Raw genomic sequence first — 57,671 nt, 5'->3', positions numbered from 1 at the left:
ATTCAACGCAGATTTGCCATTGTCTGCTTCAATGATATTGTAGTGTTCCGATAAAACCTCGGTAATAAGTTGTCGTAACAATCGGTTATCCTCTACGATCATCACATGTGAGTGTAGTAGATAATTTTGCAAACCATGAGAATATATGTGAGCTGTGTCCTTACCTTGCATTGTATGCTGCCTTATTGTTTTCAGCTCGCAGGGTCTTGGATGTCGTTAAATTATGAACACACTGCCAAAGTTCGGCATTCCGAAAATGCGGGGTAGTTAAACGTTAACATCCTGTGCCGTGCGGCCAAGATTGCAACATGTGTATGATGCAATCTACTTCTAAATAGCATTGTAATTTAAATTTCTGAAATAGCAAATGTCAGTACAACCTAATGATTTTTTTGAGTTTAAGTAATGGACCCCACTAGGGCGGGATGTTCCGATTTTTACAGTACTTCGGTTAATAGAACCTTTATCGTAGCCAACGAAAAGGGTTCGACAAGTCTAGCATTAAAGCCAAACTTTTCTGGGTTTGACATCACTTTCCCCGTCGGATAGCCACTTGTAACTATAGTCTTTGTATCAGGTGTTATCTCTTATAAGGCTTTGACTAGCTTCTCACCGTCACGTCCAACAGAAATGGTTAAATCCATAATAACAAGAGCAAAGGAGTTACTAAACTTGATGTTGGAACAATGTTTACAATAGAGTTGCCTATATCCCACTAAAAAAGTTAACTTTTAAGTTTTTCGTTAATTTTTATCCATCAAAACTAAAATAATTAAAAGAGCCATAAAAATCAGTTTACTACTCGTTAACGACCATGCCTTAAAAGCTGCCAAACATATTTAAGAGTTATTTGGTCTTTGCATCTTAAAGTGAGTTATCTTACATGTCGACTCATCCACTTTAGAAAACTGCTTGCGAATGCAAGCGGTTTTCTAAAGTTTCTTTATCATAATCAAGAAATCGTGAATCCATTAAAATCTTTTAAAATCAGGTTTTTAATCTTATCCTGTTAGTTAACTTATCGACTGACTACAAAAATTATAGTGGCTACTTGCATTCGTGAGTAGCCACTATAATTTTCCTAAGATTTTCTTATTAAGCTTGTTTGATTAATTTCTTTTAAAATAATATATTACTTCTGTTTGGTAAGCTAGCTTATCGGCCAACTCACATTATTTTAAGAAAAGCCTCTATAGCAATATATAGGCTTTTTTTGTGGTCAATTTGTCCCTTCCTGAAATATGTTTACACGTTTCAGGAAGGGACAGAAACACAGTCAAAAAAGCCGCGAACTTATCGCGGCTTTTTAATGCATTTACATACTGCTTTTGTATCAAAAAAGCATTATTTAATTTTTTGCATCAGCACCTGAACTGCTTTTTCAATTTGCTTGTCTTTACCAGCAGCTGAAGACTCAGGGTCATTCTTCACCATGTGATCAGGCATGGTTTGGTTGTTTTCCAAATATTCGCCTTTGGTATTCTTGGTACCTACTTGTGGAACGCCGGCTCTAAAATCACCTGAAATCCCCGTTTCCCACCAAACGGCAGTCATAGTACCTGGCACTGGCATGCCGACCATTTCACCTAAGTTCAATTCGTCATAGGTGTAAGCAAAAGCGTGAGCGTCACTGTAATTACCTTCGTTAATTAATAATACAGAAGGCTTATTCCATTGATCTAATGGGTCACCGCGATAGGTTCGACCACGCACATGCATAGTGAAGTATTCATTGCCACTTAATAGCTTAGCTAGGTCGTTGTGCAACCAGCCACCACCGTTGAAACGAGTATCTACAACTACAGCTTTCTTGTCGAAATGTTTACCGAGTAGTTTTGAATACACTGTTCTAAAACTAGGATCGTTCATGCCACGAACGTGCACATAAGCAAGTTCACCACTTGACAACTCATCAACCAATGCTTCACGGCTTGCTACCCAGCGCTCATACATGAGGTTGCTAAGAGGTCTGCTGCTAATAGGCTTAATAACTTCTTCAAACGTGTTGCCGTTTGTGTCTTCAAACGTAAAACGAACGCGCTTACCAGCTTTGTGATTAAGGAGCTGGTGCATGTTTTGCGACTTAGTTAACTTAACACCATTAATAGCCGTTAATTCAACACCTGGTTTTACAGCACTGTTCGCTGTGTCAAAAGGTCCTTTGGCAAGGACTTCTTCAACCACAAAGCCTTTGTCAGTATTGAAGAATAGCCCTAATCGGCCTGTGCTATCATTAGTTGATTTACGTTGTGGACGGTAAGATGAACCAATGTGTGAAGCATTAAGTTCACCAGTCATTTCGGCAAACATATTGGCAAAGTCACGATTATGGCCAATAGCATTTAGTTTGTTTCGATAAGATTCACCGACGTCATCCCAGTCGATACCATGGAAGTCGTCACGATAGAATTTGTCTTTGATAATGCGCCAGCTGTGATCAAACATAAATGCTCGTTCTTGGATTTTGCTTAGCTCCATTACTGGATTAACACTTATCGGCTTTAACGATATTTTTTTGCCAACATCACCTTGTTTAAGTTGACCGTCTGCAAGTAGGTAGATTTTTTTACCGTCTGGGCTAAACGTCATGCTAGCTCTGCCAGCACCTAACTTAGCAACAAGCTCTGTTTTCTTCTCGCGAATGGTATGACGCCATAAGTCATATCCTTTCTCAAAACGAGCAAGGTAATAAAGCGCTTTGGTGTCTTTTGTTAAATAAGCATCACCCAAATTAGAAGCATGGAGTGTTAGCCTTGCTGTGCGACGTTCAATGTTGTCCCACTCAATTTTTAAAGGCTCTACAACGTCTTCTTTTTCTTTGTCCTTGTTAGCATCTTTATCTGATTCATCTTTGCTATCTTTGGCTTTCTCTTTCTGCTTTTCTTCAAGCTCTTTATGAAGTGCATATTCTTCTTTTGACATACTGAATTGGTCGTATGCATCTTGTGTTAGAAAAGCGGCCATTACATCATATTCACGCCCCCAGCTACCGTGGTCACGTTTACCGTATCGTGAACTGCCCCAAAGTACTGCTGCGCCATCTGTATGCCAGCTTGGAGAACCATCACTGTAACCTGATAAGCTAATGTCTACAGGTTCTTTTGAACCGTCAGCAGGAAAAACGCCAACATTGGTAATGAATAAGCGGCTTCTTGGTGCAAAGCTAGCAGTCATCCAGTAACTGTCTGGTGCCCATGCAAAAGTAATATCGCCATCAGCATAAGAATAGTTGTGCTGTTTGCCTAAAGCGACATTAACTTTCTTACCCTCACGGTCAAATACTTGTATTTCGTCGCGACCAGAAAGGAAGGCTATTTTTTTACCATTTGGTGAATAAACCGGTTGGAAGCTATCCGTTTTAGCCACGTGAATAGCTTTCTCTTCTAGTGTTGTAGCCGCGAAGAAGTAGGGTTCGGTGTCATTAATAATTGATGTTTCGTATAAACCCCAGCGATTGTTACGTTCTGCTGCATAAAGGATGGTTTTGCCATCTTTATGGAACGAAACTGAGCGCTCTTGCTCTGGTGTATTGGTAATGGCACGCGTTGTTTTAAACTCTGTGCTGGCAACAAATATCTCACCTCGGGCAATAAAAGCAACTTCTTTACCATCGGGTGAAACGGCATACTCAGTGACTTTGCCGCCTAATGATACAGGTAACAACTCATCTTCTTGTATGTCGTTAGCAATATCTATTTCAACATGCTTAGTTTTGCCTTTGGTGTTGGTATAAATACTGCCATGATGAACAAAGGCCAAAGCACCCTTGTCACTAATAGATAAGCTACGAACAGGGTGTTGCTTAAAGGTAGTTACTTGCTTTTTGTTATCGCCGTCTAAATCAGATTGCCATACGTTAAAAGCACCTGTTTTCTCTTCAGATGTATAGTAGAACGTGTTTTTGTCTTTCCATACAGGGTTATGATCGCCACCTTCAAATTGAGTAAGTTGTTCGTGCTTACCTGTTTTTAAATTGTGTACCCAAACATCGCGAGCGAAAGCTGAAACGTCATGCTTTCTATATTGGTTCTCATAGGCTTTTTCGTCACGATATAGTAGCTTTTTACCGTCAGGTGAAAACTGTAATTCTGATGCTGGAATAGTCGACAGCATTTTTGGGGTGCCACCTTTCGCAGAAACGGTATAGCTTTGCGTTAACCGACTGGTAGGAAAAATGGTTGATTTTTGAGAATCCATTCGACTTGAAACAAACAACACGTCTTTACCGTTTTTAGTAAAGTCTTGTGGTACGTCATGTGAAGAATGGTAGGTTAGTCGTTTTGCTTTGCCGCCACTAGCTGGCATTAGGTAAACGTCTAAGTTGCCATTTCTATCACTAGAAAAAGCAATGTTTTTACCATCACGAGACCAAACCGGGTGGCCGTCCCAGTCGCTATGTAAGGTTAATGGCCTTGCAGTTCCACCTTGAGTGGGTACCGTGTAAATATCACCTTTGTAAGAAAATGCGATGGTTTTTCCGTTGGGTGAAATACTGCTATGCAAAAACCACTCATCACTTTTTTCTGCACTGGCAGAAGTGGCAATAAGTGCTAATGCTGACAGCAAATACTTTGCTTGTTGCATTAATCTTTCCTTTTATTTGTGATGCTAAAGCATCATTTTTAGTTGTTATAATGTTGTTAATGATACGAACTGAAGTAGTTTAACAGTTTGAATTGTCAGTGTGCGTTTAGCGAAAGCGCAAAGGCCACCTAAATTGTAACAAATTAATGATAGTACCTACTGTTGTATAGTGTTAATCAATATCTACTGAGAGATAATTTCCTTATATGTAGCTCTAAGCCAAGGCTTGTTTATTTTTTGCAATGGCTGTAATGAGCGAACCTTTCGTTGATTGTGTCAGGCAAATGCTAACATAACGGTGCTAAGCCAAACTATGCTAATACCGTCTTATCAATAGCGCTCGCTATGATTTGCCTCAATGATAGCTAACAGAATTCAATAAACTGTTGGTAACAAATAAAAATGAGAAAAATAGATAAATAAATTACATAGCCAAAGGTTTGTAAGAGTGAAGTAAGTGCACCGTTTCCATCGAGTAATGCAAAAACTTCGCCTTCACCGACACTAAAGTTTACGTCATCTAACACAGTTTGATTATTAAATCGGACACACAATGATGAGGCTACAACTACTTCTTTTTTCATTTATCGCCTCGTTGTTATAGAGTAACTAAAAATACATTTTTTAAAAATTAACTTGTTGTAAAATCAACTATATGAAATGTTATAGTATAACAAAAGCTATGTAAATTTTATTAACCGTTTTGATGATTAATAAATAGAGGTGACTTTTTGAGAGACTTTGACAGAGGTTAAACTTATTCGTAACTAATCAATAAACTAGCCCCACGCAAAAATTTATGGGGCTGGGTGATAGAACAATTAATCGACTATTGCAAAGAGGGCTCATAGCTCAGTAAATTTCATACCTAAGCCTCCAAGCCTTGGAAGCAGTATCAGTTCTAATCTTAACAATGCTTATTAGCATTATTTAAACTTGGCTAAGTTCCAATAATTCGTTTTTCGCCAAGTAATTATCCATCATTGAACGTAGTAATTTATACAAAAGAATTGAACCGTCTATTTCTTCTTTGCGGTTGGTTAAGCTCTCTATATTTAAACCAAGTGGCAAGTTGTATGGGATCACCGCGTCTAAGATTTGCTGCAAGCTGTTACAACAAATTCTAATCGACTCATAAAGTGGCTTTTCGGCATTTAAAATACGCAAACTAGTGGCTTCAGGTACACTCACACCTAACCATTCAATAAACTCTAAGGTTTTTTCGCTACCACAAGGTGAGAAGGTCAAAATAATTCGTTGTGGTTTTAAGCCTAACTTTTTACATTCAATCGCGTAACGAGTGAGCTGATCGATGGTAGCTTGTGGGTTGTATATCGCTTGTGAAATGAAAAAGTTACAGCCTTGTTGATACTTTTCAATTAAACGTTGGTGCTCATTGCCTTTACTAGCATGGCGTTCAGCAATGGTAATGCCACCGGTGAAAAAGTTGTGCTCATTTTCTTGCAGTGCTTTATAGGCATCATCTAATGACAAAGATACTTCACTTTTATGCGATGGGCTACCAACAAGTACTAAGTCTCTAATATTGTATTCTTGCCAAGCTTCATCAGCCCACTGATGAATATCCTCAACAGATAATTTACCGACACTTTTATAGGTGATGACTGGCCTTGTCGATTTATTGTTGAGCAAAGAAGCATATAAGCGGGGATCATGCGTACTTTTGAAGGGGAATGGTCTGGGTGTGTTTATTCTAGAGCCTTCGTCTTGAATGTCATATACGATAAAGCCATCGACATCTATATCACTGACTCTTTCAAGTAGTTTTTGCGCGATAGTGTCTACTTGTTCAACTGGCGTATCGCTTTTAGGTGGCGTTGTGCCAATGAAGTATACACCTCGATTGTTATCGTTATATCGAGCTTTTAATTCAGATCCCTTATTCAAAGTCACGCCTTTACACTTATTTTTTAATGATAAAATGGAAGTATAGGTGTTTAGCCGTCTAAAATAAAGAGGGGGGTAAAAATATTTAATATTTCAGCGCGTGTAATTCGAGATAATTATTATGTCGTAGGGGCAGCATTAACCTTTACTCGACCCTAGGTTTTTTCTTTAAGAAGACACAACCCTCGCGGCTAATATTTTAAAAACGGTTGATTGTTAAAATGTGCTTGTTAAATCCAGTTAACAGCCTAAAAATGCTATAAAAGCGAAGTGAGCTCTTGGTAGATGTTTTTAATTTCTTGCCTCATCCATCGATGAGAAGGGTAATATTCTACGCCCCAGTACCAATTCATATAGATACTTGGTCTGGTGTATTCAAATGGTGGCTCAAATGTCAAAAATTCATATTGACCATCAAGTGTTGATATCAAGGTGCTCGGTATCGCGCAAATCATATCAGTGACAATTGCTGCGTTAAAAAGGTCGATAAAACTTTGGCTTTTATAAGCAACTTTTCGCTCAAATGGGAATTTGGTAAATAAACTCATCACATTTCTTACAGAGCTTCTCGGGACAATTACACCATGTTGTTCATTAAGATATTCGTCTAAGCTAATTTCCTTTTTTTGCTTAAATCGTGGGTGATTTTTTTTTGCAATCACCAGCACTTTGTCTGTGTACAGTTTTGCGTTATGGCAACTCTCATCAGTTAGTTCGTTTAAATCAATATTAAGATCGTACTCTCTTTTTTTAGAGACTGAACAGGCTCACTCAGTACGTCAGAGGTTATCGTTAAAGTCACCCCTGGTGCTTTTTGATAAAAATGTTCCCCCAATTTTTGTAGATAAACAGCATTATATGGATTGGTAATGTTGATGCGATATTCAAGTTTAAGTTTTTCAGGTGGTAGCACTTCTTTACTTGGCAAAGTGCTATCAATATCTTGCAGCGCTTGGTCAATTAGCGGGAATACGTTTCTTGCCTTAGCCGTTGGCTCCATTTTGCCAGCTTTACGTTCAAATAATGGATCATTATATAAACTTCTTAGCCTTTTAAGTGCGTGGGAAATGGCAGACTGCGTCATACCTAACCCTTCACCAGCACGCGTTAAATTTTGCTCATTCATGAGCACTGAAAATACGACTAGTAGCTTAAGGTCAGACGCTCTAAAGTTATTCATCAATTACCGTCGAAAAAAATAAAAACATTCAGTTATTATTAGTATAAAAGTGAATAAATTCAGGTATTTAGTTTTTGCTGTGAATACAATTCATGTTACCAGCTTTCTTTTTCATTTCTAACCACGTTTTTACGCTCTTATAATTCACGTCAGATTTTTGGAATGGATGCGATGTTATGTTTAAGTCATTGTTCTGTTGTTACTTTTACTTGTAGCTAAGATTTTTACATTGCACTTTCATCTATTCAGCAAATTACCGATTTTTAGCGATAGTAAATCAATTAGGTGAACTCATTTAAATCATCGATGTGAGCCTGTGGTTTGGCTATTTGTCAGAGAAACTTTATAGGATGTCTTTATGTCTTTAAGTCTTTATGTCTTTTAAGAAAAGCTTAAGTAAACTTACACTAGGTGTTAGCTTAATTGCTGCATCAGGTTTAGCGAGTGCTACAACAGATACTTCGCACCCAAACATTTTAGCCATTTTGGGGGACAATATTGGTGTTCACAATATCAGTGCGTATAACCATGGTGTGATGGGCTACCAAACGCCAAACATTGATCGCCTAGCAAACGAAGGTGCAATGTTTACTGATGCTGATGCACAGCAAAGTTGTACTGCTGGTCGTGCCGCATTTATGATGGGGCAACAACCGTTCCGTACTGGTATGTTAACCATTGGTATGCCAGGTTCTTCTCACGGTATTCCAGATTGGACACCAACGATTGCCGATGTTTTGAAAAACAAAGGTTATATGACAGGACAGTTCGGTAAAAACCATTTTTGTGATCAAGACAATCATTTACCAACAGCCCATGGCTTTGACGAATTCTATGGCAATTTATATCTCTTAAATGCTGAAGAAGAGCCAGAGACCTATTACTACCCGAAAGACCATGAATTTAAAAAGAAATTTGGTCCGCGCGGTGTAATTAAAGCCTATTCTGACGGTCGTATCGAAGATACAGGCCCTATGACACGTAAGCGAATGGAAACTGCCGATTAAGAAATTTTAGCTGCTAGCTTAAAGTTCATCGATAAAGCACACAAAGAAAAGAAACCATTCTTTATTTGGCATAACGCTACACGTATGCACGTATGGACACGTTTAAAAGAAGAAGCCAAAGGTCGTACAGGTATTGGTCTATACCCTGATGGCATGGTAGAGCATGACGATCATGTAGGTTTGTTACTGAACAAGCTTGATGATTTAGGTATTGCTGATAACACTATCGTTATGTACTCAACTGATAACGGTGCAGAAATGGTCACATGGCCTGACGGTGGTATCACACCATTCCATAGTGAAAAAGGTACAACGTGGGAAGGTGGTTTCCGTGTGCCATTTATCGTTAAATGGCCTGGTAAAATCGAGCCTGGCTCAAAAGTTAATGGTATCGTATCTCACGAAGACTGGATGCCAACATTTGCATCAGCCGCTGGTATTAAAGACTTACCAGCTAAAATGAAAGCCGGCTACCGTGCAAACGGCAAAGAATTTAAAGTTCACTTAGATGGTTATGACTTATCTGATTACTTAACGGGCAAAGAAGATGACTCACCACGTGACGCTATTTACTACTTTTCTGCAACGGGGCAATTAAACGCAGTGTGTTGGGAAAACTGGAAAGCACACTTCGCTATTCAAGAGGGAGCAATAAACGAGGCTGTACGAACAACACCTGCTTGGCCGGTAGTGATTAATCTAAAAGCTGATCCATATGAGAAAATGTGGGATGAATCACAAATGTACTTACGCTGGTATGCCGACAATATGTGGTTATTCGTACCAATGCAGTAAAAAGTAAAAGAGTTTATGGGGACGTTACAAGGTTACCCATTCCAACCGGGCTCTTCATTGTCTGCTGCTGGTATTGACTATAAGTTCTTAGCAGAGCAGCAAATGAAGAAAACACTGGCTGAAGTAGAAGCCGCAGTGAAAAAAATCAACAAGTAATTGTTGTCGATAGAACAAGCCACAACATAAGTTGTGGCTTTTTTATTGTTTTTTTGGCAAGTGAAAAAATATTGGAAAACCGACACCATTTGGTTTGTTAGTGGTCTATTGCGATTGTTGTTTCGTCTCATTCTAGTGGGTTTGTCTAATTTGACTATTGTATACAATCCTATAAATCGCTAATGTAGCGACAGTTTAATAATAAAATTCTATCCACAACAAAGTCAGTAGCGTACCTTATGAAAATATCCTTTGCGCTGAAGCTTGCATCTGTAAGTCTTTTAGCTTTCTCTATCTCTGCTTGTCAAACATCCTCGGTTGAACAGGCAAACTCGGTAACACCAAATACGTCAGCCTTATCTTTAGAACAAATATATAAAGAAAAAGTATTTAAGTCGGAAAGTATTGGCCGCATTCGCTGGCTAAAAGATGGCTCGGGCTATACAGCGATTGAAAATTCAACGATAACAACAACGACTGAAAGCGGCGAAGAGCAAGCTATCGGTAAAGATATTGCCGTTTACAAGCCTGATACGTTAGCTAGAAGCGTATTGGTTAGTGCGTCGGAGTTGACGCCAGAAGGTGCTGAATCACCACTAACCATAGATGACTATATTTGGTCTGAAGATCGCCATAAGCTTCTTATCTACACGAACAGTAAAAAAGTATGGCGTTCGAATTCAAGAGGCGATTACTGGTTATTTGATTTGCAGAGCAAAAAACTAAAACAGCTTGGTGGTACGATGGCATCTCCAAGTAACCTGATGTTTGCCAAGTTTTCACCGGAAGGAGATAAAGTTGCCTATGTTTTCAATAATGAAATATATGTTGAATCAATTGAAAATAACCAGATTACGGCGCTAACTAATTCGTCTGGCAATGGCATCATCAATGGACTTTTTGATTGGGTTTACGAAGAAGAATTTATTATTAAAGATGGATTTCGCTGGAGCCCTGATGGCAGCAAAATTGCGTATTGGCAATTAGACACTTCAGGCAGTAAAGATTTCATTATGATCAACAACACCGATGAACTTTACCCAACTATTGCCAAATTCCCTTACCCAAAGGTTGGTGAAACAAATGCATTAGCTCGCGTGGGTATTGTCTCGTTAGCGGACCAAAACACAGTGTGGGCTGATTTACCTAATAATTCACGAGAGATGTATGTTCCTCGCATGAATTGGACAGGAAATAGCAACGAAGTGCTTGTCCAACATTTAAATCGTAAACAAGACACCAATATTTTATATCTTACCAATGTTAATAGCGGTAAAAGCAAAGCCATTTATACAGAAAAAGATGAGCACTTTTTAGATGGTATCACTGATGCAATTTGGCTAGCCGATGGTAAAAGCTTTATTTGGACCAGTGAACAAGCGGGCTGGCGTCACTTTTATAAAATTAGTCGAGATGGCACTAAAAAGCTTGATTTAACACCCGGTGAATTTGATACGGTAGATTTGATTAAAGTCGACGAAAAGCATGGTTGGCTTTATTACAGCGCATCACCTGAAAATGTCAGTCAGCGTTATTTGTATCGCAGTAAACTTGATGCAAGTATTGTTAATCAAAAAGTAACCCCTGAAGCATTTTCTGGCTCAAATAGTTATTACTTATCAGATGATGGTCAATGGGCAATTCATACTCATTCAAGTGTTGAGCAACCGTTAAGAAAGTTTCTAATTAACGTTGAAGGCCATAAACAGCAACATCAGTTAATGGATAATGATGGGTTAACTCAAAAAGTAAATGAAATGGCGTTAGCGTCAACTGAGTTTTTCCAAGTAAATGCCCAAGATGGTGTGGTGCTAGACGGTTACTTAATGAAACCTGTTGATTTTGACCCCAATAAAAAGTACCCAATTATATTTTACGTTTACGGTGAAGCTTGGGGTCAAACGGTTCAAGATAGATGGCGTGGCAACGCATTTTTCTGGGATCAACTACTTACCCAAAAAGGTTTCTTAGTTGCCTCAATAGATAACCGCGGAACGCGCGCGCCTAAAGGACGCGAGTGGCGCAAACAGGTTTATGGTGCAATTGGTGTGTTATCTTCACGAGACCAATCTGATGCACTAAAAGAGATGGCTAAACGATGGTCGTTTATTGATAGCGAACGTGTCGGTATTTGGGGACATTCAGGTGGTGGCTCAATGACATTAAACATGATGTTTAGGTACCCTGAGCAATATCATGTTGGTATATCGTCTGCGCCTGTGCCAGATCAAAAGCTTTACGATACTATTTACCAAGAAAGGTACTCTGGTTTGTTACCTGATTATGAAGAAGGATACAAACAAGGCTCGCCAATCACCCACGCTAAAAACTTGCAAGGCGACCTCCTACTTATTCATGGTACAGGTGACGATAATGTGCATTATCAAGGTGCAGAACGTTTAATTAATGAGCTAATTAAGCATAATAAAGAGTTTGATTTTATGTCTTATCCAAATCGCAGCCATAGCTTACGTGAAGGTGAGGGGACGACACTGCATATTAAAACGATGATGACGAACTACTTTGTTGAGCATTTGAAGCCTTAATGCGCTACCCTGATAAATTTGAAAACCTCAGTAAACTCTGGGGTTTTCAAACGTCGATCCCACGCTTACAGAAAGGCTTCTCCACTCTCAACCAGTACAATAGCCTAAAAAGATGATTTGCTTTCTATTTTCCAAGAAAACTCTTCGCGATTAACCATGTCCCCTTGAGGCGAGTATGTGACTTCGGTTACCTCAGCTCTGCCTGCCGATGACAAGGTATAAATGCATGACGAACGTGTACCGTACTCTTCACCTTGAATCATAATCGCACTTAACGTCTTTTCCCATGCTAAACCAATACCTGTATCAGGCAGTAACTCATCAGGTGCTTGTTGGGTATCTTGCAATAGGGAAAGTAACGCATCATGAGTCACCGTATGATGGTCCTTAATATAGTGTTCAAGTGCCTGTTCACCTTTTGCCATCTTTGGCCAAACATCGTCTAAAGCACCATTACAAATACTGTGAAAGCCACTACTCAATGGCGTAAATTTTTGTCTCACGCTGTCAAAGCAGGTCAATGTATTTTGATCACCGAAAAGCAAATTAAAACCTTGGTAGTTTTCACTCTTTGCTTGTAAAAAATTTTTAAGATCACGATCACTCGCACACAATGCCAATAAAGGAAGCTCTCCGCGACTGACAAAGTTGCCTTCTTTGAGCGGTAATTGTCGATAATTCGTTAAACCAGCGAGTCGGCCAGATTTTGAAAAGCTAAGCCAGGTTCCATTAGCTTGAAGATCTTTTCCGGCAAGCATGCTTTTTGTTGGCCACCAATGCATAGGATCTGTCGGGCGGGCGTGAAACTCGTCGCGATTGGCAGCAATAATCAGCGGATAGCGAGGGTGTTGTTTAACCGCGATAAATAATATGCACATTTTGATACCTATGACATGTAAAGTGCTTTTTCGTAACTTAACGCACTAACGGTTTTAATAAAAGAAGCCATTACTTTTGTTCGTCGGTATATGGCATGGCTTGAATGTTGATAACAACAATATACTGTTGAGATACTTTTAAAAATCTAGCCTGAGTTATTTCTTTTAAGTTCTGTAATTATGTTATGTTGGTCTTAGTTAGCGGATATATCTGCTTGGTTTTTAATAAGAAAAAGCGATTAACTTTGGCAAAGTTACTCATTCAAAGACTTATGTGTAAAGTAAACTGTCCTGTTTTTTTGTACGTAAGTCTAAATAAAGTTGTTATTTGCTACGATGTTCGTTAAAAAAACGTTAACTAGTGGCGAATTATGCGCTAGAAATAAAATTTATTAAGGAATCTATTATGAAAAAATCTTTGGTTGCTGCTGCACTGAGCACCGTATTGTTTGCCGGTTGCGGTGAACAGCAAGTAACGGAAACAAAAGTTGCAGAACAAAAACAAGAACAACCAGCACCCATGGCAAATCAAGGTAAAGCTGAGTTAGGTAGCTTTGGTGTTGATTTATCAGCACGTGATTTAGACGTTAAACCAGGTGATGACTTCTTTATGTATGCGAGCGGTACGTGGTACAAAAACTACGAAATGCCAGCAGACAAAACCCGTTTTGGTGCCTTCACTGCATTGGCTGAGCGCAGTGAAAAGCAAGTTAAAGAGATCATTGATGACATCACAAGTCGCAGTGATTTAAATGCAGAAGAGCAAATGGTTGCTGATTTCTATCATGCATTCATGGATGTTGAGACCATTAATAAAAAAGGCCTTAGCCCAATTCAATCAACATTAGATGAAATCTCAGCTGCTAAATCTGTTGATGACTTAACTAAAATATTTGGTAATGCTTGGTTAAACGGTGTTTCTTCGCCGATTGGTGGTGGTATGTGGTTTAACCGTTTAGACCCTAACCAGTATGAAATGTCGATGGGCGCTGGTGGTATTGGTTTACCAGATCGTTCTTACTATTTAGAAGAAAGTGAGCGTTTTGTAAAAACGCGTGAGGCTTACGTTGCTCACATTGCTAAAGTATTAGCGTTCGCTGGTGTTGAAAATGGTACTGAGCGTGCTCAAGCGATTTTAGCGTTGGAAACTAAACTTGCTGAAGGCCACTGGCCTCGTGAAAAGCGTCGTAACCGTGACTTAACATTAAATCAAATTAAGCGTGCTGATTTAAATAGTGAGTACCCTGGCTTCAACTGGGATTTATACTTTGAACAAACAGGTTACCAAGTTCCTCAATTAAATATGTCTCAGCCTGAGCCAATTAAAGCGATGATTGGTTTGATTAACAGCGAAGACATTAATGTTTGGAAAGACTACTTAACGTTCCACGCAATTCGCGGCAACGCAAGTATGCTTTCAGAAGATATTTTCAATACAAACTTCGAATTTTACGGTAAAGAGTTACGTGGTCAACAAGAACCGCGTCCTCGTTGGAAACGCGCAATTTCTCAGCTTTCTGGCACGCAATCTTTAGGTTTTGCCATTGGTAAAGTCTATGTAAATCGTTATTTCCCTGAGTCATCAAAAACTCAAATGGCTGAGCTAGTTGAAAACTTGCGTAAAGCCCTAGGTGAACGTATCGACGGTTTAGATTGGATGGGCGATGAAACAAAAGTGAATGCCAAAGCTAAATTAGCGGCGTTTAACCCCAAAATTGGTTACCCAGATGTGTGGCAAGAGTTCGATGGTTTAACGATTAGCAAAACTGATCTTGTTGGTAATGTTCAAAACATGCGTCAGTTCTTCCGAGCTGATAGTGTTTCTCAAGAACTAAAGGTTACAGATCGTAATCGTTGGGGCATGACGCCACAGCGTGTTAATGCATACTACAACAGCTCATTTAATGAGATTGTGTTCCCTGCGGCAATCTTACAGCCGCCGTTCTTCGATCCAAATGCTGATGCTGCTGTTAACTACGGTGCTATTGGCGCGGTAATTGGACATGAAATGGGTCACGGTTTTGATGATCAAGGTTCTAAGTCAGATGCTAATGGTATTCAACGTAACTGGTGGACAGATGAAGATCGTGCAGCGTTTGATGGCAAAGCAGATATGCTAGCTGAGCAATATTCTAAATATGAACCAATCCCAGAGAATTTCGTTAATGGTCGTAACAGCCTTGGTGAAAATATTGGTGATGTTGGTGGTTTAGCAATGGCTTACCATGCCTACCAATTAAGCTTAAATGGTAAAGAAGCGCCAGTAATTGATGGGTTAACGGGTGATCAGCGTTTCTTCTTAGCTTGGGCACAAGTTTGGAAAGAGAAACGCACTGAGCAAAGTATGTTGAACCAGTTACGTGCAGGTACGCATGCGCCAGGTCAATTTAGAGCGCTTGCGCCGCGTAACCATGATGCCTGGTATAAAGCGTTTGATGTGAAGCCAGGCGACGCTCTGTACCTTCCTGAAGACCAACGTGTTCGTATTTGGTAAAACACAGGTAATATAAAAAATGGCACCTTATAGAGGTGCCATTTTACTTTTGTTATTTAACTTAAATGATTTAACGTTCAGCTAATTCAACACTTAATCAAGAATCACCGGTGCGCCTTGTGTCCATGGACCACCAGCATCGATAATTGCTTTTTGAAGTGCAGGAACTGCGTCTTCTTGTAGCGCCTTAATACGTTTAGTCGCCGAATCAATTCCTTCAAGCGCAAATGCAAACTGGTCACGGTGCTGTTGAGTCGGCCCATAAGATGAGCGCATGCCTGACATCGCATAACCTAATCGACTGCTGACATTTGCAGGTTTAGTGCCTTTGCGGTTGCGAGATTCAAGACCGTATAACGATTTGTTGATCTCATTAATTTCAGTTTGAATGGATGCGTAGCTTACTTCTAATGCAGACACGTCACCCGGCGTGCGATCGATTGCTGTACGCAATGCTTCAACAGCTTTAGTCACTTCGTCAAGTACAGCATTTGCTGCAGAAGCACGTCTTTGAGCAGTAGCTACATCTTTACCAAACGTAAATGCTTCAGATGGTGATGAACTTGGTAAGGCGTGTTCAAAAATTGCTTTTAATTCAAACTCTACTGGCTCTGCAAGTTGCGTAATTGTTGTACCAACGCGATTAAATAACGTCGCCGTATATTTACCTGGCGCAGCCATTAAACCACCACGAGAACGTTGTGATTTAGTAATAGCATTGGCACTTGCGTATGACATATCCCAAGTTACGCGATGTAAACCTTTCTTGGTTTTACCTGTAACACGATTAACAAAGTTGCCATCGGCATCTTTTATCTCAATATATACAGCTGGCTTAGCTTCTTGATTTTCAGCTTCAATTGCTTCCCAAGAAGGGTACTTAGGATACTTCTTATCCTTAACCATTTTCTTCTCTTTGGCTTGACGCTTTTGTTTAGCTGTTTGCAAACTATCTTTTAGGAAGTAAGTTAACGTAGCGCCATGTTCAGGATTTTTCGCAGCAAAACGGTCATCACCATCTGTTCTTGCGTGGCTTCTGTCTATACGGAACCATTTAACAGGACGACTTGGTGCAAACAGTAATGCGTCTTCTTGCAAAGATTTAGCGGTTAATTGACGAAGTGGAGCGTAATCATCAAGGATGTATATACCACGGCCAAAAGTACCAGCAACTAAATCATTTTCACGGCGTTGAATTTTCACATCGCGCGTTGAAATAGTTGGCATGCCGCCATTAAGCTCAAGCCATTTATCGCCGCCATCAACGGTGAAGAATATGCCAAACTCTGTACCTAAGAACATTAAGTCTTTATTTACGTGATCTTGTACGATACGCCAAACTAAGTGTTTCTCAGGTAAGCTATCGGCTAAAGAAGTCCACTTCTTACCTAAGTTTGTTGACTTAATTAAGTAAGGTTTGAAATCACCATATTTATGGTTATCTAAGGCAACATAAACGATATCGCGATCATATAAGTCAGCACGAATGTCATTAACATAAGCTGTCGCAGGCACGCCTTTTACTTTAGCTAGATCGATTTTTTTCCAGTTCTTACCACCGTCAGTTGTTACTTGAATTAAACCATCGTCAGTACCAACCCAAAGTACGTCTGGGTCAACAGGGCTTTCAGAGAAGTTAGCAATAGTGTGGTAGTTAGACATTGCATAAATATCCCAACCCGCTTCTACTGACCACGTTCGCCCCATCATTGGCATATGCATGCGATTGCCGTCTTTGGTTAAGTCGCCTGAGATTGCTGTCCAGCTATCGCCGCGATCGTCTGAGCGCCAAACACGTTGTGACGCGTGGTAAATACGTTTTGGATCATGGGCAGATACATTGATTGGTGCATCCCAGTTGTATCGCTCAGCAGGATCGCCTGGCAATGGCTGTGGTTTTACATAAACATTTTCACGCGTTTTTAAATCGTGACGCATCAAGTTACCTTGTTGCCATTGAGAATACATAATGTCTGGGTTACCTGGCTCAACTGCGGGTTGATGACCGTCACCGCCTAGCGTTAAGTACCAATCTTTATTTTTAATACCTTCTGCTCTGCGTGTTTGTGATGGACCACCTTGTGTCGAGTTGTCCTGAGCGCCAGCATATACGTTGTAAAATGGTGTAGCGTCATCAGGTGCTACTTTATAGAACTGTGTTAGCGGTAGGTTGGCAATATAACGCCAGTTTTCCATGCGGTCATGAGACATGTAAATACCACCATCAGAACCGATTAATACAAAATCAGGATCTGTTGGATGGAAGGCGAAAGCGTGATCATCTACGTGTTTACGTTTAGTGCTAATTGGTGTCCACGTTTTACCACCATCGTTAGACACTTTACTGTAGTTACTTGCAATATAAACACGGTCAAATTGATGCAGATCGGCAAAAATTTCTTGATAGTAGTGAGGGCCTGTACCGCCACCAACTTCGTCAGACATCTTTGTCCAACTTTGGCCGCGATTTTCAGAGCGGTAGAAACCACCTTTACGGTTGTCTATTTCAATGGTTGCATAAACGACATCAGGGTTAGTTGGCGAGATAGCCATACCAATTTTACCCATGTTGCCTGACGGTAAACCGGTTTTTAACTCTGTCCATGTTTCACCACCATCATCTGATGTGTGAATACCTGAACCTGGGCCTGTACCCACGTATGATGCTACGGTGCGTTGGCGTGACCACGTTGCAGCATAAAGTTTGTTAGGGTTACGAGGATCGATAAGTAGCGAGGTTACGCCTGTCCATTTATCAGCAGTTTTTAACACTTGCTTCCAGGTTTCACCGCCGTCAGTGGTTTTATATAAACCGCGCTCGCCACCACTTGTCCAAAGTGGACCTTGTGCAGAAACCCAAACAGTATTTGAGTCAGTAGGGTGGATAATAATGTCTGAAATACGCTCTGATTCACTCAGCCCCATATTCTTCCATGTTTTACCACCATCTAAAGACTTGTATACGCCGTCACCAAAACTGATGTGACGACCACCATTGTTTTCACCAGTACCTACCCAAACAATATTCGAATTGTTTGGATCAATAGTTACATCACCTGTTGAGTATACTTTTTGTTTATCAAATATTGGCTCCCATGTGGTACCAGCGTTTTCTGTTTTCCAAACGCCGCCAGAAGCAACCGCTGTATACCATGTAGAAGGGTTATTTTGATCAACAGCAATATCAGAAATACGACCTGACATATAAGCAGGACCAATATTACGCATTTTCAGCGCATCGAAGGTGCTACTTTTTAACATTGATTTATCGTCGTCAGCGAGTAAAGCTGAGCTTGAGAGTAATACGGATGCAGCCAGTGCAACCTTAAATAGTGATTTCATTTTGCCACCGCAAATAATTGTTATTTTGTTCCGATTACGACAATAGATTGTGGTGAATATCTAATCAAGTACTAATGCGTTCAACGAACATAAATAAGAGATAAGTGTGATAGTGTTACATTTGTTGATCTAAAGGTGGTTGTGCAACGTAGCAAGGTTACGATTAGTAAACATAACATTGTGGCTACAAGGGTAAACATGACGTACTCATTAGATGAACAGTCGCGTATCATTGAAATGGCTTGGGAAGATAGAACACCATTTGAAGCGATAGCGTTATTGTATGGTTTGAATGAAGGAGAGCTTATTACCTTTATGAGGCAAGTGTTGAAGCCTAAATCATTTTTCCGTTGGCGCAAAAGAGTGTCAGGGCGCAAGACGAAACACGTTGCATTAAGAGGGAATAATGTTTCTCGCTCCCATTGCCCTAGCCAATATAAATTTTCATCGGCAAATAAAAAGTGATAGGGTCACTTTCATTGAGCGCTATGCTATTACCGCTTTAATATGTCAATTACTGCATCGAACAATTTGATGATTTTGATTGGCCCTTCTGGGTAGAAACCTCTCACAAGTTGTCGATATTATTCAGATAATGTTGAGCCCGGTTTAGTATGTCAGACTGAGCCTCTACGTTTAGTTTCTGCCAGTTTCTATAGACCATTGCCTGTCTTGGGTTTGATGAAAATAACGGTTGATGCTTGTTCATGAAGTACCAATACAGGCTATTTAATGGGCATGCATTTTCTGTAGACTTTTCCTTTACTGAATAAAAACACTGGGGGCAATAATCACTCATTTTGTTCACGTAGTTACCACTAGCCGCGTATGCTTTTGAAGCTATCAGGCCACCATCAGCAAATTGACTCATTCCTCGCGTATTGGGCAGTTCTACCCACTCAATGGCATCGACATAAATGCCTAAATACCATGTGTCTACTTGCTGGGGTGCTATGCCTGCGATTAGACAAAAATTCCCAGTGATCATTAATCTTTGGATGTGATGTGCATAGCCAAATTCAAGTGATTGGCTAATGGCATGATGTAGACAGTTCATTTTGGTATCTGCAGTCCAAAACCAATCAGGCAAGTTGTTTTTAGCGTTTAAATGGTTCTTTGTTGTATAGTGCGGCATATTGGCCCAATACATTCCCCTGATAAATTCTCGCCACCCTATGATTTGACGAATAAACCCTTCTACTTGTTCAATGCTGACATCAGCGTTTTTTTGGTAATGGTCTAAAACTGTATTGACTACATGTTGTGGCGAAAGCATTTTACTATTTAATGAGAACGATAGCCTTGCATGATACAAACTCCACTGTTTTCTTGTGATGGCATCGTCAGCTTTGTGGGTCATTGCATCTTGAAAAGTACCAAATTTTGATAGTAAATTTTTACAAAAATAATGCAGCAATTCATTGCTCTGCTGTCGATTAATTGGCCACAAAAGTTCATTTGAGCTTTTTCCGATTGTCTTAATATTATGACGTTCAATACGCTCGTTAATCTCCTTTACGTTATTCGAAAATATTAGAGGTAATGGAATACTTGATAAGTCTTGTTTTTTTAGCTTCTGACGATTTTTCTGATCAAAATTCCATTGTCCGTTAGCAGGCTGATCATTCTCATCGACTAAAATATTGAAGCGTTTTCGCATGTATCGATAGAAAAACTCCATTCTATGGCTTGTATTCGCCTTAAAATGTTTACTCAATTCTTCATGAGGTAATAGAAAGTGATAACTATCAACACACTCCGTTTTGATTTTACTTTTGCTTAGACCAACGCAAAACTCCTTTAGTTGCACTGAAAGCCGGTACTCATCGGGTTGCTGGTACTCAAATTGTGTTGTGTGGCTGCCTATATAGTTTTGCAATAAATCAGTTAAGTCTTCGAATTGAGCTGTGTCATCTAGCGTTAGGTAGATAACTTGATGACCACGAGAGGTGAGTGCTTGAGCAAAGTTTGCCATTGCAGAAAAAAAAGCTTGGATTTTCTGAATGTGGTGTTTGGCATAGGTAGCTTCTTGATGAAGCTCTGCAACAATATAAGTACAGTTTTTATCTACTTCTTGAAACCAAGGGTGAGCGGCATTAAGTTGATCACCCAGAATCAGTCGAAGTTTTTCAGTGCGGTTGTACATTGACGATATCTCTACTTTTATTTCGTTGGCAACGTTTTGAGCAATAAACGACATGTTGCCAATCTCGTTGCCACTTTTTTCGCCAGTTGAACTCTTTTGAGCATATTGGGCATGTTTTTAAAGGAAGTGTATTTTTTCCTCTGGCTTTAGGCTCTCTATCTCGATTCATCAAAGGTGCAACGCTTACTGGGTTTCTAATGGCCAGCCAGCAATATCAACCGAATCAAGAGGCAGCGTGTTTTCATAGCCACCCCAACATGAGGTAAATTCGCCATCTTTATCATAAAGTTCTGCTTGCTTGGTTATATTGAATTTCCTACCACCTCTAGGATCTTTGCCCACACCTGCAATATATTGCCAATTTCCCCAATTGCTTGCGACGTCATAATCGATTAAATGTTTTTCGAAATACTTTGCACCAAAGCGCCAATCAAGGTGGAGCTCATTGACAAAGCAACTAGCGACAATTTGCCTTCCCCGATTCGACATAAAGCCAGTTCTATTTAACTGATTCATCAAGGCGTTTACGAGAGGGTATGGCGTGTTTCCTGAGCACCATTTGGCGTAACGTTCAGGGTAGAAGCTTGTTTTTGGTGCAGAGTTACTCAATCCTTTAAACGTAAAAAGCTGAACACCTTGTTCAACAGCGCTCCACTGAAAGTATTCTCTCCAGAGAAGTTCGAATTTTAGCCAGTATGTCGAATCATTCTGTTCATATTCTTTTTCATAACGAACAATCCCTTGCCATACTTGGCGAGGGCTTAAACTACCATTTGCTAACCAAGGGCTAAAAAGTGAGGTTCTTCTATAGCCATGAAGATCGTTTCGTGTTTGTTTGTAATGACTGATAGCACCCGATGCAAAGTACTCTTTTAAGTGTTTGAGTCCTGATTGACACCCGCCAATAATCTCTTGATTGTTGGCTCTTATAGATAGAGGTTGGCTAGTCTCATAAAGAGAGTCGATATAAGAGATAGTGATGTCGCTTTCATTCAACCAAGCCTTATCGTTTAAGCATTGAGTATTTTCTATTGCCGAGTTATCTAATTTTTCTATTACCGCACTTGCCTCTAGCGTTTTCTTAAACGCAGAAAAGCTCTTATTGACGCCACCAATGTCTTGAATCAATGTTTGGTCGAACAAGGTATGGCTCCAATGATCTTTAAACATGATGTTAGGAAGTGCTTTTCTAATCGCTGAAATTTGCTTGGATTCATTAAAGCCAACTGGATTAGAAAAGCATAATGAGCTAATTTTTAACTTTTTTGCTAAAGCCGGAAGTAATTCAGTAGGGTTTCCTATCACGATTAGCAACGGTACTCCGTACTCTGATAGTGAAGCTTTTAGCTGGCAAAGAGATTGTTTTAAGAATAGCCATCGGGCCTTTCCCATAGCCGACTCGCTAGTCGTTATCCAATTTGGGTTAACAAAGTAACATGCATATCGAGGAGCATCGCTTGCGAGGAAGCCATCGAGTATTTTGTTATCGCTGATACGTAAATCTTGTGTAAACCAATATAGCGCTGCCATTTTTCGTCACCTAAATAGAGTTATAGAACACAGGTGTTATTCGTTAAACATTCCTTTTATTCTTATACGCTTAGTTTTGCTATTTTGATCCTTCAAGCATGGTAAATTTTTTTAGGTAGGTTGGTCCGTTACTTTTTCAATTAACTGCCTATGGCAAAATTTAGATTATTGTCACGTTTTTCTTCAGGATAAGATAAACTCTCTTTCTAAAAATTTATTAAAGAATAAAGCTGGGCAAAATATGAAGTTTATTGTTGTTATTTTATTGGTGGTTATTGCATATGTTGCTTTTCAACGTAGCACGAATAATAAAGAGCTTGTTGAAGAAAATCAGCGTTTAGCGACTGCGTTCCTCAATAAAAATGTTACTGAAGAGGGTGTCATTGAGACGGCTTCGGGCCTGCAATATAAGGTATTGCAAAAAGGTGATGGAGAGCAGCACCCAACAGCAACAGATAAAGTGCAAGTTCATTATCACGGTACCTTATTAAATGGCACCGTATTCGACAGCTCTGTTGACCGAGGCGAGCCAATTAGTTTTGGACTAAATCAAGTGATCTCAGGTTGGACTGAAGGTGTGCAGAAAATGGTGGTTGGCGATAAAGTACGTCTGTTTATTCCAGCCAAACTCGCTTATGGAAATAAAGGTGCAGGCAAAGTAACACCAGGATCATTACTTATTTTTGATGTTGAGTTATTAGCGATTCACTAACCTTTAGGCAGTCATTGTAAGCATGAAAAGTACGAACGCAGATAAGCTTGTTATTCTCGATTTTGAAACCACTGGGCTGTCGCCTTTGCAAGGAGATAGGGCGATTGAGATTGGCGCAGTAAAAATAGAGCAGGGCAAAATCCATTCTCGTTTTCAAGCGTTAATGAACCCCGGGCGCCCTATCAATGCGTTTATTGAAAACTACACTGGTATTTCAAATCAAATGTTGCGAACAGCTCAGTCAAATGAGGTAGTGATGCAAGATTTTGCCGACTTTATTGAGGATCATCACCTAATTGCCCACAACGCGTCTTTTGACCAAAAGTTTCTAGATGCAGAGTTGTCGTTGATTAATCGAAACTACAATGGCGAATTTGGTTGTTCCTTATTGCTATCGAGAAGGCTCTATCAGGATGCACCTAATCATAAACTCGGGACGTTAGTTCGATACAAAAATATTGCCGCCGATGGTAATTACCATAGAGCGCTTTTTGATGCCGAAATGACGACGCAATTATGGTTAGCCATGCTAGATGATATAAAAATCAAAACTGGATTGACTGAGGTACCATTTTCACTTGTTAAAAAGTTATCGAAAACGCCTAAAGCACAAATTGACAAGCTGCTTAGCGAGCAATAGTAGATGTCTATATCCCATCAACGACTTGATAGGTTTTTAGTTGTTAATACCGATTTGAGCAAACGCGAGATAAAACTAAAGCTTGCTCAAGGGAAAGTGCTGGTTGACGATCATATTGTGAATGATGGAAGTGTAATCATCCATTTTTTTTCACAAATATCCCTCGATGGTGTTTCGATACAAGATAACCAACCTCATTACATCATGCTTCACAAGCCTGTTGGTGTAGTATGTGCCACTAAGGATGATAAGCACATTACAGTGATAGATTTAATCCGAGATAACTATGGTGATGAAATCGCAAACAGCTTACATATTGTTGGACGATTAGATTTAAATACCTCAGGGCTTGTGCTGTTAACAAACGATAGTCGTTGGTCAAGTAGAGTTACCTCGCCAGAGAAAAAAATAGAAAAACACTATCGCGTTACGTTAGAAAATCCAATTTCAACTGACTATATTGCGGCGTTTCAACAAGGTATGTATTTTGACTATGAAGGCATCACAACTAAGCCTGCTAAGCTTTCAATAGTGTCGAGTCATGTCGCTCATGTCATGCTAACAGAAGGTCGTTATCATCAAATTAAGCGTATGTTTGGTCGCTTTAGAAACCCTGTTGTTGGTTTACACCGCTATGCAGTAGGGAACTTAGTTTTAGCGGATAGCCTAGCGTTAGGTGCAAGTCGTGACCTAACAAAGGAAGAAGTGGCTTTAATTTTTTTAATGATTCATTGATAATACTCATGTGATAAAAAGGGCTCCCATTGGAGCCCTTTGTCATCTGTTCAGGGATGAATGATTTTAAGGGGTATAAACTACATTTAAGTCAACACCATTTGCTGCAGAATAGCCATATATGCCGATATGCCATGTGCCAGAGGCAGGGTTGTTAAATGAACACGACTCATTGTTGCCGCTTTTATAAGGGCGACAATCGTATTGAGATGATGTTGGTTGGCTGCCTTGTCTGATGTAAAGATCTGCATCACCTGTACCACCACTCATCGTAAAGTCTAATGATGACATACCCGTCGGAATATCGATTGTATAATACTGCCACTGTCTTCGAGATACACTAATATCAGTTACAGAAGAACTGCCACCTGTAGCACCGCCACCACCTGTGCTAGGTTCAGTAAACGAGCCCGTTAAGCTAACACCATTAAACGCACTATAAGCGACAACTTTTACATAGTATGTGCCTGCTTGAACATTAGATATTGGACAGCTTTCTACATTACCATTTTTATATGGGCGGCAATCGTAGCTGCTTGATGTTGGTGCCGAGCCAAACTTAACGTATAAATCTGCGTCACCTGTACCACCAGTCATGTCAAATGTAAGATCTGTCGCTCCCGATGGTACTTCCATCGTGAAACTTAGCTCAGTACTTGATGCTAAATTAGTTTTTGCTACACCATTTTCTAACGTGTTACCTGTTACTGGTGGCTCTGTCGTTCCGCTACAAGATGCTGCTAATGCATCAGATGCTGCTTTTGCTTGAACCAAGCCGTAACCTGTTTTGTCGTCTCGCCCTGCTGTGTCTAAATCAATTGCTGTATTTTTTAGTGCGTTACGTACTTCAGTTGCACTACAGCTAATATTGTTACTCCAAACTAGTGCCGCAACGCCTGCTACATGTGGTGTTGCCATCGACGTACCATTGTAATAAGCATAGTCTTGTGAACCGTTTATGGTTACAGTTGCAGTGCTACCTAATTGTGTCATTAGTTGTTGACCAAGCGCTCTATCAACAGACACTGTCGGTACGGTAACATCAGCATTTGCATCGACTAAAAATGGATTTTGCAAACCTGGGCGTTCGTTATTACCGTATACGATAACAGCGGCAGCACCTGCGTCTGCACAAGCTTTTGCAGGGTTTATCTCAGGGTAATTACTACCTTTTTGATTATCATTACGCTCAGCTAAACAAATATTGCCATTTACGTTATTACAGCTGTAACTGCTGCCTGATATGGTACAGCTAGCCAATTCACCACTTGCGTTTCCGTTGATATTGTTCACAACAAAGCTACTACCACTTTGCACATAGCGCGTTTGTGGAACAACAAAGTCATTACCGTAAGTTGTCGACCCTAAGCTGATAAAGCCTAATCGACCGTCGCCTGCTACTGTAGATAAGACTGCTTCACCTGGTGCTGAAATTTCGACTTGGCTGGTGTATTGAGAAAATTCAGCATGTTGATTATTACTATCTAACGCACCTACAGCCATGACTGAGTCATAGGAAGCTGGATATGAAAGCGTTGAATTACCGTCATTACCAGAAGCTGCTATAAGTAATACATCCTGATTCGCAGCAGCTTGGAGCGCATTTCTTTCTGTATTTGATGAGCCGGCGCCACCTAAACTCATATTGATGACTTTAGAACCATTGTTTACACAGCTATCTACGGCATCAGATAAATCACCTGAATAACCCCAGCCACTTTCATTAAATACCTTAATTATATGAAGGTTTACATTTGTGTTTGGCATAACACCTACAACACCTTCACTATTATTAACACCAGCAATTGTTCCAGCAACATGTGTACCATGCGACCCACCCGCTTGATACCAGTTACCTGTTCCTGAATTATTAGTACCTGATGCATTATTCGCATTTAAGTCCGGGTTAGATTGTTGATATCCTGAGTCAATAATACAAACCGTCATATTGGCTGCATCATTATCAGACACTTGGTCAGACTGTGTTCTACTGATTCCCCAAGGTTGATTTTGTGCCATTAAAAAACGCTGGTAATCAGGTTCAATTGATTCAACTGAAGGGTGTTTGCGTAATTTTTCAATGAACTTTTCAATATCCTTGATCGAATGCATTTCATCTAAGGCAATAACATGACTATTATTTTTTAGAATTTTTACATGCTTTAAATTTAAACCAATTTTTTTGGCTAAACCTGGAGGCACAACTTTGCCTTGCTTCTTATCTTTGAATGTAATGATCAAGCGATCGGTTTGATCTTGCCTGTCTAATTTTTCCTGTGCTCTCCACTGAGCAAAGTTTGATGTTTGCACATTACTTTCTTCAGCTTGTTTTAGCTGGTTTTGTGGTGCCGCATTTGCGGTGGCACTTGCTAATGCTAATGAGGTTGTTAATACACTTAGCATTAACCGTTGATTATTTTTCATCTGACAGTATCTCCATCGTAATTGTACTTTTAGCTACAACATTACGTTGTAGGTTGGTACTTATAATTGTGTTTTTTGCTGTTTTTGATTGCTCAAAACAGCGACTATCAGGTTGCGGGGTTTGATGGATTCTTCCTAGTAAATTTAAGACACAATTTATAAAAAAAACGACAGGAATAAATTAAAGTTTTCTGATAAGTGATTGTTTTAAAATGAGATGCTTTAGATGTGTCGTTTTTGTACTAAATCCTGTCGCATTTCTACTAGGGGTCCCTTTGGTAGCTGATAGTATCGAATCAAGGGAGGCGAAAAGCCAATATCGCATGCACGACAAAGTGCTTACAAAAACATGTCAAAAAGTTAAATCACAACCTAAAAACACATAGAAAAATACAAAGTGATTTACTTTAGAGAGAGGTATAAAAATGAAAATGACTAAGCTTACAACAACGGCATTAGCAACCGCTTTAACACTCGCTTTTTCAGCACAAGCTGCTGATGATAGATACATCATTAAAGTTGATGAAAGTAAAAAAGGCGTTGTTAAAGCGCTTGCAAAACAACTTGGTGGTGAATTAAAAGTTGATGGTAATGGCTTTTTTGCAGCATCTTTTACAGGCAAGAGCCTTAGTGACGTTAAAGGGTTATTGAACAACCCTCATGTACAAGTTATTGAAGAAGACCATCGTCGCATACCTTTCTCTGCATATAGTGATGATCTAGGTAATGCAATGGTGGAGCAGCTGACACCTTACGCGTTATATCAATCGGAGGCTAACCAAGTTTCTTTTGCAGCCAATGCCGGTATGAAAGTTTGTGTAATTGATTCTGGATTAGATCGCTCTAACCAAGATTTTGTTTGGGGAAATATTACTGGTGACAACGATTCAGGTACCGGAAACTGGGACGAACATGGTGGCCCTCATGGCACTCACGTAGCTGGTACAATTGGTGCTGCAGATAATAATGTTGGTGTTGTGGGTATGGCACCTGGTGTTGATATGCACATTATCAAAGTATTTAACGCTGAAGGTTGGGGATATTCATCTGATCTTGCACATGCAGCAGATAAATGTGCTGATGCGGGAGCAAATATTATTAGTATGAGCCTTGGTGGTGGCGGTGCTAATAGTACTGAAGAAAACGCCTTTAAATCATTTACAGAGGCTGGTGGTTTAGTGTTGGCTGCAGCAGGTAATGACGGAAATTCTGTTCGCTCATATCCAGCAGGTTACTCTTCAGTCATGATGATTGGTGCTAATGATAACAACAACGATATTGCGGACTTCTCGCAATTTCCTAGCTGTGAAGTGACTACAGGACGTGGCAAAAACCGAACAACGATTACCGATGAAACTATTTGTGTAGAAGTTACAGCCGGCGGTGTAGATACATTGTCAACATACCCTGCAGGAATGGCGACAAGTTCATCTATGAGTGCTGATGGTCAAGCCTTTGCATCTTCGTCAATGGAAAATGCCGGTAACATTTCTGGTTCTGTTTACTTTATGGGAACAGCTGAAACAGTCGATTCGAGTGCCAATGGTAATATTTGTGTGATAGATCGTGGTGCTATCTCTTTCTATGACAAAGTGCTTAATTGTGAAAACTCTGGTGGGGTTGGCGCAATTATCGTAAACAACGAAGCTGGCATGTTATTTGGTACATTAGGTGATGCTAACGCAACGTCAATTCCTGCCGTTGGTGCTGCATTCGAAGATAGAAGCGCGTTAATTTCTGCGAGTAATGCAACGATTAATATTGGTACAAGTGATTATGGTTTTATGAGCGGCACATCGATGGCCACGCCTGCTGTATCAGGTATCGCTGCTTTAGTGTGGTCTAACCATAATGGCTGTAGTGGTACTGACATTCGAGAGGCATTAAAAGCGACAGCGCAAGATAACGGTGCTGCTGGCAATGATGTCTATTTTGGCTACGGTATTGTGAAAGCAAAAGCCGCTCATGATTACTTAACCGCTAATGGATGTGGCGGCGGTGTAACTCCTCCTCCTTCTGGTGACATTTCCTTAGATACAGCTACAGGTCGTGCAAAAGGAAGAAATTACGTAGATTTAAGTTGGACTGGTGCATCTACAGCTAGTGTTGACATCTTTCGTAATGGTTCTCTACTAAGAACAACAACTAATGACGGTAGTTACCGAGATAGCTTTAAGTCTTCAGGCACTTTGACATATAAAGTATGCGACCAAGACTCGACAAATTGCTCTGCTGAAGTAACCGTAAACTTATAAATTTACGGAGTTAATAAGTACTTTATGTAGTTCCTTTAAAGTACTTTTATCCAGTCCACTTTGGTGGACTGGATATTTTGTTTTAGGGTATGGCATTTCTTTCTTTAGGAACAGCTATTAAAGCTATTGTGACAAGCGTGTGATGCTTCTTGCGCCACCAAATATGATTTGTTACAAAATATTAACAAATCATGTTAGTATCTTTTCTTAAGTTGAAAGAATAAAACTTATTGCCCTAATGTTTTGAAAATTAAATTAAATTACATTAATAAAGTATTAGGTATAAGGGAGTCCTCATGTTAAACAGACTTACATTTAAACAAGCTGGCCTATATTCACTGGTTGCTGCAGTCGCTTCATCAGTATGGCTTATTAAATCATTTTCTAGCTCTCCTGATGCTATAGATCGTGATTCATATATTGTAAAAAGTCATGATACGGCGTTGTTACAACAAACGATGGATACGCTTGGTTTAACACCTAGTCACAAGTTAGACATTATAAGTGCAGTTGCCGTTGACTTAACGACTTATGAGCGAGAAAAAATTGCAAAATTAGGTGCTTTTCAAATAACGAAAAATTTCAGTGTTGAGCTTTCTGGCGGTAACGCATGGGGCAAAAGAAAATGGCAACCAAAGGCTGTTGTCCCTTCTTATATCGATGCTGATTATGCTCATATGACTAGAAATTTTGGTGATGGCGTAACAATCGGTTTTTTAGATACCGGCATTGATGCATTACAAGGCACGTCTTCAGGATTAGGTTTATCAACCGATTTATATGGCTATGACAAGTTTTGGGGAACTTATGATGCAATAAATAACACGATCAGCAACTACAGTAATGAAGAAAGTGGCCATGGAACACATGTAGCAAGTGTCGCTGTTAATGCTGATTATGATGTTTATGGCAATATTTATGGGGTTGCTCCTAATGCAGCTGCAGTCGGTATTAAAGCGTTTGACTCAGACGGAAAAGCAACATACGCGGACGTGATTAGAGGTATTGATTGGGCGATTCAAGTCAAAGATAAAATAAACTTAAGAGTTTTAAATATGTCTTTTGGTGGTCAGCAGCGCTCGTATTACTGGGATGATCCGTTAAACCAAGCGGTTATGAAAGCATGGCAAGAGGGAATTGTTGTTGTTGCATCTGCTGGTAATAACGGCCCAGACCCAATGACCATCGGTGTCCCAGGCAACGTTCCTTATATTATAACTGTTGGTGCAATGACGGATAACTTCACTGAGACCAATGTTCAAGATGACATAATAGCAACCTTCAGTGCTGCTGGCCCAACGCCAGCAGGTTTTGTGAAACCTGAATTGGTGGCTCCAGGTGGTCATGTATCTGGGTTAATGGCATACGACACACAAATTGTGATGCAACACCCAGAGTATCATGATGGAGGAAAGTATTTTGAAATGTCAGGTACGTCACAAGCAGCAGCTGTGGTTTCAGGCGTAGCTGCTTTAATGATATCTCAAGATCCTAGCTTAACGCCTGATGAAGTTAAGTGCCGACTCATTGATAGTGCTCACACCGCTATGACGCCAGAAGGTAAGTTAGCTTATAGTGTCTTTCAACAAGGCTCAGGCCTTGTTAATGCAAAAGATGCGCTTAAAAGTACGGCCTCTGGTTGTGCTAATCAATCACTTGATATTCAAAAAGATTTAGCCGGAGAAAAACATTTCTACGGTCCAGCCAACATCAATGAAGATGGTAACTTTTATGTTGAAGGCCTAGGTGAGGAATATGTTTGGCGTGTCAATGATAGTTCACTATCAGGTGATGCTGTAATTTGGAGACTGAATTATGATGATAATCCAATGGACTGGAGGAATTCAGCTTCTACCGATGCAGTTATCTGGCGTTTAGATTTTGAAACAAACGCTGTGATTTGGCGCTTAAACTTTGAAACTGATGCCGTAATTTGGCGTTTGAACTTAGAAACCGATGCCGTAATTTGGCGCCTAAATCTTGATGATCCTGAGGCCGCTCCAATTAGCATAAATCACTGGGTTGACCCACAATAACATTACGTCAAAAGCCATTGATTGATTCAATGGCTTTTTTTCATGTATATAGTTATCTCGTTTTCTAGAGGGCTTGCAGTATGAGTCTATTAAATTTATCTACATTTTGTTTGATTGTTAGCCTGGCAGTTTCATTGAGTTCTTTTGCTCAGGAAATTAAACGGTTTAAAAACTTTGGCGTTGATAACCCAATGTCCTATAGCTTTGTTAGAGCAATAGCACAAGATAAAGATGGATTTATGTGGTTCGGATCATCAGAAGGTCTTGATCGTTTTGATGGTTATCAGACAGTGAGTTTTCATCATGATGACAATAGCAAGAACTCCTTGAGCTCAAATGTTATTAGTCGTTTATTAGTCAGCAAAGATGGAGAGTTATGGGTAGGTACTTTTGGCGGTGGCCTGAATTTATTTCGTGAATCAACGCAAGATTTCACCCATTTTTCGACTAAAACTGAAAGCCAAGCACTCACTAATGACACGATCAATGCTATTTTTGAAGACAAAAACGGTAGCTTATGGGTGGGGACCGCGAATGGACTCAATATCTTATTTAAAGAAAATGATATTTGGCGAGTAAAGCAAATTCATCAACAGCTAGGCAATCCAAATAGCTTAACCCATAATACGATTCATGCGATTACCCAAACATTCGATAACTATATATGGGTAGGAACAAATGGCGGTGGTATTTCAGTTTTTGATTTACATGGTAATTTTATTAAATCGGTTAAGTATGGAGATAGCAACAAAAGCCAATACGTAAATAAATTTGTCAGTACCTTATTTTCAGATAATCAGGGGAGGGTATGGATAGGAACAGAAAATAACGGCTTATTAAGGTATAGCGCAGAAACTGATTCATTTAAGCACTATCAATTCGATACAGCTAACGAGACAGATGTTAGTAGTAATACGATTAATCATATCTATCAAGATAGCGAAAGTAATATTTGGGTTGCTACTGATAACGGCCTTTCAATCTATAATCATCGCGAACAAATCTTTAGTCATCATCGGCACTCACCGCAAAATCCATTTAGTTTAAGCAATGACTATATATTAACGTTTTTCGAAGATGCTAACTCGATGATGTGGGTCGGTACATTTACAGGGGTTAGTCGTTGGGATCCCAATATCGCAACGTTCAGACAGTATAGTTCTCACACGAATCCAGAGCTTGAAAATAACAATGTGACAAGCTTCACGCAATTTGATTCAGAGCATATCATTTTCAGTACCTATGCTGGCGGGCTATATAAATTGTCCACACATGACCAAGCGATATCTAAATTGCCCTTTAATGGCTACTTTGGTGAGCTGAGAGTGATGAGTTTATTTGCTGATGAAGGAAAGTTGTGGGTTGGCACTAGAGCTTCAGGATTATTCGAAGTTGAACTTGAAACAGAAAAAGTAACTAAATACCAACATGATGAAAACGACGATATGTCGCTTTCTGCTAATAGTGTGACAGATATTATCAAGGACTCTGCAGGTACTCTATGGGTATCCACTTTTCATTTTGGTTTAAATAGGCTAAACGCTAATGGTACTTTTACTCGATATGTTAAAAATGCTGAAACACCTGAATTAGGACCAAGTAGTAACCATATTCTGCAATTGTTAGAAGATGAACAAGGCGCTATTTGGGTTGCTACTTTTGGCGGAGGCTTAAATAGATTAGAGCCAAAAACAAATAGATTTACTCATATTCAGCACAAAACAAGTGATCCATTGAGTTTATCTGATGATTTTACGTGGATCATGTTGCTTGACGATATAGGCGATCTTTGGATTGGAACACAAGCGACAGGCTTAAATATTCTCTCCAAAGAAAATAGAGAAAAAAATGTCTTTGAGTTTAGTCAGTTGAACGCTAGTGATGGCATGAAAAGTATGACGATTTATGGCATTTTGCAGGACTTAAATAGCGATATTTGGTTCACCACGAGTAAGGGGATTTCACGATACTCTAAAAGAACTAAAACCTTTAAACATTTTGGTCTTAATCATGGGTTAATTGATTTAGAGTTTACACATGGCTCTGCCTATAAAGGACATGACAATACCTTGTATTTTGGCTCAGGAAAAGGCTTTAACAGCATTTCTCCAGAGCAGGTTGATATGACAATTAAACCACCTGAAGTACGTTTAACGAATATTCTTAAACTTAATGAGCAGATGTCCTTACCTGTTCCTTTATCTGAATTAACAGAGCTAACGCTAACTTATCAAGACCAAATCGTATCGTTTGAATATGTAGGGCTAAATTATGCCTCCCCTGAGTCAACAAAATACCGATATCGTCTAAAAGGTTTTGATGAAGCATGGATTGATGCAGGAAAGTCTCGCCGTGCAACTTATACCAACTTACCTTCAGGTGAATATCAGTTGGAAATTATTGCCGGTATTAATCAAGCTAATTGGAGTAACCCAGGACTCAAGCTCAAGATTAATGTTTTACCGGCACCTTGGAATACTTGGTGGGCTTATCTACTCTATGCGCTAATCGTTGCCGTTATATTATTGACCTACTCAAGAGTATTAAATAGGAAATTACTAGCAGAACAACAACAAAAGGAGTTTCTTAAGCAACAAATTGATGAGAAAACCAATGAATTCATTCAAAAAAATCATGAGCTTGAACATGCCAATAGACTACTTGAAGATGCAGCTACAGTAGATAAAGTGACAGGCGTTAAGAGTAGGAGATACTTAGATATTTATATTGAACAAGCGGGTCAATTGATGTCGCAAATTCATGAAAATATATTACCTGTACAACGAAATATACTACCGCGCTTATATTTGATCATGGTTAAAGTGACGGGCCAAGAAACGGTGCCAAGTAGCCAAATGGTAAACCTTGCAGATTTTCTGCTTTACAGCCGAAATAGTGACGACCTGGTGATCAAATGGGCAGAAGATACGTTTGTCGTTATTGGTTATGAAAAAGAAAATAATGCACTAGAGCTTGCCGAGCGGCTTTCTACACGTTATCAGCAAGTACTTGGAAGTCGTTTAAATGCCAATATAGCATATACTTTTTATCCGTTTGATTTTGAACAACCAATGGCTCTATCTTGGGATCAAGTGAGTGTTATTACAGAGCATGCTATATCGATAACCCAACAACAGCAAACTAAGTGGCTTGGGCTATATGGTCCCAAAGTGCGTCCGTTTGATTATTTGGAAGTCATTAAACAAACGAATATTGATGAACTCGCTAAATTGGTGAAACTAAAACAAAGTAAATAGCGGTTTTTCCTGTTATTTATTTTGTTATTTCTTGTTGAAATTGCTTGGGGGTTTGTCCTGTAACTTCTTTAAAACAGCGCCCGAAATATGTTTGTGAGGAAAACCCAACATCCAATGCGATGCGACCTATCTGCGAGCCATTACTTAACATTTGTTTTGCTTTTTTAATCCTGAACTCTTTAATAAAGTTATTTGGCGTAGTGCCCAAAATAACTTTTATCTTCCTTTGTAATTGTCGTTCACTCATAGCCAAGTTATTGGCGAGGAAGGTTATATCAAGCTCTTGCTCTGCATAATGTTTTGCGATTAGATTCTCTAATTTTGTTAAAAATTTCTCTTCGGCATTTAGCTGATTACTATCGCTCGTAGAAAGTCGATTGGCATTTTCTTGGCAAGCAAAGTGTTTTTCCGCTTTTTGTTCTTCGGTAAATTGTGCGAGGTAGCGACCTTGCAATTGTATTCTGTTATTTATTAAGTTTTGAATTCTGATCAATAATTCATTTTGGTTAAATGGCTTACTGAGATATTCGTCAGCATTGAGATTGAGACCTTGAAGTCTGCTTTCCAGATCTGAACGAGCAGTTAATAAAATAACAGGAATATGTGCGGTAATGTCATTGTTTTTCAATTCTGTTAATACTTCAAAACCGTCAATGCCCGTCAACATTAAATCACATACAATCAGATCAGGAATGTACTCTTGCGCAAGTGTTAATCCATGCTCTCCACTGCCAGCTAAAATACAGTGGTGTTGTTGCTCAATCACCTGCTTGATATGACTTTGCATATCCAAATTATCTTCAATGACTAGTACAACTTGTTGTTGATGATCTTTTTCAATCTCTTGTTTAGTGCTGTGTTGTTCTATCAATAGAGAACTCACTTCGTTTTCAGATAAGCTAACGGCAAGTTGATGTTCTGTAGCTAAGGCGTTCGCAATAGGTAGTGATAAACTAAATTTGCTGCCGTGGCCATACTCACTCACTAACGTAATACGCCAATTATGAGCTTTGACTAATTCATTGACCAAAGATAAACCAATGCCGACACCAAACGTTGCCTGGTTTTCAACATCATCTGCTCGTTGAAAGCGCTCAAATATTGTGTCTTGTGAACTCTTAGATATACCGATGCCAGAATCAATAATATCGATGATAATAGTCTCTTGTTCAGCGTAAGCGTTGACTTGCACTATGCCACCTTTGGGCGTATATTTAATCGCATTAGCAAGTAAGTTAAAAATTATTTTTTCGAATGCTTGTGCATCGCATTCCAACCACAAGTTGTCAGGTATATTGCTAGAAAATGTTAATTTACTTTGCAATGCTAACTGACAAAATGAATCAACCGGCATCGTCATCAACGACTTTAATCGATAGGTATTGAGAGAAAGTTGTGGGTTGTCAGTAATTCTTGATAGTTCTAAGAGTTGCTCTACCATGCGTACAAGCCTTAAACCATTTCGCTTTGCCGTAGTCAAATCATCTTTTTCACGATCATCGATAGCTTGATCAATGTGTTTGTCGATAATGCCATTGATGATGGTTAACGGGGTGCGAAACTCGTGGGAAATATTAGCAATGAACTTGTCTTTAGATTCTAAAGCTTGTTTCTCAGCAAGTTTTCTCGCGGATAAGTTAATAAATGTAAGCACGATTAATGGTTTATCTGCACGCTCTGCCCATTGCAACTCTGCTTGTGCTGGGAATTCAGTGCCATCAGACCGAAGAGACATACATTCTACTGATATGCCAAGCTCTTTTCGTTGTAAAGAATATACGTTACTTTGATAATCAAAAAAGAAATGCATTTCATCTTTTTGGGCAAAAAGCTGGTTTACTGACGTGCCTTTTAATTCATGCTCTAAACTTTGAAACATCTGCACAGCGGCAGGGTTGGCTGATAATATTTCACCATTAATTGACGTTGTTAATATGGCATTGTTAGAAGCGTTAACAATCGCGATGGATTCACTATTAAGGATTGCGCTTTTTAATGAATCATTAGTGTTTTTTAAGTCGTCGATTTGTTGTTGAATTCTCATTAAGCTTCTTTGCTGATGATGAGATTTACTTCTTTTATTGAGTAAACTAATTGTCATCAAAACCGCACATACACAGGCCCACGATAAAACAACTACTGATTGTAATCTTGAATTAATGATAAAGAATTGTGCTTGTTCAATACCATATAGGTGGAATGACGCAGGTAGAATCAATAACAAAAGAATGTATAACTCAGGTATGTTTGATTTTTCTGTCACGGGTATTGTTTTTTTATTATTGAGAGCAATACATGAACTTATCGCTAAGAAAAAGTAAGGCAATAGGTCCAGCAATTGGTTGATGTAACCCTTTGCAATCAACGGGGTGTTATTTATCACCCCTAACGCGTTTATGTTTTCTATGGTTAATACAAAACTGCTAATCACTAATGGGCTATAAAAGCCTCGCCAAAAAGTCGATTTACTATCAATTAAACATATAACTAACCGATAGGTGATCAATGCACAAATGAGTATGTCAAAAACTTTGGTAGGTTTACCAGAAGCGTATACCTCTGGTGAAAACTGCGCAGGCAATAGAATAAAATAGCTAAAACTAACAAGTGCAAAAAAAAGTGATGGCATTCGCCCATTGATAAATTTACTTTCAGGAACGTTACTTAAGTGAGGGTTACTTTCGACGGCAAGTAATATGAAAAAATAGGTAAATAATGTGATGAAATCATTGAAAAGTTTATGAACATCATCGTTAAACAATAGATTACTTATACAAACGGTTATGAGCGCAAATAATAAGTATTGCCAAAAAAGCTTAAATGAACGCGATTTACTGCGCTTAAAAGCAAGCCAAGCTAAATAGGTACTAAATAGTTGAACAATGAATATTGCACCCCTATCGAGCATATAATCTTGAATCGAAAATGCAGTCGCAATAAATGAATATGGAAAAAAGATTGCCACAGTTAACAATATCATGGCAAAAACAACACTTCGTAAAGACAAGTTTTATCCTAGTATGCAATTTGTTCAACAAATGATAGCTATTTTATCCATGAAATAACACCGATTACGTCAGATGGTAACATATTATTAACACGCTGTGACTCCATCGCAAGTCGAGTAATTTAAAATTTAAGATTGAGCTAAGACATTCTGTTTAATAAAGAACTTCATGAATAAATGAAGTATTTACTTCAGTATTCGAAAGATATCGTCTTTTGATTTACACTTACAGTAGGCTAGCGTTGGTAAATTAGGTATGAAACTCCTTTTATTTACATTTTTTTCATTATTATTATCCTTTAATACTTTAGCGACGACATTGCGCTTCTCGGTAGGTCCTGATCATCAAGATATGATGGACAACAACTATTTAGTTTATCGAGCAAATTGGGAATTTCTATCGCAAAGCCTAGCTTTATTGGATGTTGAGTTAGTTGCTAAACCAATGCCTTGGGCACGAGCGAAGTCTTTAGTGCAGGCAGGCACAAACCATGGCCTTTTTCTCGCGGCAAACTTTGAAGAACGTAATAAGTGGGCTGTTTTATCACAACCGTTAGCCTATGAGGTTTTTGGTTGCTATAAACATAGAGAAAATCCTGATGGCGACAAAGTTATAGCCGCGGTTAGGCTTGGTGGTAACGACAAAATCTTATCTTACTTGAAACCTGAAAAATTACTGAATGTTACGACAGCACAAGATGGTTTAATGCTCTTGCACCATAAGCGCGTCGATCGTTTTATTATGGCGAAAGGTTATGGCCAGTATATTTTGAATAATGAGCTAATAGACATTAAAGAAGATATTATATTTGATCCTAATCGCTCAGAGCTTCGCAGTTTACATGTTGCGTTCGCTAACAATAAACCGGAAAGTTTAGCAATGTTAAAGGTGGTTAACCAAGCAATTACCTTAGGTATGGAAAAAGGAATTTATCAAAATATTATGGCTAAATATCAAGTGCCAAAAGAAATGTTAGTGGCTCAACGCCCATCTCTCAAACGTTAAATCTCTCGGAATATAGCTAACAAATAGTCGTTTGAATTTTTTCTTCAAACTTTAATTCCTTTGTCATTAAGAACTTATCATAAGTCCAGCGATTGGTACTTGATTATCTTGTAAATGGTAATTATTATCACTTGCGTTTCGAAGTGTTGAGGTAGTTATGTTCGTTTGTATTTGTAAAGGTATTACAGATAAACAAATCAAAAAAATGGTTATTGAGCAAGGTGCGGGATCTATCCGTGAACTTAAGCTCAAACTTGATATTGCATCGCAATGTGGCACTTGCGTAAAGCTTACTCAGCAAATTATTGATGACACCATTGTAGACGAAAGCCTATTTAAAGATGTTGGCTAAAATCAAATACTAAGCGCTCATAAAGCAAACTAATTAATAATCATTATCGTTTGCTAATTGCATGAAGTTATTAACTTTTTTGCATATTTCCTAACTCTTTCTATACTCATATTGTTCGCTAAACTTTTAGGGTAATAATATGAAAATTCAAACTGAGATAGTGGTGACTTTGAACAAGGTCCTCACCTCAGAATTAACCTCAATAAATCAATTCTTTTTACATGCACGTATCTATAAAAACTGGGGCTTTTCTCAGCTTAATGATAAATGTTACAAAAAATCCATTCTGGATATGAAACAGGCAGACAAGTTAATTGAACGTATCTTGTTTCTCGAGGGTTTGCCAAACTTGCAGCAGCTTGGTCAATTATCAATAGGTGAAGACACACCTGAAATGCTTTCTTGTGATTATCAATTTGAATTAAATCAACGCACGATACTTCAGCAATCTATTGCTACTTGTGAACAGTTGCAGGATTTTGTTAGTAGAGACTTACTAGCAGAGCTCCTGGAGGGTGAAGAAGAATATATTGATTGGATTGAAACTCAACAGTATCAAATTGAACAAATGGGTATTGAGAAATACCTTCAAGCACAGTTATAGGAGTGAATAACTATGAAAGGTAATAAAGAGATCATTGACTCGTTAAATCAATTGCTTGCTTTTGAGTTGGCTGCGATGGACCAATATTTTATTCACTCGAGAATGTACCATGATTGGGGCTTAACCAAATTATTCGAACGCATTGATCATGAGTTCGATGATGAAAAAGGTCATGCGTCATTGTTGATTGAGCGTATTTTGTTTTTAGAAGGGATCCCCGACATGAAAACAAGAGAAGAGATTGTGATTGGTAGTACAGTGCCTGAAATGTTGCAAAGTGATTTAAACGTAGAATACGCAGTAGACAATAAGCTGAAAGAAGTCATGGCGTTGTGTGAAAAAGAGCAAGACTATGTGTCACGAGATATGCTCCAGACATTAATCAACGATACAGAATCAGACCATGCTTTTTGGTTAGAGCAACAACTTGGTCTAATCGATAAAATTAGCTTGGCTAACTACTTACAATCCCAGATGTGAAACCTTCACTAAGTCTTATTTCTGCGTATAACTAGTACATTGGCAACCAACATCTTGCCAATGTTGTATTTCAAGGTTTGTGACACCTAGTTGATTGTATACGCTAGATATAAAAGTTTGCTGATTTAGTTTTTGTAAACCAATATCTAGCGCTTTTGATAGTGCTTTTCCGGCAGGCGTTTTATCGTTAACGGCGAAATGCAGCGAATCATTGATGGTAAACTTGATGCCTTTAATTGGGTACAACGGAATACCAAATGCTGTTCTTTGCATGTCGTGCTTGCTGTTAAATGTAAGCGGTACGAGATCGACACGTCCTAATTCCACCAACTTAAACATTTGTTCGTATTGATCGATATGTTTAAGTGTTAAGCCAGAACAGTTAAGCTCAGACCAATCGTGTTGCCAGTTTTTATTGAGGGCGACAATGTAGTCGTGCCTGTTTTTTAACTTGAAGAAATCCAATGTTTTTGACTTCTCCTGTGAAGTAAAAAGGCCTTTAGTAAATTCGTTATTGTCTAGCAGTCTTAATGATGCTTTAGCGTCAAATTTTGAAATTTGTTGTTGCCAGAGACCAAAGCCCGTCACATGAGCTTTTCTTTGCTCTATCGCTTGAAGTGCCCTTTCAGCAACTGGCACTGAAACTAGGCTCATTCTAAAGTTCTGTCCGGATGCGGCAAGTGCGTTACAGAGAATTAAATATTCAGCCACCATTTGATTATCCTCGTATTGAATAGGGATTTGGCTTGGACATGCTTGATCTTTTGCAAAACTATTTATTGCATCAAAATGATCTTGAAAAACGGCTACTTGAATTGTCGTTGCGTGGCTAAAAGTACTAAAAATTAATATTGAAAAAACAAAAGATTTGAATACGATCATCGGAAAAAAATCCATTAGCTTATAGTCCTGTTAAGCACGTCGAGTATAAAAAATAAACAGACGAGGGAGTAGGAAATATACAGAAGTTATTCAACTGGTCAACCTTTTTAGGAGGTGATTCTTCTTTAGCTAATAACGTATATAAAATAATGACCCTGCTTCTTAGCCCCTTTAACTTACTTGTTGAACATGTAACATGTTGAAAAATATCAACCTATCTAACATGTTGTCAGATTTTTTCTTGGTTTGTAATGTGATTAAAGTTCATGCAGGCTAAAGCACGGTAGAAAATATTCCACAATTCTTCCTTATTCTCATAACTCTAGACTAAGTTAACTTCACTTGAATTATGATTATATCGAAGACGATGTATTCACTAACCTTACACTGTTCGATATAAAAAACCGAAGCAATGGCTTCGGTTTTTTTATTTATAATATAGACTTAGATGCAGAACGTTTTGTTAAAAGCGAACCTCTAACCACTCTTCATTATCTTTAAAGTAAAGTGTTTTTACGTCACCTTGTCTTTCAATATTGACCATATTAATTTGCATAGGCCATAAGTCACGTAATGCACCATTGCGAAGATTTAGTCCTTGAACACCTTTTGGTAGTGCTGTGTCTTGATAAACCCAAAAGAATTTACCTTCAACTTCAAAACCTACGCTGTCTAAAGAAAGTCGCTCGCCTTTTAACGTACTAGCGCCAAACTGTTTAGCGACATAGTTAGCAAAAAGCTGCTGGGTTTCTTCTGAATCCAGAATATCAGCGTGCTTATCGTTAAACAGGTCTTGCACGGCATGCTCAGTATCGTGCAAATAAAAACGATGCATCACTTCAACATGGCCAGAACGTTCGTTAAAAAGAACCGTTGTTTCAGCCGCTTTTTGCTGATGGCCAAGCACATTGTGCGAGACCATCATCAATACTGCGCTGAGAAAAATTAATAAGCCCTTTGGCATTATTTATCCTTCTTCTCTTCTTCTTTATCTTCGTCTTTTTTAAGTTCTGTTTTGATATCATTCATGATGTCACGACGAACTTTTTGTGTGCTCTTCTTCGCTTTGTAAGCTTCAACACGTGAAGGGATAATGCGACGTGGGTAGTAGTTGTTTTCTACATCTACGTCAGCTGTTTCCCAACCTGGATCAACCGCAACGCTAACAAGTTCTTTTTCTTTATCAGTAACAATTAACTTACGAACGTTTTTCGGAGTACGACGCCAGATTTCAGCTGGAATGTACTGATCTTCCGTTGTGCCGTCTGCATATGTTAGCTGAAGAATAATTGGCATAACCAAACCACCTTTGTTAGAGAACTCTAACACGTAGTAGTTTTTGTCTTCTTTGATAGCACGATCGAATACTTCACGTTCCCATGGCTTTAAGCCTTTAAGGAACTTGTTGTATGCGTTACGTTCTTTGTTCGTTACTGTAAAACGGTCATTTTCGTCGTAGAAGTCAGTTACGTCAGGGTTACGGTCAACCCATAGTGTTTTGCCTTCAGCTTTGTTACGTTCAACAAATAATGAAGATGGCTTGTCGTTTTCAATATCACGTAAACGGCCGTAATCAATATCTGGGTTTTTGGTATCTAAACGCATTTTGTAAACTTTATCGATTGAAATATCTACGTGATCTGTTGAGTAGAACCAACCACGCCAGAACCAATCTAAGTCAACACCTGATGCTTCTTCCATGGTACGGAAAAAATCAGAAGGTGTAGGGCGTTTAAACATCCAACGCTCAGAGAACTCTTTAAATGCAAAGTCGAATAAATCACGACCTAAGATAACTTCACGTAAAATATTAAGTGCAGCAGCAGGCTTAGTGTAAGCGTTAGGGCCTAAACGTAATACGCTGTCAGATTGTGTCATGATTGGCACTTGGTTTTGAGACTTCATGTAGCCAGTAATGTCACGAGGCTCTACACCCCATGGGATTGTAGGATCCCATTCACGACCAGCAACACCGTCTAAAAAGCTGTTTAAACCTTCGTCCATCCAAGTCCATTGACGTTCGTCTGAGTTAACGATCATAGGGAAGTAGATGTGACCAATTTCGTGGATAACAACACCAATTAAGAAACGTTTCTCTGCTTGAGAATATGTGCGAGAACCGTCATCACGTAATTCAGTACGAGGACCATTAAACGTGATCATTGGGTATTCCATACCGCCTACAGGACCGTTTACAGATTGTGCTGTTGGATATGGGTAGTCAAAAGAGTAGCGTGAGTATACTTCCATGGTATGGATAACAGACTCTGTAGAGTACTTCTTCCAAAGATCACCACCTTCAACAGGGTAGAATGACATTGCCATTACATGGTCTTGAACATCTCCACCTTGTTTGTAGCCTTTTGCATCCCACATGAAAGTACGAGAAGAGGCCCAAGCAAAATCGCGTACGTTGTCAGCTTTAAACTTCCACGTTTTACGCTTGTCTGTACCTTCTTTTTCGTTCTCTAACGCTTCTTCTTCAGTGACGATAAATACTGGACGCTTAGCTGTTTTAGCTTCTTCTAAACGTTTACGTTGTGTGCTTGTTAAAACATTTTTAGGGTTCGTTAACACACCAGTAGAACTAACAATGTGGTCAGCTGGTACATTGATTTCTACTTCGTAGTCACCAAACTCAAGCGTGAATTCACCGCGACCTAAGAATTCTTTGTTGTTCCAACCTTCGTAGTCAGTATATGCGTGTAAGCGAGGGAACCACTGAGCTAATAAGAAAATGTCGTTGCCATCTTCAAACTTTTCATAACCTGAACGTGCAGAAACCGCATTTTCTTCAACGATGTTGAATGCAAAATCGATAGAAAACTCTACATCATCGCCTGACTTTAATGGTTTTGGTAAGTCGATACGCATTTGAGTACCAACAACTGTAAATGCTAATGCTTTACCTTTGCTGTCTTTCACTGCGCTAATTTCGTAGCCTACTTCGTTATCCGCTAAGAACTGTTGACGACGCAACGCACCTAAACTTAGTTTAGCTGGCTTATTACCTGTGCCTGCTGAAGATGCCGGACCACGATTACCAATACCACCAAAGTTATTAGTCATATTGGCAATTGAATCGTCTTTAAAAATATTCTGGTCTAACTGCACCCATAAGTACTTCAGCTTATAAGGGGAGTTATTTTGATAGGTAATCTTCTCACTACCAGATAAACGACGTTTTTCTTCATCAAGTGTGACTTTGATTTTGTAATCAACTTGTTGTTGCCAGTAGTTTTCACCTGGCTCACCAGCGGCATTACGATAAACGTTTGGCGTTGGTAAAACTTCTTCAAGCTGACGGAATTTGTCTTCAAAGTTACCTTTAGTTTGCTTGATTGCCGACGCATAAACCGACGTTGCAAGCGTTAAAGGTACCAATAAAGCTAAAGCAATTGAGTTGTTAACTTTCATGTTTCTTCGTTTTGGTTGTAGGTGAATGAACTCATCAATATATTTGTTATCTTGTAACTTATTGGTTAGCCAAACGTGTTTAGCTTGTTGATGCCAAGAAGTGTATAAACAGGTCAATGAGAATTTACATCGCTTCACCCTTTTTAAGGAGTGTTATTATTAAGTTACGATGTTTAAGGCAGCTACTTGCCTTTTATCAGGTTTAAACTTTGCAAAATTTGCAGTAATGCATTTTCGCAATATAACCATAATAATTTAGCACAACATAATGCACGTAAGGGTTACATTAGTAAAGTGGATTGATTGGTCACTTAGCGCAAAAAAAAGACAAAATAGCGCAAAGAAAAGCGTTTTTAATGAAAGTAGATAGTTGGGATGATTATTGGTTATAAAGTCACACCTATTAATGAATTTAAATATGAAAATAAAAAGGAATGTTTAGTCAATTAATGGTCTACAGTAGCTAAAACGCTATTATATGATTAACTTCAACTTAAAATAATGCTTCTATACGGAATGAACAGCAACGATATGCTAAATGACAGATAAACAAAAAATTCTTATTGTAGAGATGATAGCGATATTTCAGAACACTTAATATTGTTTTACCTACATCAAGGTTTTGATACAAAAGCGATAGAAGATGGCGCTCTTGTTATTGATGCAGTCAATGACTATCAGCCCGATTAATCTAAAGATAAAAATCAAACACAATGTATTGATTTTAGTTGTTCAGGATACTGCGCCAGGCGCACCAGATGACGAACTTGATAATATATTCGAACGCTTATACCGCGCAGTGAAATTTAGAAACCGAAGTCAGGTGGTGCTGGTCTCGGGTTAGCAATAAGCAGAATATTATCAATGCTCATCAGGGCTCTATTATTGCGCGCCAAAGTCGTATCCGGTGGCTTAGCGGTCATTATAAAATTTCCATTAGTACATTAACGAACCTATAATCATTCATACTCAAGCGCTCGTTTCTCCAGCATTAGATTTAAGCTCGAGTTTGGATATGTTTTTTATAGCCGACAAGATGAAACGTCTACAGTGAAAGCAATTAAGCGCTTATCGGATAAAAGCAATAGGAAAATTGTTCAATTTAAAGGCGCAAAAACCATGCGTATTATGAATAGTCGCTCACTTGTGTCTGTCATCAAGCAGCAAGCAAAAAAGCTTGATATGTCGATATAGTTAGCGTTTTATGTAGTTCGCTTTATTCACACAAATTTTTTTTATTGATTACTCATTCTTACTGATTGCTAATCGATGAGCTAATTCAAGATAATTTCAGCGCGCAATACCCATAAAAATGAATGGTCAATCAATTTGTTTTTTAATCAGTTCTTACTCTTGAATATGGTTGGTAAGCTAAATGTATCAGTTGATAACCCAACCAACTTTATTATCGCAATTTATTGATTGTCGTAGTATTTTAACTAAAATTTAACTCATTACAGAAACCTCTCAGGTAGGACGTGGAATCACAGCATGTTAATAAAAAAACTGTTGATCAGTACGGTGGCACTTTTAATCGGTATGAGCAGCTTTTATTTAGAAGCCGAGCCATTAAAAGAAGAAGAGTTAGCTTTAGTTGAGCTAGCTAAAACTGATCCTATTTTTGATTGGGTTCGCTTAAAGTCGGGCGAGTGGCTTAAAGGTGAAGTAGAAGGTTACTATGAGGATGAGTTGTCATTTGAAAGTGATGTACTAAATAGTTTAGTCATAGAATATGACGACATCCATTCGATTATTTCTGCGCGTGTTCATGCACTTAAACTACGAGATGGCAGCATAATCAAAGCGCCAATTGAAATTATCGATCGGCAAGGTAGCCTGCTGGGCAAGCAAGATGCTTTTACTTTTTATGAAGTGTTGACGATCGCCAGTGAAAAAACGACTGGGTTAGATATTTGGGATATTAAAGTCAATTTTGGTTACAGCTTAAGTATTGGTAATACTGACCAATCTGAGTGGAACGCTCGTTTAAATGGTAAGCGAAGAACCGTTGACTCTCGCTTAATACTAGATGCATTTATGACGCGTTCAGAAAGTGAAAACGTGGAAATTGAAAATAATGCATCGCTATCGGCGACTTACGATGTTTTTTACACCGAGAAATTATTCTTTAGGCCATTATTACTCACTGCAGTTCGAGACCCGTTTAAAAACTTAGACAATCAATACACTGTCGGTGCTGGTGTTGGTTACTACTTTATTGATACTCCTAAGACGGAATGGGATATTTCAGTTGGTCCAAGTTACCGAAAAACTTATTACGTAAATGTTCAAGAGGGCGCTGATAGAAAAGAGAAATCTTTTGGTGTCTTTTTGGAAACTAACTTTGAGAAAGAAATCAGCAAAGATCTCGATTTTGAAGCATCGTATTCAGTGGATTATGGTGACAAAGATAGTGGTGGTTTGCGTCATGAGTTATTTGTTACCTTTGAATACGACATTTTTAAAGATATTGATTTAGACATTTCTTTCATCTGGGATCGCCAATCAGATCCACAACCTAATGAAGAGAATATTACGCCTGAAAAAGACGATTTTAGAACGTTTATATCGTTAGGTATTGAGCTTTAAAATCAATGATTAATGTCCTTTAACGCTGGTGTTTACAAACAAACAAATGTAAATTATTTGTAAATAGTCAATCGAAGGACTGAAATGGAACTCACAGTTAATCAGGTCACCAAAACATATGGTGACTTAACAGCGGTAAATGCGCTGTCTTTTCATGTAAGCCAAGGTGAAATATTTGCCTTACTTGGCCCCAACGGCGCCGGGAAATCGAGTTTAGTGCGCATGTTAACAGGGTTTACACACCCAGATGACGGCCAAATTTCTTTAAACCTTGCTGGCCAATTCTTTAGTCATATTCCGTCACAAGCTTTAGGTTACTTACCTGAAGATAGAGGTTTATACCCTGAAAAATCTGTACTTAAGAATTTGGTCTACTTTGCCCGACTGCATGGCATGTCAAAAGCTGATGCGCAACAAGAAGCTACTCAGTGGCTCGAAAAGTTTGACTTGAGCGATAGATTAGATGAGCAACTTAAATCACTTTCAAAGGGCAACCAGCAAAAAGTACAGCTAATTAGTGCAGTAATCCATAATCCTAAATGGGTTATTTTAGATGAGCCATTTTCAGGCTTAGATCCTGTGAATCAAGAGAAAGTTGTCGAGTTTCTTACTGAACTCAAAGCAAAAGGCATGACTGTTATTCTCAGTGCTCACCAAATGGCAATGGTTGAAAAATTAGCGGATCGTATGCTGTTAATGAATCTTGGTGAAGCAGTGTTCTATGGCAGTTTGCATGATATACGACAACAAGCGGCAACCAATGCTGTACTTAAGGTGACTTATGACACGATCGATCGTCTGAAAATCCAATCAAGTGATCACGGATTAACGATAGAGCAACTTACAGAGGAAAGTTTGCAGGTTTTATTGCAGCCATCTCAATCAATCAACGACGTTTTGGCATCATTGACCACCTTCGGGAATATTAAATCTGTACACAGCCAGTCGCTAGATTTGCATCAATTATACCTACACGCGATTTCCAAACATAAGGAAGAAAAGCAACAACGACCAGCTAAGGAGAAGCAATATGCCTAAGTCGTCAATTCAGCAAACTTGGTTAGTCGCAAGTTGGGAGTTTCTTCATTTCTTTAAGTGGAAACAAGAGATTATTTCTAAATTAATCATGGTTGGTATCGCTTTAGTTGTCTTCTTGTGGCAAACGGTAAAGCATGATTATACCGACGAATATAAAGTAGCGATTAAGCCTGTTGGTGAGTTAACCCTCAACAGTGACAAATTTGTCTTTGACGAAGTGACAAAAGATCTAAGTGAATTGAAAGAAGAATTGAAAAATGAAACGTGGGACGCTGTTGTCATTGAAACTTCACAGCAAGGTGTACTGCCCAATTTACATATCTATAGTCGCGATAAACAAAGCTGGATCAACGAGCTGAGAAGTGTGTTAAAAAATCACTATAAAGATTCTTATAGTCAAACGCTTGGCTTGTCTGAATCTCAACTAGCTGCTATTCGCACGGGCGCGACACTCAAGATTGAATATTTAGATAAAACCGTAAAATCTAAAGAGAAAACCAGTGAAGCGGTAGCAATAGGTATGCTAATTATTATAGCTGTTGGCGTTTTTACCTCGTTCGGACAGTTATTTGTCAGTGTAACTGGCGAAAAGCAGCAGCGCGTGACCGAACAGTTGTATTCTTGTATTAGCCCACAAACTTGGATTGATGGCAAAATTATCGGTCAAATGCTGCACGCGATAAAGGCTATGGTGACAATGGTTATTACATTTATGTTGGTGATGGCTTTCACTACAGTCGTGTTAAACGGTGGCAGTGTCGACTTCTCTTTTATTGATTGGGGACTTCTGCCTTGGTTGATATTGTTTGCTGTTACTGGTGTGTATTTTTGTACCTGTATTATGGCGTCGATAGCGGCTGCCATCGATGATCCTAACCATAGCGGTAAGTCAGCAATGATGATGTTGCCGTTATTACCTTTGATCATTACGTTTATTACATTAGAAAGCCCGTCTGGTTGGGCTTTAACATTTTTAAGTATGTTTCCGTTGACGGCTTTTGCCGCTATGCCGGTGAAAATGTCCTTGATTGATGTGCCTTTGTGGCAACCTATATTGGCTTTAATACTTACCGTGTTAACCTGTGTTTATATCAGGAAAGCGGCGGCTAGATTATTTAAAATGTGTATGACGATGTATGGCAAAGAGCCTAGTATTTTAGATATGTGCAGATGGTTCATTAAAGATCCAACCTAACGTAAAAGGCCCAAATAATTTGGGCCTTTTACGTTATAAAAATCACTTAACTTTAATCGGTCATTCACTGTGCTTAATTTTATTGAAAGCGTCATAAATAATGATTTTTTATTGGCATTAAATATGCAGTGTGACTTGTTATAGAATCAGGATAAGGGTTAAGAATGAGATTTTTAATTGGTGCATTGAGCTTAACTTTGCTTGTCGCTTGTACGTCAATGCAAAGTGAAGAAGAGTACGGCTATTTTGCTGAACATAGTCAAGATGAGTCTACAGAGCATCTTGCTAGAGAAATTGATAAAGATGAATTACCTAGCCATCAGTTAAACAACATCGTTGCTGGGCTGACAGAGCAAATGCTTGAGACTAGTAGCTTTGTTAATCCTAATACGCCTGTTGCTGTTGCATCATTTGTGAACTTGTCTGATTTAGAATCAACCAACTGGCTAGGCAACCAGCTTGCCGAAAGTTTTATGCATCACCTACAGCAAAATGGCTTAGTGGTTGTTGATTATAAATCTACCGGCTTTTTCCGCGTAACGCCTGAAGGTGATTTTGTTTTTAGCAGAAACTATGAAGAGTTATCACAACGTCAAATTATCGACTATGTTGTTACCGGTACTATGGTTGAGCAAGCTGAAGGTTATATCGTTAATGCGCGGATGATTGGTATGATGTCGCATGTTGTAGTTGCTTCAGCGCAAACGTTTGTGCCACGTTGGGCAATGGGGCGAGAGGTTGATAAACAAAACCGCATAGTTAAAGACGGCGTGACGATTCTGCCATTAGAAGATTATGATGAAGATCGTTGGGTAAAAATAGAAAAATAGAAAAACAAAAAAGCGACGTAATGTCGCTTTTTTATTAATCTTTAGTAAGCAGTTCTATTTAGCTTTGCTGGCAATGTCTTTACCATTAATAATGTAAACTTCTTCACCTGGCGCAAAACCTGGGCATTGAGACTGTGGCTTGTCACACCAAACATCTACAGCCTGTAACTGATCGCCTACTTTGATAATGTATCTCCAGCCGTAAACAGTTTGTTGTTGTTTAGCTGCTGCACGGCGTGCACCCATAATGCCACCCACTACTTTAGCTGCGTCGTTGCCACTACCACTACCGAATGCTGAACCAATTCCTACGCCAACAGCTGCGCCTAAAATTGGTTTACCGTCTTTACCTGCTTTTGTGCTTATCGCATCAGACTTCTCTATAACTCCTTCAGTAACTGTTGATGCGGCAATTGCCGATGTTGATAACATTAAGACTGTAATGGCGGTAATTAGTTTTTTCATGATCGCTCCTAGCGTAGTAATTTTGTGTACACAAACTGTTAACTTATCGTTTATTTCTTAACTATCGTCGTTTTTCGTGTAATTTTCTATTAGAAACTATGTAGAAAAATGTAACTGAACACGTAATACTAATGTTAAGTATATAAAATAGTTAGGAAATCGTTATGCTGCAAGCCGAACAAAATGAATCAAGTTCGTCTATCAATAGTCTGGCTCCGTCAGAATTGCTAAAAGAAGAACTGGATCAAGTGACTTACTTCTATCAATTGATTGTCGAATTTTTTGCCAACTACAGTTTTCAGCTTGTTGGTGCATTTCTTATTTTCATTTTGGGTTATTTTGTTGCAGGTAAAATCGCTAACGTCGTTTTGCGACTTTGTGAAAAACAACAGTTAGACGTTACCTTAAGTAAATTCTTAGCCAACACGTCAAAAATGCTAATAGTTGCCTTAGTGCTTATTATGTCACTAAGTAAATTAGGCATCAGTGTCACACCATTTGTAGCGGCAATAGGTGCCATTTCCTTAGGTGCTAGTTTAGCGTTTCAAGGGCTGCTCTCTAACTATGCGGCGGGCTTTAATATCATCTTGATTCGCCCTTTTGTAGTCGGTGATACGATAACCGTACAAGGTGTTAAAGGTATCGTTAGGGAAGTACTACTAGCCTATACGATTTTGGTCGATGAAGATGACGTCGAAATTACGATACCTAATAAACATATTGTTGGAGAAGTTCTTCATAACTCTAAAGAAAATTCACTGTTGGAACTTAGTGTTAGTATTTCTTATAACGACAACCCTGTTGAAGTAACGTCATTGGTTGAACGAACGGTGAAAGGGCTAGACGGACTAGATGAATCGAATAAATGCCAAGTCGGTATTGGGGAGTTCGCCGATAGCGCAATAAATATCGATGTTCGAATTTGGGTACCAACCAATGAATTGTTTGCCTTTAAATATTTAGCAAATAAAGCAATTTACCTTGCACTTGCTAAGGAAAATATCACGATTCCATTCCCTCAGCGCGATGTACATCTTATCAAAGAAGCTAGTTAGGACATGATATAGAAGAAAAAACTCTTAATTGTCGAAGGTGATTTTCTTGTAATCTTTTTAAAGCTGTAGATAATGGGCATCTTCATAACGTAGTTTATTTATCATAGCTTTTTAAAAGCGTGATCTGGGAATGCGATGGAATTTCGCAACTGTACCCGCAACTGTGAACAGAGCGATATAGCAACCACGAGGCAACTTGGAAGGGTTATATCTAGATGCTGTAAGTCAGGATACCAGTAAATTACGATACATTTTTAACAAGGTTGAGCGGGAATACTCTTCACTGACATTTCGCCTATTGGTGCGTTGTCGTGCATCCGCTTTTTGATAGGCATGAATAATGACAACTGCTTTTAATAGCCAACATGACAATGCATTACTTGAATGCAATAACTTGTCATTTGCTTATCAAAACCAATCGATACTTAGCAACATTTCATTTGCAATTTCGAATAAACAATTTGTAGGTTTAATTGGAGGTAATGGCGCTGGTAAGTCGACCTTACTTCGATGTCTCTATCGATATTTATCACCAACAGCAGGCGATATTTATTTCGACCAACAATTGCTTGGCGCGATAGATAATAGGACGCTTGCTCAAAACATTGCGGTGGTTGTGCAAGAGTTACCAAATGATTTTAATCTTTGTGCTTTTGATGTGGTGGCTCTGGGTTTAGTGCCTTATTCAACCTTCTTTTCATCATTGTCATCATCTCAACACAGCCAAATTATTGATGCGTTGCATGCTGTTGGTATGTTCGAGAAAAGTCGCCAAGGATACGAGACGCTATCCGGTGGTGAAAAACAAAGAGTATTAATTGCCAAAGCGATTGTTCAGCAACCAAAATTATTGATTATGGATGAGCCGACGAGTCATTTAGATATTAAATATCAACTAGAAATTATGCAGTTAACGAAATCGTTAGATATGACTGTCTTAGCATCGTTTCATGATTTAAATCTAGCAAGTGCGATGTCAGATAGGCTCTTGTTATTACATAGCGGTGAATTAGTCGCCAATGGTGAACCAGCAGAGGTCATTACTAACGACAATATCAAAGCCTATTTTGATGTTGAAGCCAATGTCGTGTCACATCCTACTGGCGAACATCCTATGGTTATTTACGATTATCAAAGGTTGGCTACGTGATGTCTAGCTATAAAAAGGCCAACCCAAAAGCAATGTTATCGATACTTTTGATTTGTCTGTTGGCTGTTACCTCAATTATGTTGAGTCTGATAATCGGTGCGGTGTCGATATCGTTTAATGATGTAATCAACAGTTTGTTTCTAGAACAAGAGTCGCAAGCTATCAGCCAAATCATTTGGCAGTTAAGGTTACCGCGCACCTTAATGGCTTTTATCGCTGGGGCCGGGTTGGCGCTGTCGGGCTTAGTCTTGCAAACGGTAACAAGAAACCCGTTGGCAGATCCTTATCTTTTTGGTGTGTCTTCTGGTGCGTCCTTTGCTGTTGTTCTTACGATGGTAATGTTTAATGTCGACCTTTATGCATCAACGTACCTTTTGAGTTTTACTGGCCTTTCTGTTGCAGCATTCATCGGTAGCTTAGTGGTTATCGCTATATTGATCTTTATCACTCGTTATCAAGCTAATTTGCATACACTTGTTTTGGCAGGCGTTGCGTTATCATTTATGTTTAGTGCCTTCACTTCATTCCTGCTTTATTTTAGTGACCCGCAAGCTATCAGTGCGATTATGTTTTGGACATTAGGTAGCTTTACCAGAACACAGCTCGATGGTGTGCTAATAAGTGCTGTTATTTTCACCGTTATGTATTTATTTATTCAAAGTCGTCATCGCCAACTTAATGCCATGATTATGGGCGATGAAACTGCACTCACTGTTGGCGTAAACCCAAATCGACTTCGTATGCTGATGTTAACGCTTAGCGCATTGATGACGGCAGTTTTAGTAGCCAACTGCGGCGGTATTGGTTTTGTTGGCCTGATCATTCCTCACATTGTTCGTTATTTTCACTCTCAAGGTTCTGCTTGGCTTTATATGATTGTCGCTTTGGTTGGAGGCATTTTCATGTTGTGGGTAGACATCATTTCTCGGCTACTTATTGAAAACCAAGAATTGCCGATAGGTATCATAACTGCAGCAATTGGTAGTCTGTTTTTTCTAACTCTATTGGTCAGAAATAATCGTCATCATTCGGCATTTTTACGTTAATTTTTAAGGACTCATTATGACGCAGCAATCACAAGATAAGCACCAGCAACGACAACAAAAGCTGAAAGAAAAAGTCGATGAGCGTATAGCCAATGCACAAGACGAAAAAGGGCTTTTGCAAGTAATAACGGGGAACGGAAAAGGTAAAACGACTTCTGGTTTTGGCATGGTTATCCGTTGTCTTGGTCACGGCATGAAAGCAGGTGTAGTCCAATTTATTAAAGGGCAATGGGACAATGGCGAGCGAAACTTACTCGCTAATATAGGTGTACCATTTGCCGTTATGGAAACAGGTTTTACCTGGGAAACCCAGAATAAAGAAGCTGATACCAAGGCGGCGCAAGAAACCTGGCAAGCAGCGAAAGTCATGTTGTCAGATCCAAACATAGATCTCGTCTTATTAGACGAACTCACCTACATGCTGAGTTATGACTATTTAGATATCGATGACGTTATCGAAACCTTAGAGAGCCGCCCTAAAATGCAACATGTGGTGGTTACAGGGCGTGGTGCACATAGAAGACTCACTGAACTGGCTGATACCGTAAGCGAAGTTAGAAATGTAAAGCACGCATTTGATTCAGGAATTAAAGCACAACTAGGTTTTGATTACTGATGCGTCATTTTTGCTTTAGCGTTGTTTTTTTATTGGTAGCTAGTTTTCAAACCAGTGCTCAAAACACGTCAAACAGCGCTGCACTGAGAATTGTCGCCTTGTCGCCTCATACAACTGAAATGGTTTATGAGCTCGGTTTAGGGGGAAGCTTAATCGCAACGGTAGACTTTGCGGATTTTCCTGAAGAAGCTCAGCAGGTGCCTCGGGTAGGTGGTAGTTATGGTTTATCGATTGAAAAAATTGTTTCATTGAAACCTGATGTTGTGCTCGCATGGCGAGGGGGAAACAAAGCAGGAGATATTGAAAAGCTTGAAAGCCTTGGCCTGAATATCGTCGACAGCAGCCCAACGTCAATCGATCAGGTTGCCAGTGAATATCGGCGTATAGGTAAGTTATTAGGTGTTACAGCACAAGCGAATGAAATCGCCAATAAGTTTGAGCACAAGTTGTCATTGATAAAGCAGCAGTACATTGGCAAAGCACAAATAGCATCTTTTTATCAAATGTGGCCTGACCCCTTAATGACCATTAACAATACAACATGGACACATCGAGTGTTGGCGTTATGCGGTGCGCAAAATGTATTTGCTGAGCAAACAGCAAGCTACCCACAAATTAGCGTCGAGAATGTAATCGTCAAGCAGCCCGATATCATTATTGTGCCGATGGAAAGGGATCAGTCAGTATCTCCAGCCAATCACTGGCTAAAGTGGCAACAGATACCTGCGGTAAAAGAAAAGAAGTTTGTAATGGCCGATGCAGATTTGCTGCATCGTTTTACATCAAGGGCACTTATTGGTGCTGAACGGCTTTGTGCTGACATTGATAAGTACCGATAGATAATCGTCTATCAAATGGGTCCAAGCGTGCTTGGGCAAAGAGGAGCATATAGGGGAAGTTGATGAGATTTCAGCACTGCCCCCGCAGCGGTAATAGCAAGAGCTTAAGTCCGAGTGCCTATATGTCTACTATCACTATATGTATTTCAAGGTACGGAGGGTGCCTGAGGAAGAGGTAACATGAAACACCAACAACTAAAACAAAATAGTAAACCAAACCAGCCTTCTCGCTTAACAGCACTTACTGTTGCGATGATAATTGGCTCAAGCTTTTCAGTGATATCGTACGCAGAAGATGAAGTCATCACAGTAACGGCTAGCAGAAGTGATAATCAGTTAATAGAGCAACTGGCCAATCAGATTGTTATTAACCAAGCTGATATCGCAAAAATTCAACCAAAATCAATGAGTGAGTTACTTTCTACGGTTGCTGGTATTGATATTTCTAGCCAAGGTGGTCGAGGACAGAGCGCATCTCTATATCTCAGAGGCGCGAACGCTAGCCATACTTTATTCTTAGTAAATGGAATGCGCGTTAGCTCAGCTAGTTTAGGTTTAACTGATATTCAAACGATTGCCCCAGAGCTTATTGAGCGCATTGAAATTATTAAAGGGCCTAGAGCGGCACTTTGGGGCTCTGATGCAATCGGTGGTGTAGTCAATATCTTTACTCGAGAATTAGAACAGGGAGAAGGTTTTGTTGGTGCTAGCATGGGTGCTGACAGCTATCGACAAATTAAAGCTGGGGCTGGTTTTAGTCATGGTGACGGTCATAGTTCATTAAGCTTTAATCATGAAGAAAGCGATGGATTTGATGTTTTTCAAGGTGTGCAAGACGACGCTGATGGCTATGAATACGATACGCTAGCACTGCGCGGACAGCAAAACATAAATAGTGATTTTGAGTTATCTTGGTTAGTACAAGCGACTGAAGGTGACAATGAATATGATAACGCATGGGGAGCTGATCAAACTTATATTAAACAGCACCTTTGGTATGTAAAAAGCGCCTATGAATGGCAAGTTGGTCATGTACAAAACAGTTTAAATGTAACGCTTGGTCAAAACCGTGATTACGCAAAAAACTATGGTAATGGTGTTGATAAAGAAGACGGTAGCTTTTTTGAAACGCGCCGTGATCAATTGTCAGTTGTTAATAACTCACAAGTATGGCCACATTTTCAGGTGAATTTTGGCGCAGATTTTTATAGTGAGTCATTAAATAGTACAACTGATTTCACTCTTTCATCGCGAGATATTTACGGTGTTTTTGCACAAGGCTTATATCAAGCCGATAAAGCAACGTTTGAATTAGCTTTGCGTTACGATGATATAGAACATATTGATTCTGAAGTAACTTATAATGCTGGCGTTGCTTACCAATTAAGTAAAAACAATAAACTAACCTTGAATCTAGGTACTGGCTTTAAAGCGCCCACCTTCAATGATTTGTATTGGCCGGCAGATCCATACTCGTCAGGTAACCCTGACTTAGTGCCTGAAACATCACAGACTTTTGAGTTGATTTTTGATAGCCATTTACGTGGTGTCGATGTTAGTGCCAGTGTATTTTCTTCGACTATTGATGATCTTATTGACTGGCAGCCAGACGAAAACTTTTTCTATCAACCGATGAATGTCAACGAAGTTGAGATTAATGGCGTAGAGTTATTGGCAAGTTATCAAGGTTTTGGTGGTCGTCATCAGTTCACTGCTAGCTATATTGATACTGAAGATAAATCAACAGGTGAACAGTTAGCGCGACGTGCTAAAGAGTTAGTCGGTTATCAGTTTGATACAACATTCTATGGTGTAGATTTCTACATAGATTATCAATTTAATGGTGAACGAGAAGAAGGCACGCAAACCTTAGATAGTTATCATTTAGTCAACTTAAGCTTGAATTATGGCTTAAGTGAATCGTTATCTACGCAGTTAAAATTAACTAATGTGTTAGATGAGGATTATCAAACGGCGGTTAACTATAATACGCAAGATCGTGCGCTGTATTTAGGTTTAACGTACCAAATGTAAAAATGGCGCAGGTAGTTAATCAATAAAGCTACTTGCGCAATTTACTCGCCATTTATCGTCGCGATTATTGTTCGTTGACCACCATGATTGCGATGCTCGCCCAAGTAAATGCCTTGCCAAGTACCTAAATTGAGTTGGCCATTGGTAATTGGAATACTTATCGACGAACCTAAAATGCTCGACTTAATATGTGCCGGCATATCGTCACTTCCTTCATAGGTATGCTGGTAATAATCAGCATTCTCTGGCGCAAATTTATTGAAGTGAGCTTCTAAATCAGAACGAACGGTAGGGTCGGCATTTTCATTAATCGTTAAAGAAGCCGAGGTATGCTGAATAAATAAATGTAAAATCCCGCAACGAATTTTACTTAACTGAGAGAGCTGATTGGTAACTTCATTCGTAATTAAATGAAAGCCCCTTGGTTTACTTTTTATAGAT

44 protein-coding genes, 1 pseudogene and 2 riboswitches (1 of these 47 running past the window's edge) are annotated in these 57,671 nt (G+C 39.1%); of the genes and pseudogenes, 27 read left to right on the top strand and 18 right to left on the bottom strand.

Annotation, left to right across the window (positions count from 1 at the left end):
• The 6 genes from QQK02_RS14560 to QQK02_RS14535 all read right to left on the bottom strand — a co-directional run.
• Positions 1 to 102, bottom strand: partial view of a response regulator transcription factor gene (locus tag QQK02_RS14560; RefSeq protein ID WP_284208911.1) — the 5' portion only. 666 nt of this gene lie to the left of the window's left edge; the window shows 102 of its 768 coding nt (coding positions 1-102); it begins with the start codon at positions 100 to 102; its stop codon lies beyond the left edge, outside the window.
• Positions 103 to 1,344: 1,242 nt separating this feature from the next.
• Entirely contained in the window at positions 1,345 to 4,584 is a 3,240-nt protein-coding gene (locus tag QQK02_RS14555; RefSeq protein ID WP_284208831.1) for a S41 family peptidase, read from the bottom strand.
• Between the two features lie 365 nt (positions 4,585 to 4,949).
• Positions 4,950 to 5,168, bottom strand: a complete 219-nt coding sequence (locus QQK02_RS14550) for a hypothetical protein (RefSeq protein ID WP_284208830.1) — start codon at positions 5,166 to 5,168, stop codon at positions 4,950 to 4,952.
• 346 nt (positions 5,169 to 5,514) lie between these two features.
• Positions 5,515 to 6,492: a methylenetetrahydrofolate reductase gene (locus tag QQK02_RS14545; RefSeq protein WP_284208829.1), complete on the bottom strand. Its 978-nt coding sequence runs from the start codon at positions 6,490 to 6,492 to the stop codon at positions 5,515 to 5,517.
• Between the two features lie 257 nt (positions 6,493 to 6,749).
• Complete coding sequence (locus QQK02_RS14540; protein WP_284208909.1) at positions 6,750 to 7,220, bottom strand: type 2 periplasmic-binding domain-containing protein; 471 nt, start codon at positions 7,218 to 7,220, stop codon at positions 6,750 to 6,752.
• On the bottom strand, positions 7,211 to 7,672 hold the full coding sequence (locus tag QQK02_RS14535) for a LysR family transcriptional regulator (RefSeq protein ID WP_284208828.1): 462 nt from the start codon (positions 7,670 to 7,672) through the stop codon (positions 7,211 to 7,213). The genes QQK02_RS14540 and QQK02_RS14535 overlap by 10 nt, the downstream gene beginning before the upstream one ends.
• Positions 7,673 to 8,046: 374 nt before the next feature.
• Between QQK02_RS14535 and QQK02_RS14530 the strand changes: the two are divergent.
• From QQK02_RS14530 to QQK02_RS14520, 3 genes and pseudogenes are all read left to right on the top strand, one after another.
• A pseudogene (locus tag QQK02_RS14530) lies at positions 8,047 to 9,474 on the top strand (arylsulfatase).
• A 15-nt stretch (positions 9,475 to 9,489) separates the two neighbouring features.
• Positions 9,490 to 9,630, top strand: a complete 141-nt coding sequence (locus QQK02_RS14525) for a hypothetical protein (RefSeq protein ID WP_284208826.1) — start codon at positions 9,490 to 9,492, stop codon at positions 9,628 to 9,630.
• Positions 9,631 to 9,869: 239 nt separating this feature from the next.
• On the top strand, positions 9,870 to 12,176 hold the full coding sequence (locus QQK02_RS14520) for a S9 family peptidase (RefSeq protein WP_284208825.1): 2,307 nt from the start codon (positions 9,870 to 9,872) through the stop codon (positions 12,174 to 12,176).
• Between the two features lie 104 nt (positions 12,177 to 12,280).
• Here QQK02_RS14520 and QQK02_RS14515 read toward each other — a convergent pair whose 3' ends face one another.
• On the bottom strand, positions 12,281 to 13,054 hold the full coding sequence (locus QQK02_RS14515; RefSeq protein ID WP_284208824.1) for an NRDE family protein: 774 nt from the start codon (positions 13,052 to 13,054) through the stop codon (positions 12,281 to 12,283).
• 406 nt (positions 13,055 to 13,460) lie between these two features.
• Between QQK02_RS14515 and QQK02_RS14510 the strand changes: the two genes are divergently transcribed.
• Complete coding sequence (locus QQK02_RS14510; RefSeq protein ID WP_284208823.1) at positions 13,461 to 15,548, top strand: M13 family metallopeptidase; 2,088 nt, start codon at positions 13,461 to 13,463, stop codon at positions 15,546 to 15,548.
• Between the two features lie 93 nt (positions 15,549 to 15,641).
• Here QQK02_RS14510 and QQK02_RS14505 read toward each other — a convergent pair whose 3' ends face one another.
• Complete coding sequence (locus QQK02_RS14505; protein WP_284208822.1) at positions 15,642 to 18,890, bottom strand: WD40/YVTN/BNR-like repeat-containing protein; 3,249 nt, start codon at positions 18,888 to 18,890, stop codon at positions 15,642 to 15,644.
• A 198-nt stretch (positions 18,891 to 19,088) separates the two neighbouring features.
• On the opposite strand from QQK02_RS14505, the gene QQK02_RS14500 reads away from it, so the two are divergent.
• Positions 19,089 to 19,355 carry a TIGR03643 family protein gene (locus QQK02_RS14500; RefSeq protein WP_284208821.1) on the top strand — a complete coding sequence of 89 codons (267 nt, stop codon included), beginning with the start codon at positions 19,089 to 19,091 and terminating at the stop codon, positions 19,353 to 19,355.
• Between the two features lie 103 nt (positions 19,356 to 19,458).
• Here the strand turns inward: QQK02_RS14500 and QQK02_RS14495 are convergent, their stop codons facing one another.
• From QQK02_RS14495 to QQK02_RS14485, 3 genes are read right to left on the bottom strand one after another with little or no spacing between them, the layout of a single operon-like run.
• Positions 19,459 to 21,036, bottom strand: coding sequence for a cryptochrome/photolyase family protein (locus QQK02_RS14495; RefSeq protein ID WP_284208908.1), 1,578 nt, complete (start codon positions 21,034 to 21,036; stop codon positions 19,459 to 19,461).
• Entirely contained in the window at positions 21,020 to 21,205 is a 186-nt protein-coding gene (locus QQK02_RS14490; protein ID WP_284208820.1) for a DUF2256 domain-containing protein, read from the bottom strand. The genes QQK02_RS14495 and QQK02_RS14490 overlap by 17 nt, the downstream gene beginning before the upstream one ends.
• 14 nt (positions 21,206 to 21,219) lie before the next feature.
• Complete coding sequence (locus QQK02_RS14485) at positions 21,220 to 22,566, bottom strand: DASH family cryptochrome (protein ID WP_284208819.1); 1,347 nt, start codon at positions 22,564 to 22,566, stop codon at positions 21,220 to 21,222.
• Positions 22,567 to 22,807: 241 nt separating this feature from the next.
• Here QQK02_RS14485 and QQK02_RS14480 point away from each other — a divergent pair, with 241 nt between their 5' ends.
• The 3 genes from QQK02_RS14480 to QQK02_RS14470 are packed head-to-tail and all read left to right on the top strand — an operon-like array spanning position 22,808 to position 24,653.
• Positions 22,808 to 23,278, top strand: coding sequence for an FKBP-type peptidyl-prolyl cis-trans isomerase (locus QQK02_RS14480; protein ID WP_284208818.1), 471 nt, complete (start codon positions 22,808 to 22,810; stop codon positions 23,276 to 23,278).
• A 22-nt stretch (positions 23,279 to 23,300) separates the two neighbouring features.
• Positions 23,301 to 23,918, top strand: coding sequence for a 3'-5' exonuclease (locus QQK02_RS14475; protein WP_284208817.1), 618 nt, complete (start codon positions 23,301 to 23,303; stop codon positions 23,916 to 23,918).
• 3 nt (positions 23,919 to 23,921) lie between these two features.
• Positions 23,922 to 24,653 carry a 16S rRNA pseudouridine(516) synthase gene (locus tag QQK02_RS14470; protein WP_284208816.1) on the top strand — a complete coding sequence of 244 codons (732 nt, stop codon included), beginning with the start codon at positions 23,922 to 23,924 and terminating at the stop codon, positions 24,651 to 24,653.
• 66 nt (positions 24,654 to 24,719) lie between these two features.
• Here the strand turns inward: QQK02_RS14470 and QQK02_RS14465 are convergent, their stop codons facing one another.
• On the bottom strand, positions 24,720 to 27,077 hold the full coding sequence (locus QQK02_RS14465; protein WP_284208814.1) for a S8 family serine peptidase: 2,358 nt from the start codon (positions 27,075 to 27,077) through the stop codon (positions 24,720 to 24,722).
• A 425-nt stretch (positions 27,078 to 27,502) separates the two neighbouring features.
• Between QQK02_RS14465 and QQK02_RS14460 the strand changes: the two genes are divergently transcribed.
• The 3 genes from QQK02_RS14460 to QQK02_RS14450 all read left to right on the top strand — a co-directional run bounded on the left by QQK02_RS14460 (position 27,503) and on the right by QQK02_RS14450 (position 34,625).
• Positions 27,503 to 29,332 carry a S8 family serine peptidase gene (locus tag QQK02_RS14460; RefSeq protein WP_284208813.1) on the top strand — a complete coding sequence of 610 codons (1,830 nt, stop codon included), beginning with the start codon at positions 27,503 to 27,505 and terminating at the stop codon, positions 29,330 to 29,332.
• Between the two features lie 296 nt (positions 29,333 to 29,628).
• Complete coding sequence (locus QQK02_RS14455; RefSeq protein WP_284208812.1) at positions 29,629 to 31,368, top strand: S8 family peptidase; 1,740 nt, start codon at positions 29,629 to 29,631, stop codon at positions 31,366 to 31,368.
• An 80-nt stretch (positions 31,369 to 31,448) separates the two neighbouring features.
• Entirely contained in the window at positions 31,449 to 34,625 is a 3,177-nt protein-coding gene (locus tag QQK02_RS14450) for a ligand-binding sensor domain-containing protein (RefSeq protein ID WP_284208811.1), read from the top strand.
• Between the two features lie 16 nt (positions 34,626 to 34,641).
• Here QQK02_RS14450 and QQK02_RS14445 read toward each other — a convergent pair whose 3' ends face one another.
• Positions 34,642 to 37,632 carry an ATP-binding protein gene (locus QQK02_RS14445; RefSeq protein WP_284208810.1) on the bottom strand — a complete coding sequence of 997 codons (2,991 nt, stop codon included), beginning with the start codon at positions 37,630 to 37,632 and terminating at the stop codon, positions 34,642 to 34,644.
• Positions 37,633 to 37,888: 256 nt separating this feature from the next.
• Here QQK02_RS14445 and QQK02_RS14440 point away from each other — a divergent pair, with 256 nt between their 5' ends.
• The 4 genes from QQK02_RS14440 to bfr (QQK02_RS14425) all read left to right on the top strand — a co-directional run bounded on the left by QQK02_RS14440 (position 37,889) and on the right by bfr (QQK02_RS14425) (position 40,074).
• The gene (locus tag QQK02_RS14440; RefSeq protein WP_284208809.1) at positions 37,889 to 38,638 is read left to right on the top strand and encodes a substrate-binding periplasmic protein; all 750 of its coding nucleotides are present in this window, start codon (positions 37,889 to 37,891) and stop codon (positions 38,636 to 38,638) included.
• A 157-nt stretch (positions 38,639 to 38,795) separates the two neighbouring features.
• The gene (locus QQK02_RS14435) at positions 38,796 to 38,990 is read left to right on the top strand and encodes a (2Fe-2S)-binding protein (RefSeq protein ID WP_284208807.1); all 195 of its coding nucleotides are present in this window, start codon (positions 38,796 to 38,798) and stop codon (positions 38,988 to 38,990) included.
• Between the two features lie 139 nt (positions 38,991 to 39,129).
• The gene (gene bfr, locus QQK02_RS14430) at positions 39,130 to 39,594 is read left to right on the top strand and encodes a bacterioferritin (protein ID WP_284208806.1); all 465 of its coding nucleotides are present in this window, start codon (positions 39,130 to 39,132) and stop codon (positions 39,592 to 39,594) included.
• 12 nt (positions 39,595 to 39,606) lie between these two features.
• Entirely contained in the window at positions 39,607 to 40,074 is a 468-nt protein-coding gene (bfr, locus tag QQK02_RS14425) for a bacterioferritin (RefSeq protein WP_284208804.1), read from the top strand.
• A gap of 15 nt (positions 40,075 to 40,089) precedes the next feature.
• On the opposite strand, the gene QQK02_RS14420 is transcribed toward bfr (QQK02_RS14425), so the two are convergent.
• The 3 genes from QQK02_RS14420 to QQK02_RS14410 all read right to left on the bottom strand — a co-directional run bounded on the left by QQK02_RS14420 (position 40,090) and on the right by QQK02_RS14410 (position 44,373).
• Complete coding sequence (locus QQK02_RS14420; protein ID WP_284208802.1) at positions 40,090 to 40,956, bottom strand: hypothetical protein; 867 nt, start codon at positions 40,954 to 40,956, stop codon at positions 40,090 to 40,092.
• A 463-nt stretch (positions 40,957 to 41,419) separates the two neighbouring features.
• Positions 41,420 to 41,920 (bottom strand): DUF6702 family protein, encoded by a 501-nt coding sequence (locus QQK02_RS14415; protein WP_407705048.1) that lies wholly within the window; start codon positions 41,918 to 41,920, stop codon positions 41,420 to 41,422.
• A complete protein-coding gene (locus QQK02_RS14410) occupies positions 41,920 to 44,373 on the bottom strand; it encodes a M1 family metallopeptidase (protein WP_284208800.1) in 2,454 nt (817 codons plus the stop codon). The genes QQK02_RS14415 and QQK02_RS14410 overlap by 1 nt, the downstream gene beginning before the upstream one ends.
• A 643-nt stretch (positions 44,374 to 45,016) precedes the next feature.
• On the opposite strand from QQK02_RS14410, the gene QQK02_RS14405 reads away from it, so the two are divergent.
• The 6 genes from QQK02_RS14405 to QQK02_RS14380 all read left to right on the top strand — a co-directional run bounded on the left by QQK02_RS14405 (position 45,017) and on the right by QQK02_RS14380 (position 50,025).
• On the top strand, positions 45,017 to 45,217 hold the full coding sequence (locus QQK02_RS14405) for a hypothetical protein (RefSeq protein ID WP_284208799.1): 201 nt from the start codon (positions 45,017 to 45,019) through the stop codon (positions 45,215 to 45,217).
• Between the two features lie 206 nt (positions 45,218 to 45,423).
• On the top strand, positions 45,424 to 45,567 hold the full coding sequence (locus tag QQK02_RS14400; protein WP_284208798.1) for a hypothetical protein: 144 nt from the start codon (positions 45,424 to 45,426) through the stop codon (positions 45,565 to 45,567).
• Positions 45,568 to 45,864: 297 nt separating this feature from the next.
• Positions 45,865 to 46,962 carry a DUF481 domain-containing protein gene (locus QQK02_RS14395; protein WP_284208797.1) on the top strand — a complete coding sequence of 366 codons (1,098 nt, stop codon included), beginning with the start codon at positions 45,865 to 45,867 and terminating at the stop codon, positions 46,960 to 46,962.
• An 84-nt stretch (positions 46,963 to 47,046) separates the two neighbouring features.
• On the top strand, positions 47,047 to 48,000 hold the full coding sequence (locus tag QQK02_RS14390) for an ABC transporter ATP-binding protein (protein ID WP_284208796.1): 954 nt from the start codon (positions 47,047 to 47,049) through the stop codon (positions 47,998 to 48,000).
• Positions 47,993 to 49,195, top strand: coding sequence for an ABC transporter permease (locus QQK02_RS14385; RefSeq protein WP_284208795.1), 1,203 nt, complete (start codon positions 47,993 to 47,995; stop codon positions 49,193 to 49,195). Before QQK02_RS14390 ends, QQK02_RS14385 begins: the two co-directional genes overlap by 8 nt.
• Before the next feature lie 164 nt (positions 49,196 to 49,359).
• On the top strand, positions 49,360 to 50,025 hold the full coding sequence (locus QQK02_RS14380; protein WP_284208794.1) for a FlgO family outer membrane protein: 666 nt from the start codon (positions 49,360 to 49,362) through the stop codon (positions 50,023 to 50,025).
• Between the two features lie 54 nt (positions 50,026 to 50,079).
• Here the strand turns inward: QQK02_RS14380 and QQK02_RS14375 are convergent, their stop codons facing one another.
• Positions 50,080 to 50,490 carry a hypothetical protein gene (locus tag QQK02_RS14375; protein ID WP_284208793.1) on the bottom strand — a complete coding sequence of 137 codons (411 nt, stop codon included), beginning with the start codon at positions 50,488 to 50,490 and terminating at the stop codon, positions 50,080 to 50,082.
• A gap of 164 nt (positions 50,491 to 50,654) precedes the next feature.
• Between QQK02_RS14375 and QQK02_RS14370 the strand changes: the two genes are divergently transcribed.
• The 6 genes from QQK02_RS14370 to QQK02_RS14345 all read left to right on the top strand — a co-directional run bounded on the left by QQK02_RS14370 (position 50,655) and on the right by QQK02_RS14345 (position 57,230).
• Complete coding sequence (locus tag QQK02_RS14370; protein WP_284208792.1) at positions 50,655 to 51,545, top strand: mechanosensitive ion channel family protein; 891 nt, start codon at positions 50,655 to 50,657, stop codon at positions 51,543 to 51,545.
• A 77-nt stretch (positions 51,546 to 51,622) separates the two neighbouring features.
• Positions 51,623 to 51,801, top strand: a riboswitch (cobalamin riboswitch).
• An 84-nt stretch (positions 51,802 to 51,885) separates the two neighbouring features.
• The gene (locus tag QQK02_RS14365) at positions 51,886 to 52,695 is read left to right on the top strand and encodes an ABC transporter ATP-binding protein (protein ID WP_284208791.1); all 810 of its coding nucleotides are present in this window, start codon (positions 51,886 to 51,888) and stop codon (positions 52,693 to 52,695) included.
• The gene (locus QQK02_RS14360; protein ID WP_284208789.1) at positions 52,695 to 53,741 is read left to right on the top strand and encodes a FecCD family ABC transporter permease; all 1,047 of its coding nucleotides are present in this window, start codon (positions 52,695 to 52,697) and stop codon (positions 53,739 to 53,741) included. The genes QQK02_RS14365 and QQK02_RS14360 overlap by 1 nt, the downstream gene beginning before the upstream one ends.
• 16 nt (positions 53,742 to 53,757) lie before the next feature.
• Positions 53,758 to 54,357 (top strand): cob(I)yrinic acid a,c-diamide adenosyltransferase, encoded by a 600-nt coding sequence (gene cobO / locus QQK02_RS14355; RefSeq protein WP_284208787.1) that lies wholly within the window; start codon positions 53,758 to 53,760, stop codon positions 54,355 to 54,357.
• Positions 54,357 to 55,196, top strand: coding sequence for a cobalamin-binding protein (locus QQK02_RS14350; protein WP_284208786.1), 840 nt, complete (start codon positions 54,357 to 54,359; stop codon positions 55,194 to 55,196). Before cobO ends, QQK02_RS14350 begins: the two co-directional genes overlap by 1 nt.
• A gap of 33 nt (positions 55,197 to 55,229) precedes the next feature.
• Positions 55,230 to 55,324, top strand: a riboswitch (adenosylcobalamin-variant (AdoCbl-variant) riboswitch).
• A gap of 52 nt (positions 55,325 to 55,376) precedes the next feature.
• Positions 55,377 to 57,230 carry a TonB-dependent receptor domain-containing protein gene (locus tag QQK02_RS14345; RefSeq protein ID WP_284208785.1) on the top strand — a complete coding sequence of 618 codons (1,854 nt, stop codon included), beginning with the start codon at positions 55,377 to 55,379 and terminating at the stop codon, positions 57,228 to 57,230.
• Between the two features lie 41 nt (positions 57,231 to 57,271).
• On the opposite strand, the gene QQK02_RS14340 is transcribed toward QQK02_RS14345, so the two are convergent.
• Positions 57,272 to 57,667, bottom strand: coding sequence for a secondary thiamine-phosphate synthase enzyme YjbQ (locus QQK02_RS14340; RefSeq protein ID WP_407705050.1), 396 nt, complete (start codon positions 57,665 to 57,667; stop codon positions 57,272 to 57,274).
• Positions 57,668 to 57,671: the final 4 nt, after the last annotated feature.

It is taken from the genome of Thalassotalea eurytherma (assembly GCF_030161415.1).
In the GTDB taxonomy this organism is placed as follows: domain Bacteria; phylum Pseudomonadota; class Gammaproteobacteria; order Enterobacterales; family Alteromonadaceae; genus Thalassotalea_G; species Thalassotalea_G eurytherma.
The sequence above is the reverse complement of the archived record's forward strand: the minus strand, read 5'-3'. Positions and strand labels throughout refer to the sequence as shown.

Coding starts and splice junctions, on each gene's coding strand:
- QQK02_RS14555 (WP_284208831.1), bottom strand. CDS start 4,584: ATGCAACAAGCAAAGTATTTGCTGTCAGCATTAGCACTTATTGCCACT.
- QQK02_RS14550 (WP_284208830.1), bottom strand. CDS start 5,168: ATGAAAAAAGAAGTAGTTGTAGCCTCATCATTGTGTGTCCGATTTAAT.
- QQK02_RS14535 (WP_284208828.1), bottom strand. CDS start 7,672: ATGAATAACTTTAGAGCGTCTGACCTTAAGCTACTAGTCGTATTTTCA.
- QQK02_RS14525 (WP_284208826.1), top strand. CDS start 9,490: ATGGGGACGTTACAAGGTTACCCATTCCAACCGGGCTCTTCATTGTCT.
- QQK02_RS14520 (WP_284208825.1), top strand. CDS start 9,870: ATGAAAATATCCTTTGCGCTGAAGCTTGCATCTGTAAGTCTTTTAGCT.
- QQK02_RS14515 (WP_284208824.1), bottom strand. CDS start 13,054: ATGTGCATATTATTTATCGCGGTTAAACAACACCCTCGCTATCCGCTG.
- QQK02_RS14510 (WP_284208823.1), top strand. CDS start 13,461: ATGAAAAAATCTTTGGTTGCTGCTGCACTGAGCACCGTATTGTTTGCC.
- QQK02_RS14505 (WP_284208822.1), bottom strand. CDS start 18,890: ATGAAATCACTATTTAAGGTTGCACTGGCTGCATCCGTATTACTCTCA.
- QQK02_RS14500 (WP_284208821.1), top strand. CDS start 19,089: ATGACGTACTCATTAGATGAACAGTCGCGTATCATTGAAATGGCTTGG.
- QQK02_RS14495 (WP_284208908.1), bottom strand. CDS start 21,036: ATGTACAACCGCACTGAAAAACTTCGACTGATTCTGGGTGATCAACTT.
- QQK02_RS14490 (WP_284208820.1), bottom strand. CDS start 21,205: ATGAATCGAGATAGAGAGCCTAAAGCCAGAGGAAAAAATACACTTCCT.
- QQK02_RS14485 (WP_284208819.1), bottom strand. CDS start 22,566: ATGGCAGCGCTATATTGGTTTACACAAGATTTACGTATCAGCGATAAC.
- QQK02_RS14480 (WP_284208818.1), top strand. CDS start 22,808: ATGAAGTTTATTGTTGTTATTTTATTGGTGGTTATTGCATATGTTGCT.
- QQK02_RS14475 (WP_284208817.1), top strand. CDS start 23,301: ATGAAAAGTACGAACGCAGATAAGCTTGTTATTCTCGATTTTGAAACC.
- QQK02_RS14470 (WP_284208816.1), top strand. CDS start 23,922: ATGTCTATATCCCATCAACGACTTGATAGGTTTTTAGTTGTTAATACC.
- QQK02_RS14465 (WP_284208814.1), bottom strand. CDS start 27,077: ATGAAAAATAATCAACGGTTAATGCTAAGTGTATTAACAACCTCATTA.
- QQK02_RS14460 (WP_284208813.1), top strand. CDS start 27,503: ATGAAAATGACTAAGCTTACAACAACGGCATTAGCAACCGCTTTAACA.
- QQK02_RS14455 (WP_284208812.1), top strand. CDS start 29,629: ATGTTAAACAGACTTACATTTAAACAAGCTGGCCTATATTCACTGGTT.
- QQK02_RS14450 (WP_284208811.1), top strand. CDS start 31,449: ATGAGTCTATTAAATTTATCTACATTTTGTTTGATTGTTAGCCTGGCA.
- QQK02_RS14440 (WP_284208809.1), top strand. CDS start 37,889: ATGAAACTCCTTTTATTTACATTTTTTTCATTATTATTATCCTTTAAT.
- QQK02_RS14435 (WP_284208807.1), top strand. CDS start 38,796: ATGTTCGTTTGTATTTGTAAAGGTATTACAGATAAACAAATCAAAAAA.
- bfr (WP_284208806.1), top strand. CDS start 39,130: ATGAAAATTCAAACTGAGATAGTGGTGACTTTGAACAAGGTCCTCACC.
- bfr (WP_284208804.1), top strand. CDS start 39,607: ATGAAAGGTAATAAAGAGATCATTGACTCGTTAAATCAATTGCTTGCT.
- QQK02_RS14420 (WP_284208802.1), bottom strand. CDS start 40,956: ATGATCGTATTCAAATCTTTTGTTTTTTCAATATTAATTTTTAGTACT.
- QQK02_RS14415 (WP_407705048.1), bottom strand. CDS start 41,920: ATGCCAAAGGGCTTATTAATTTTTCTCAGCGCAGTATTGATGATGGTC.
- QQK02_RS14410 (WP_284208800.1), bottom strand. CDS start 44,373: ATGAAAGTTAACAACTCAATTGCTTTAGCTTTATTGGTACCTTTAACG.
- QQK02_RS14405 (WP_284208799.1), top strand. CDS start 45,017: ATGGCGCTCTTGTTATTGATGCAGTCAATGACTATCAGCCCGATTAAT.
- QQK02_RS14395 (WP_284208797.1), top strand. CDS start 45,865: ATGTTAATAAAAAAACTGTTGATCAGTACGGTGGCACTTTTAATCGGT.
- QQK02_RS14390 (WP_284208796.1), top strand. CDS start 47,047: ATGGAACTCACAGTTAATCAGGTCACCAAAACATATGGTGACTTAACA.
- QQK02_RS14385 (WP_284208795.1), top strand. CDS start 47,993: ATGCCTAAGTCGTCAATTCAGCAAACTTGGTTAGTCGCAAGTTGGGAG.
- QQK02_RS14380 (WP_284208794.1), top strand. CDS start 49,360: ATGAGATTTTTAATTGGTGCATTGAGCTTAACTTTGCTTGTCGCTTGT.
- QQK02_RS14375 (WP_284208793.1), bottom strand. CDS start 50,490: ATGAAAAAACTAATTACCGCCATTACAGTCTTAATGTTATCAACATCG.
- QQK02_RS14370 (WP_284208792.1), top strand. CDS start 50,655: ATGCTGCAAGCCGAACAAAATGAATCAAGTTCGTCTATCAATAGTCTG.
- QQK02_RS14365 (WP_284208791.1), top strand. CDS start 51,886: ATGACAACTGCTTTTAATAGCCAACATGACAATGCATTACTTGAATGC.
- QQK02_RS14360 (WP_284208789.1), top strand. CDS start 52,695: ATGTCTAGCTATAAAAAGGCCAACCCAAAAGCAATGTTATCGATACTT.
- cobO (WP_284208787.1), top strand. CDS start 53,758: ATGACGCAGCAATCACAAGATAAGCACCAGCAACGACAACAAAAGCTG.
- QQK02_RS14350 (WP_284208786.1), top strand. CDS start 54,357: ATGCGTCATTTTTGCTTTAGCGTTGTTTTTTTATTGGTAGCTAGTTTT.
- QQK02_RS14345 (WP_284208785.1), top strand. CDS start 55,377: ATGAAACACCAACAACTAAAACAAAATAGTAAACCAAACCAGCCTTCT.